Genomic DNA, 56,890 nt, shown 5'->3' with positions numbered 1-56,890 from the left:
CCTGGGCGGGCGTTGACGCGATCGCGGGCGCGGCTCCTGCTCCGAGGAGCGCGAGTGCGAGGAGCGCGCCGACGAGAGGCTTGTTCATGTGGGGGGTCCCCTCTGGCGACGTGAACGGTCCGGAGCGGCTCCGGACTTGTCATGCGCATTGTCGAGGGCACCTTCCCCGCGATCAAGCCATCCTTTTCGGCCAGTTGACCATCCGTTCCGGCCCGAGGCCTACGGTGATTCCATGACGGACGCACGTACTCCCCCGCCCCTGCGCGGCAATGAGCGCGAGACGCTGCGCGCCTACCTCGACTACCACCGCGCGACCCTCGCCATGAAGTGCGAAGGCCTCTCCGACGAGGAACTGCGCCTGCAGTCGATGCCACCCTCTGCACTCTCGCTGCTCGGACTCGTACGGCACATGGCCGAGGTCGAACGCGCCTGGTTCCGCCGGGTGATCGCGGCCGAGGACGTCCCGCTCGTGTGGTCGGACGAGGGCGACTACCAGGTGGCGTACGACGCGACGGCGGCGAAGCGCTCGGAGGCGTTCGCGGCCTGGGAGGCGGAGGTCGAGCACGCCCGCCGGATCGAGCGCGAGGCGGAGTCGCTTGACGTCATCGGGCACCAGCCGCGATGGGGCGAGGACGTGTCACTGCGGCTGGTGATGCTGCACCTGATCCACGAGTACGCCCGTCACAACGGGCACGCGGACCTCCTGCGGGAGGGGATCGACGGGGTGGTGGGGGCGTGAGTCCGAGGTCAGTGTGAGAGGGAGGGCGTATTGCCGGTCCGCAAGTCATAGTGGAGCCAACGCCAAAACGAACAAGAGGAACGTCGCCCCCGGACCAGCCACCTCAGGAAGACCGAGGGTGTACTCCTTCCGGAATCGTCCGCCGTCGTGGAATTGAGTTTCTCCCGCCCTCGCGTTAACCGCCCGCCTGATGCTCTCCCTGGACGACCTGCCGAAGAAGGCGGCATCGAATGCCGTCACAGGAATCTGCCCGTGCTGCCGGGTCTCCATGACCAAGCTCAGCCGCCCCCGGCAGGTCAGGATCTCACGGTAGGGGATGAAGTATTCGGCGTATGCGTTGTTCACACGCACCCCCCAGTGCTCGATGGCGATGAACGGGTTCTGTAGCAACCGCCAGATCAAGTAGAGCGCGAACGGAACAGGCGCCAGCGATGCCACACGCGCAGACCAGTCATCGGAAGACATCGAGAATTGAACAAAGAATTCAGCGGCAACGATCAGGACTTGCGCGAGAACAGATATAACTAGTTTACCTGTCCGTCTCAGTCGCAGCTCATCACCTGCGGCAGACATACTCAACCTCCTTCGGAGTGAATTGCATTCGAAAGAGCCCGCCGCGCCCCGGGGCGGGCTCAGTCGGATTATTCATCAGTCCGGAAACATCCACCGAGTCAAGCGCCCGATGACTCCGCTGTTATTGCCGGATGTGTAGGCTTCTTGGATTCGCTCCATACCCACTTCCCACTGTTGTACCGGTAACCCGCGCTCATGCCACGCTCTTTAGACCAGCGTTCGTCGTTGGCAGAGTCTCCGCCGACCGGTCCTTCGGGGCCCAGCCCGTCGGGGTCGGACTTGGTGAGCGGGTTGTTGTGGGCGTAGCTGTGGGCGTTCATCTGTGCCGGGTCATCGTGGTCGATGATCGGGTCGACGGAGAGGAAGCGACCGAGAGTTGGGTCGTATTCGCGCGCACCGAGGTGGGTGAGGCCGGTGGGGTCGTTGGTACCGCCGACGAATCCTCGGGTGCCGAAGGCGGTGGACTGTTCCGATCGGAGTTGCCCGAAGGGTATTTGCTTGCGGCGAGTGATCGCCAGGGTTCCCATCGCGACGGCCGTCATCGCACTTCCCTGGTGGTCGCTGAGCAGATAGGAGGTGGTGGCTCCGGTTCGGACGGGCAGTGATGGTTTCCAGCGCCTACGGCGGATACCTCATGCTCGTCTGGCAGTACTCACCCTGATCAGAACCCACGACGCTGGGCGGCCCGCACCCCCGCGCCCCTCAAGGCCGCACCCCCGCCGCCTCCCCCGTCGGCACCGGCTGTGCCGGGATGGCCACATGGGGAACGGTTGCAGCCGGGGACGAGCGGCGCAGGGCCAGGATGCCCGCCGCGCCCGCCAGCGCTCCGAGCACGAAGCCGTAGGGAGGGGTGTGGCCCGAGGGCTGGGTCTCGTACACGAGGGCCGCGGAGAGGACCATCACGACGTGGACCGCCCTGTCGTGCGTACGACCCGGGTCGGCGGTCGCGGCAAGTACCGCCGTGCCCCACAGCAGATACCAGGGCTGGACCATCGGTGAGAGGGCGACCAGCGCCAGTAGGGAGAGGCCGAGGCCGCGGACGGGGTGCAGTTGCCCGCGCAGAACCCGGACGGCCAGGAAGGCGATCACCGCGAGCGCGGCGGCGAGTCCCAGACTCTGCACCACGCCCTTGACCGCCGCCGGGTCCGTGCCGGCGACCAGCCTCGCCAGCTGCCCGGCGGCGAGACCGAGGTCACTGGTGAGGGAGAGCGGGGTGTGTATGGCCGCGGCGACGCCCTGGGTCCTCAGCCAGCCGAATCCGGTACCGCTCAGCAGAGTGGTCACGGCCACGACCGAGGCGGCGACCAGCCCGGGGCCGAGCATGCCCTTCGCCGCACGCCCGAGGACCGGCCCCTGCCCGGCCCGGAAGACGATCACTCCGATGAAGAGCAGTGCGACCGCCGCCGGTGACTTGACCGTCATCGCGAGCGCGACGAGCGCGCTGCCGAACAGCCACCGGCCGCGCAGTGCGTGGACCAGACCGGTCAGCATGAGGCCGATCATCAGACCGTCGTTGTGCATGCCGCCCACGACGTGCATCAGAAGCAGCGGGTTGAGCGCCGCCAGCCACAGTGCCCTGTTCTCGTCGGCGCCGCACTCCACGGCCAGATCGCGTACCGCGCGGACGATCAGGACGAGCGCTCCCACGGCCAGCAACCGCATCAGGAGCACGGCGGGCACGATGGTCCCGCCCGTCACCCACGCCACGCCCTCGGCGAGGACGAGGAAGGCCGGGCCGTACGGCGCAGGCGTGTCGGTCCAGTTCCCGCCCACGCTTGCGGCGGCGTCGGCACCGAGCGAGCCCGGGCCGAGCACCGACGGCCCGTACGCGTAGACGTCATGCCCGTCGAGGACCATCGCGCCCTGGGCGATGTAGCTGTACACATCGGCGCTGTAGAGCGGCGGGGCGAGCATCAGCGGTGCGGTCCACCAGACCAGGGTGACCAGGGTGCCGCGCACCCGGTGCTCCCGGTAGGTCCACCACGCCACGACGAGCAGCGTCAGCCCGACGTATGCGAGGACGGAAGCGGCAAGGGCCGTCAGGGAGCCCCGAGGCACCCAGAGGCCCCACGGGTCACGGGCGGGCAGCGTCCCGGCGGCGAACCCGCCGACAGCGATCGCGAGCGACCCGGTCGCCCCCAGCCGGCGCGCCCCGGCCGCACTCCGCATCCTCATGAGCAGCATGAGCAGTCAGTTCATCCCCACCCGGCAGGCCGGTCCGCACGAGCTCCGAGCGTACCGTCCCGCCCTCGCCCCGCCCCCGCCGCGTGCACGAGCCCGGCGGGTCGGGCCGCAGGTCAGGCTGTGCACGGCACCCGCCCGCACCAGTAATACCTGGGAGCTACGCGGAAGGTCGGCTCCCTGGTGTGACGCGAACGAGCAGGCCTGATCCCTAGCGTCTCCACCGGAAGCACGAAACGCATCCGGGACAAGAGGGACAAGAGGAGCAACCCCCATGGCAATGCGCCCCCGAAGGAGCCGGCTGGGCCGCGCCCTCCTCGCCTCGCTCATCATGACTTCGGTGGCGTGGCCGCTGTCGGGAGCGGCCGGTCCAGCAGGCGTGCCTGCGCCGGCTCCGCTCGCGACCGCTCCGCTGCGGGCCGCGACACCCGACGCCCTCGCCGAGCGGTACGCCGTCAACCGCGAGGGCATCCTCGCTGCGGAACGGACCGCCGAGGGGCACGGCGACCGGCGACGGGCCGCGGCGCTCCGCGCGATGGCGGATCCGGCGCGGCAGTTCCTGACCTTCGACGGCCGCGACGGCGGCCGCACCGCGGAGGTCTTCGGCGATCTGTCCAGCGCCGGGCGCATCGCCGTGCTGGTACCGGGCTCCGACACCAGCCTCGACACCTACGAACGCCTCCGGAACGGCGCAGCGGCGCTCCGGAGCGAGCTGGGCGGACGATCGGCCGTCATCGCCTGGCTCGGCTACCGGACGCCGGGCACGGTGAGCCCCGAGGTGCTCACCCCGGGCCGCGCGGAGGAGGCGGCGCCCCGGCTGCGCTCCTTCACGGCGGAGTTGAGCGCGGCGAAACCCGATGCCCGCATCTCGCTCGTGTGCCATTCCTACGGCTCGGTGGTCTGCGGCCGGACCGCGGCCGCGCCTGCGGACATGACCGGCCTGGCGAACATCGTGCTCTACGGCAGCCCCGGAGCCGGCGTCGACAGCACCGCCGAGCTGCGCACCTCGGCCACCGTCTGGGCGGGCCGGGGAGCCGACGACTGGATCGGCAGCGTCCCCCACACACGGCTGCAGCTGCCGTTCGCCGAGATCGGCCTGGGGACCGACCCCGTTTCACCGGAGTTCGGCGCCCGCGTCTTCACGGCGGGCCAGGGCGGCCACAGCGACTACCTCGAGCCGGGTTCCGTGCCCCTGAGGAACATCGCCCTGATCGTCGCCGGAAGGGCCCCTGCCGAGGAGGACGGTCGTGCGTGATCTCGTCCGGCGGGTCCGGCGGATCGAGGCCGCAGCCGTCGTCCGGCGGGTCCGGCGGATCGAGGCCGCAGCCGTCGTCCGGCGGATCGAGGCCGCGACTCCCCCTGACCGCGACCGCGCCGTGGACGCCCTGCGCGCCGTTGCCGTCCTCGGTGTGGTGCTGGGCCACTGGCTGCTGACCGCCCTGGTCGCCGACAGCGGGACGGTGCACGACGCCGGCCCGCTGCAGTACATGCCCGCACTCGCCCCCGTCTCCTGGATGTTCCAGGCCCTGGCGGTCTTCTTCCTGGTGGGCGGGAAGGTCGGCGCGACGAGCTACGCGAGGGCGCGTGTCCGCGGCGGGACATACGGGCAGTGGCTCCGCGCCCGGCTGGCCCGTCTGTTCCGGCCGGTCGCGGCGGTGCTGGTGGTGTGGACCATGATGGCGAGCGCCATGCTGGTCTCGGGCGTAGGGCCGGGCACCATGCACACGCTGCTCCAACTGGCGCTTTCACCCCTCTGGTTCCTGCTGGTCCTCGCGGCTCTGACGGCAATGACCCCGCTGGTCGCCCAGCTCAGCGCGCTGTGGCCGCTCGCCGTCGTGCTCCATGTCGACGTGGTCCGCTTCGGACTGGACGGGTCCGCGTGGCCGCCCTGGATCGGCTGGCTCAACGTCCCGGCCGGCTGGCTGGTGCCCTACTGCCTGGGAGCGTCCTGGGCCCGGCGCGGGCGTCCGGATCGCAGGACCGGATGGGTGCTGCTGCTCGGCGGCGCCACCGTCACCGCCGGACTGGTCCTGACCGCCGGCTATCCGGCCGCCATGGTCGGCGTCCCCGGGGCGGAGATCTCCAACCTCAACCCGCCCACCCTCGCCGCGGTCACCTTCGGTGTCGCCCAGTGCGGTGCGGCCCTGCTGCTGATCGGACCGCTGCGGCGGATGCTGCGGCGCCCTGCAGCGTGGGCGGCCGTGGCTCTGTTCAATCTCTCCGCGGTGACTGTCTTCCTCTGGCATCAGACCGCGATGATGGCGGTCACCGCGACCGGTCTGCTCACGGGCGGGACCCTGCCTGGACTGCACACGCGCCCGGACGGCGCCGGCTGGTTGCTCGCACGGCTGCTCTGGCTGCCGGTGTTCGCGATGGCACTGCTGGCGTGCTGGACCGCATTCCGTACGTATGAGCAGAGGCGGGGCCCGAACCGTCACGGATCCAGGATCGTGCGCGGACAGCGGCCTGCCCGGCCGACGACGAAGGGGCTTACCTAGGATGACGGTTGTGGGCGAGGGGGGCGGTACGAGCGCGAGCCGGTGGCGGCGGCTGATGACGGCCGTCGCGGCCGCACCGCGTGCCGTGCGCGACGACCTGTGGACGGTGGCCCGCGACCCGTTGCCCCGAACAGGCTGGCTGGGCTGGCTGCCGCACGCTCACGCGGTGCTGTTCGCGGTGCTCATGCTCCACCTCAACCTGACGCAATACCCCGAACAGAAGCCCAGCTGGGGGCTCGTGGCACTGCTCGCCTCGCTCCAGTCCGGAGCCGCCGTCATCGCATTGTGGCGTCCGGTGCCCGGCTGGTGGCTGTCGACGGTCGCACTCTTCGTGATCGCGGAAGTCGGCGAGACCGCCTGGTACGACCTGCATTGGCCCTGGAACGTCTCAACGGCCGCCCTTCACACCCTCGTACTGCTTCTCCTGGCCTTGCGGATCCCCCCCAGGGCCTCGGTCGCAGCACTGGGCATCACCGTGCTTGCGGTAGCGGTCAACACCGCCCTCGCGGATCAGGCCCAGACGGGTGACCCCATGCAGTACGGCATCATTCCCTTCGGGGCGGCCGTACTGGTCGGCGCCTCCCGGCGCACGAGCCGGGAGGCAGGCATCCGGCTCGTCGAGCAGCAGGTGCTGACCGCCGAGGAGCGGGCGCGCAGGACCCTCCTGGAGGAACGCAACCGCATCGCCCGTGAGCTCCACGACGTGGTCGCCCACCATATGTCGGTGATATCCATCCAGGCCCAGGTCGCCCCGCACCTGACCGAGAATCCCTCGGCCGAGCTCAGGGAAAACCTCGCGGGCATACGCGGGAACGCAATCGAGGCCCTGACCGAACTGCGCCGTGTGCTGGGCGTGTTGCGCTCCGAGGACACCCGGGCGGACGGGGTCCGGCATGCCCCGCAGCCCACCCTCGACCGGCTGGACGAGCTCGTCGGCAATGTGCGCGGCGCCGGGCTCACGGTCACCACCGAGACCACCGGCGAACGGCGAGCGCTGTCGCCGGGCGTCGAACTGTCGGCCTTCCGCATCGTGCAGGAGGCCCTCAGCAACGCGATGCGGCACGCGCCGGGAGCAGCGGTGCGGGTGGAGATCGCCTACCGGGCGGACGGCCTTGCGATCCGGGTCATCAACACCGCGCCCCGCACACCCCCTCCGCCGTCGCCGGGCGCCGGGCACGGGCTGCTGGGCATGCGCGAGCGCGCCGCCATGCTCGGCGGCGAACTCGTCACCGGTCCCACTCCCGACGGCGGCTACGAAGTGACCGCCGTCCTGCCCACCGACGCATCCGCTCCCCTTGCCGAGGCCGCCCCATGACGACACCTGTCCGCGTCCTGATCGCCGACGACCAGATGATGGTCCGCCAGGGCTTCACGGTGCTCCTGAACGCCGAACCAGGTATCGAGGTCGTCGGCCAGGCCGTGGACGGCCTCGACGCCCTCGACAAGGTCGCCGAACTCACGCCGGACGTGGTCCTCATGGACATCCGGATGCCCGGGCTCGGCGGCATAGAGGCCACCCGCCGCCTCACCGAACCGGCCGGCTCCACCGTCAGGATCCTCGTCCTCACCACCTTCGATCTCGACGAGTACGTCTACGAGGCGCTGCGCGCGGGCGCCTCCGGGTTCCTTTTGAAGGACGCCTCAGCGGCGGAACTCGCCCATGCGGTACGCGTGGTGGCGTCCGGCGACGCCCTGCTCGCCCCGAACATCACGAAGCGGCTCATCACCGAGTTCTCCCGGATGACCGGCGCCGCCCGCGTCCCGCTCAAGGAGCGCATCGGCACCTTGACCGAGCGTGAGACCGAGGTCCTGTCCCTGATCGCCCAGGGGCTGTCGAACGCGGAGATCGCCCAGCAGCTGGTGGTCGCGGAGCAGACCGTGAAGACCCATGTGGGCCGGATCCTGGTCAAACTGGGCCTGCGCGACCGTACGCAGGCCGCGGTCTTCGCCTACGAGACGGGACTGGTCCGCCCGAGCGGATACTGATCCGCCGCCGGGGCGGGGACAGCGGCGGGCGACAGCACGCACCACACCGTCTTGCCGACACCGCACGGGCGCGGGTGCGCACCCCAGGCGTGGGCGAGCGCGCCGACGAGGGCGAGACCGCGTCCGGACTCGTCGTCGGGAGCGGCGTCGCGTGGAGCCGGCAGTACGTCGGAGGCGTCCGAGACCTCGATGCGCAGGGACTCGTCCCCTCGCAGCACACAGCGTGCCCGGATCTCCCGGCCGGGCGAGACCCGGGCATGCCGGCAGGCGTTGGTCATCAGCTCACTGAGCAGCAGGAGGGCCGTGTCCGTCGTGTCGTCCGGGAGCTTCCACTCCCTCGCCTGCTCGGCCAGAAGTGCGCGGGCGCGGCCCACGCTGCGGGGGTGGCGCGGAAACCGCCACTCGATGTGCTGATTCATGGCTCACAGGCTGCTGGCGCGGGCATAGCCTCGAGGAGTAACTGCGTGGGTACGAGACGTGGTTGTACCCAGCGCGTCCCGGGAGGCGGATCCGTGAGCGAGGCGTGGCGGTACTGCGGCAGCCAGATCAAGCTGTGGCGAACGGAGGCGGGGATCACGCGCGAGCAGCTCGGGAAGGAGGCCAACTACGAGTACGAGACCGTCAAGTCGATGGAACAGGGCCGCCGGAAACCGAGTATCCGACTGCTCCAGGTCGCGGACCAGCTGTGCGGGGCTGGCGGGAAGCTGCTGGCGGCGCAGGAGTTCCTGAAGCCGGAGCCGTTTCCGGCGCGGGCCCAGGAGTTCATGGCGCTGGAGGCCGAGGCCATCGCGCTGCATTGGTTCGAGCCGCTGTTGATTCCGGGACTGCTGCAGACGGAGAAGTACGCGCGGGCACTGATCAGCGAGAGCTGCCCACCGCTGGACGACGAGACGGTGGAGGAACGGGTGAGCGCGCGAATGGTGCGGCAGGAGGCGCTGACGCGCAGGACCGGCACTCTGTTCAACTTTGCGCTGTACGAAGCTTCGCTACGGACCATGACAGGTGGCCAGGAGGCGATGCGGCAGCAGCTCGCACATCTACTCCAGGCGGGAGAGTTACGGAACACGTCGATTCAGATCGTGCCCATGGGGCGGTGCAACGGCCTTGCGCTCACCGGTTCAGTGGTGCTGCTCGAGTCGCCCGAGCACGAACTGTACGCATACTCCGAGGCTCAGACGACGAGAGCGCTCTACTCTGAACCGGCCAGGGTCAGCGAGCTGAGTCAGCGTCATGGCATGATCCGCAGGCACGCCCTCAGCGTCGAGGAATCGGCGGACTTCATCAAGAAGGTGGCGGAGGAGCTATGAGCGCCCAACTGACGTGGTTCAAGTCGAGTTTCAGCGATGACCAGGGCGGTGCATGCGTCGAAGTCGCCCTCGACCGACGGAAGTCCACCCACAGCGGCCCTGAGGCGGCATCCGTCGACGTCGCCACCGGCCCGCACACCGTCCACGTCCGCGACTCCAAGCTCGGCGGCGCCGGTCCCGCCTTCGCCGTCGCCGGAACCGCCTGGACCGCCTTTCTGGGCGGTGTCGCATGACGGCATCCGGTGCGAACGTTCCGGGACCTGCGGGCCTGCCCTTGCTCGGGTCGATGTTCGACCTCAAGCGGGACTCACTCGGCGCGTTCCTCAACGCGCAGCGCGGGCACGGCGATGTCGTGAGGTTCACCGCGGGCCCGCCCGGGCTGCGCATGGAGCTGTACGGGGTGTTCTCCGCCGAAGGAGCCCAGCAGGTGCTCGCCACCGACTCGGCCAACTTCCGCAAGGACAACCAGTTTTACCAAGAGGTGCGGGAGTCCTTCGGCAACGGACTGCTGACCAGCCAGGACGAGGACTACCTGCGGCAGCGCCGACTGATGCAGCCGCTCTTCACCCGCCGACGCGTCGACGGGTACGCAGGGGCCGTCACGGACGAGACCGCCTCCCTCCTGGCGAGCTGGCGCAACGCGCCCGACGCCACCATCGATGTCGTCGACGAAATGACGCGGCTCACCCTGCGCGCGGTGGCCCGCATCCTGTTCGGCGTGGATGTCGAGGCTGCGGTCGACGTCGTGGAGCGCTGCTTCCCGGTGATCGGCGCCTACACGCTCCAGCGCGGTTTCTCGCCCGTCAATCCGCCCCGCAGCTGGCCGACTCCGACCAACCGCAAGGCTGCGGCCGCGATGGACGAGCTGTACGCGGTGTGCGACGGGATCATCGGGAAGCGGCGCGCGGAGGGCGACTCGGCGACGGGCGACGACCTGCTCACTCTGCTCACACAGGCGGAGAGCGGTGAGGAAGCCGGCCTGGACGCCTCCGGGATCCGGGACCAGGTTCTGATCTTCCTGCTCGCGGGGCACGAGACGACCGCAACCTCACTGGCGTTTGCCCTGCACCTTCTCGCCCGCCATCCCGAGCACCAGACCCGGGCGCGGGCCGAAGCGGTGCGCGTGCTGGCAGGGCGGACGCCCGAGGCGTACGACATCGACGCGCTCCCCTACCTCACACAGGTGCTGAAGGAGGCCATGCGGTTGTATCCGGCAGCGCCCACCATCGGCCGGCGCACGGTCGCCGCGGCGCGGGTCGGTAATCACACGATCCCGGCCGGCGCGGATGTGGTCGTCTCTCCTTGGGTGACGCACCGGCATCCCCGTTACTGGGACGAGCCGGAGCGCTTCGACCCCGAACGCTTCACGCCCGAGCGGGAGAAGGCGCGGCACCGGTATGCCTGGTTCCCGTTCGGCGGTGGCCCGCGGGCATGCATCGGTCAGCACTTCTCGATGCTGGAGTCGGTGCTCGCGCTCTCGATGATCCTCCGGGCCTACGAGCTGCGGGCGGTGGATGTGGACGTGCCCGTCGGCACGGGAATCACCCTGCACGCGGCAGGTCCCGCACGCTGCTCGCTGCGCCCCCTCGACCAGGGCGCGGGGTGACCCCCGGGCGGGCCTCGCTCGTGGACGCCGGGGCCTGCCCTGCTCCGACCAGGTCCTGTCCGGGCGGTCTTTGAGGATCGGCCCGCGGCGTCGGATGCATGGGGTCTCCCCGGGCCCGCCAGGGCCGAGGTGACGCATCGCAGGACGGTGGGGGCACTCCCCCTGGCCCCGCCGGGGGTGCCCCCATCGGCGGGGCGGGGGAGGTCGCCCTCGTACCGGACGTACTCGGGCGGCTCCGACAACGCAGCGTGGCGGTGCCTCCCAGCGGTAGCCGGTGCAGTGCCGCAGCTGTCGTCGCGGGCCCGGGAGGATCGGCCGGACAGGACAAAGGATCATGACGATGGACGCGAGTGCAGACGACGAGATGGTCACCGTTGCGCGGGGGCGGGTGACGCTGTCGGACCGGCGGACACAACGCAGTTGGCCGGTCGAGCTCGCGCCGTACCGGATCGCGGCCTTCCCGGTCACGCAGGCGCGGTATGCGCAGGTCACCGGCCACCGGCCGAGCACCGCGCAAGGCGACCGGCTGCCCGTCGAGAACGTTTCGTGGTGGGACGCGGTCCGGTTCTGCAACGCGCTGTCCGAACGCGAGGACCGGACTCCCGCCTATCGCCTCGACGGCAGTGGTGGGACCGTCGAGTGGGAGCGGTCCGCCGATGGGTACCGCCTGCCGACCGAGGCCGAGTGGGAGCACGCATGCCGTGCCGGTACGACCGGTCCTCGGTACGGGGCGCTCGACGAGATCGCCTGGCACCGCGGCAACTCGGGCGAGCGGATCCACGACGTGGGCGGCAGACGCGCCAACGCCTGGGGCCTGCACGACATGCTGGGCAACGCCTGGGAATGGTGCTGGGACCTCTATGACGCCGAGGTCTACGGCAGTTACCGGGTACTGCGTGGCGGCGGGTGGTTCGACGAGCACTGGAGTTGCCGAGCCTCGGTACGGCGCCGCAGCCATCCGACCTTCCAGGTCGACGACGTGGGATTCCGTATCGCGCGCTCGGTGAACGACCCGGTCCGGGAAGGGGACTTGCAGTCGTTCCCGACCGTAGTCGCCGCCCGAATGCCGTGAGCGGACGCACCGGTCGGCGGACCTGCCTGCCAGGATCGTCCGGGAGCCCGCGCGCAGAAGTGTCAGTCCCTCCTGCCAGCATGCGGCCGTGACAATGACACCTGATCAGCGCCCGGACCCATCCACTCTCGATCTCCTGCGTTCCGCGTTCGCGCCCGAGTGGCGCGAGCCGGCACTCGGGCATGAAGCCGTCGAGGCATGGGAGACGGAGAACAGGGTGACGCTCCCGGAGCCCTATCGGACCCTGGTCGCCGAGATCACCAACGGATGCGGCCTCGGCCCCGCCGAGGACGGCCTGCAGCCGCTCGGCGTGCTCCCCTCGTCCTGGACCGGGGCCTGTGCGAGACACCCGGGGGAGCCGTTCCCCCTGGAAGGGGCATGGTGCTGGGAGGACGACGACTCGGTCGACGACGAGGACCCTCGGACCGACGCCGTCTTCTCCCACGGGTCGATCGTGCTCGGCGCGGAGGACAGCCAGTCGTTCTGGCTCCTGGTGACAACGGGACCGCAGCGCGGCAAGGTGTGGATGGTCGCGGACGTCGGCGCAGGCCCGGTGCCCGCGGACAAGCCGTGGGGATTCCTGGAATGGGTACGGCACTGGCAGACCGGCGAAGGCTGGTGGGACTGAGTACGCGTTCACGCCTCGGGGCGTGTTCCCCTTCTGTGCCCGTGCTCGTTCGGAGGCGTTGTCCGGGCCGGCGGTTACCGTCCTGTACGGCGACGAACCGGTGCGGTGCCCGGTCGAGTGGTCGCTCGTGGGCGAACACCGCCGTGGCCCTGGCGGGCTCTACGCGCCCGTGGCCCGCGGCCGGGTGAATACGGTCCTGATGGGGCGGGCACCGGCCGGAGTCCCACTGCCACGGACCGCCGGCCGCCGGTCCCGGCCCGTCGACATCACCTGCGGACTGCGACCCGACGCACACACCTGTTGAAGGTCACGTCAGCGGCCTGAGGCACATGGTGGTCGTCCCGCCCGGACCGTACTCGAGATTGGCGTAGTACTCGCCCTCGGCGCACGTCGTCCCGGCCTTGCCGAGCTGTCGGGACACCTCGAACTGGGCCTCGGGCGAACCGCAGTCCGTGACACGCAGGTCCTGCCGGCTCCAGTCGCCCTCGTTGCGTACACACTGGCCGACGGAGAGCGTCGGTGCCGTGCGGTCGCCGATGCCACTGTCCGTGTCGCCACCCCGGCCGTCGCCGACCAGCACCCCTATGACCAGCAGGACCGTCAGCGTCGCGAGGAGGAGGGCCACCAGCACGGCGGCGATGAGCACCGGGGGGCGGCGCAGCAGCGGGGTGCCGGGGTCCAGCGGTGGACGCAGACCGCCCGTGGGGCCGGGGAGTCTGCGGAAGCTCGACCACGCGCCGAGATTCACCAGCAGGGTGAACGGCGTGATGATCACGGACAGCGGGCCCCACCAGCCCTGCCACATGGTCTTCGCGGACATCTGGCGGACGGTGGCGAGTCCGCAGTCGCGGCAGAACGGCCCTTGCAGGCTCAGGAACCGCATCACGACGAGGAAGCCCTGGTGACCACGCACGGTGCCGGGTGCGGCAGGCACGGCCCCGCAGATCCGGCAGGGGGCCCCTCCGGGGGACGGCGGACAGCCACCGTGCGCCGGTGGAACACCGTACGCACCTTGTGTCTGTGGGGAGTTGTACGTGCCCTGCGGCGGGTAGGGGCCGTGCTGCGGAGCTGTGTACGGGCCGGGCTGCGCCGGATGCCCGGCGTACGGGCCCGCCGGCTGCTGCGGCGGCCACGACTGCGGGTTGGCGCCGTGCGGTGGTGGCGGGGTGGCCACGAAGTCCCCCTCGTTCTCGTGGTCATCACCGGGCAGGGTGAAGCTGACGAAAGGGAAGACCCTAGCCGCGACGCCGCGTGAGCGATACGCCGGGTCGCCGCTGCAGCACTGGTGTCGACCGCCGGCGACCACAACTCCCTGCCGTCCGGCTCACCCTCTCGCCGAGGTGCGGACGGCGCGGCAATCCGCACAGCGGCAGTCCGCGGCGCCCTGATCCCTCACCGGGCCGCCGCCTACCAGCCTCCCGGGCACTGCCCAACTGCCTGCCGGGGAGGGCCTCGTCGCCCGGCCGCTGTTCCTCGGATGCGAGACGAAAATCGGTGGGGGTCTCGGGCCGGGTCTGTCACGATCAGCGGATGGGTGCCTTGGATGCCGTAGCGGCCAGAATTGCCGGTGGAGCCACCGTGGGGTTCCGGCCCAGTGGTTCGTCGATGGTCCCGTTGATACGCAGTCGGCAGCAGGTGGTCGTTGCTCCCGTCGACCCGTCGAAGCTGGAGGTCGGGGACATCGTCCTCGCCCGTGTGGCCGGAACCGTGTATCTGCACCTGGTGTCGGCCTTGGACCCGGCCAGGAAGCGGGTGCAGATCAGCAACAACCGGGGCCGCGTCAACGGCTGGACCAGCCACGCCCGGGTCTTCGGTATCTGCGTTGCGGTTGACGGTGCTCCTCGGGCGGGCGCCGGGGCCAAGGTCCTCGCGGCCGACCCGAACAGCGCCGGCTGACGGCGAGAAGAGGGCAGGCATCTCCCCCGGCCTCCGGCCGGGTGGGGGCCGCCCGGCGGAGCCAGGAGTGCCAGGAGAGTGCCCGCCGTCCCGCGGTCCTTCGCCGCGGCCCTGACGTGCCCCAAGAGATGCACACGCCGTGCGCCGGTCCGCCGGGGACGACGGGACAGCAGTCCTCAGTTCACACCCTTCGGGCGGAACTGGATGCTGATCCTCGCCCCCACCGCGCGCGTGGTCTTGGGCACCGCGTGCTCCCAGGTCCGTTGGCAGGAACCGCCCATCACCACCAGGTCGCCGTGGCCGAGGGCCCTGCGGACCGGGGCGCGGTCACCGCCGCGGGGCCGCAGCACCAGTTCGCGCGGGGAGCCGACGGAGAGGATGGCGACCATCGTGTCCTCGCGGGCGCCGCGCCCGATGCGGTCGCCGTGCCAGGCCACGCTGTCGTGACCGTCCCGGTAGTAGCAGAGCCCCGCGGTGACGAACGGTTCGCCGAGCTCATCCATGTAGTGCGCCGAGAGCGCGTCCCTGGCCTCGGTCAGGACCGGATGCGGCAGGGGATCGCCTTCCCGGTAGTACGCGAGCAGGCGGGGCACGTCGACCTCGTGCTCGTACATCTGCCGTCGCTCGGCTCGCCACGGGACGCCGCGGGCCAGCTCCTCGAACAGGGCGTCTGCCCCGGTGAGCCAGCCGGACAGTACGTCCAGCCAGGCACCGTGCCCGAGCACCGTACGGCGGACGTCCTGCAGCGGACCGAGTCGGATCTCGTCGGTCTGGTCGAAGAGCGAACCCTGCAGATGGACTGCTGCCATGCTTCCAGGGTAACCAAGAAACCGAACAAATGAGCTAATCGATCGCCGCTGACCACGGCTGACCGCCCCTTCCGGCGGGGCGCGGGTGGTCAGCCGTTGAGCCACTGCATGAGCTGGGGCGAGTAGCGGTCGCCGGAGGCGACACCACGGGGCGCGACGGCTTCGATGGATGCGATGTCGTCGTCGGTGAGCGCCACGTCCAGGGCCGCGACGTTCTCCTCCAGGTAGCGGCGGCGCTTGGTGCCCGGGATCGGCACCGCACCCTGATGCAGCACCCAGGCCAGTGCCAGCTGGGAGGGAGTGACCGACTTCTCCTCGGCCAGGCGCCGGACCTCGTCGACGACGGCGAGGTTACGGGCGAAGTTCTCGCCCTGGAAGCGCGGGTCGGTGCGCCGGAAGTCGTCGTCCGCGAAGTCGTCCGGGGAGGTGATGGCACCGGACAGGAAGCCCCGGCCGAGGGGCGAGTAGGCGACGAGCCCGATACCGAGCTCGGTCAGGGTCGCCTTGACGTCATCGCCCTCGATGCCCCGCTCGAAGAGCGAGTACTCGGTCTGTACGGCGGTCAGCGGATGGACGGCGTGCGCGCGCCGGATGGTCGCGGCGGCGGCCTCGCTGATCCCGAGATAGCGGACCTTGCCTGCCGTGACGAGCTCGGCCATGGCCCCGATGCTCTCCTCGATGGGCACGTTCGGGTCGACGCGGTGCAGGTAGTAGAGATCGATGCAGTCCGTGCCCAGGTGGCGCAGGGAGCGGTCGGCGGCCCGGTGGATGTACTCGCGCCGCCCGTTGTGACCGACCATGGCGCCGTCGTCGGTGAGCTCGATGCCGGTCTTGGTGGCGATGACGGCCTTCTCACGGCGACCGGCGAGCGCCTTGCCGATCAGCTGCTCATTGACGAAGGGGCCGTACCCCTCGGCGGTGTCCAGCATGGTGACGCCGAGTTCCAGGGCCCGGTCGATCGTGGCCAGCGACTCCGCCTCGTCGATCGCGCCGTAGAAGGCGCTCATCCCCATGCAGCCGAGGCCTTCGGCTCCGACGACCAGCCCCTGGGATCCCACTGCACGCTGTTCCATCACATTCTCCTCACTAGGTAACTAACTCGTTAGTTTCAATATGAGGGAACGCTTCCCGCATGTCAATAACCAGATAGTTACTCTGTAGAGTGCGGGCATGGCAAGGGACTCCAGCGCGACCAAAGCACGTCTGCTCGACGCGGCCTTCACCGAGTTCGCCGAGTACGGCATCGCCGGAGCCCGGGTCGACCGGATCGCCGAGACGGCAGGGGCGAACAAGCGCCTCATCTACGTCTACTTCGGCAACAAGGAACAGCTCTTCGACCTGGTGCTCCAGCAGGCCATGGAGCAGGGCGCGGAGTCGGTGCCCTTCGACGCCGCGGACCTTCCCGGGTACGCCGGGGCGATCTTCGACCATCTGGCCGCCCGGCCGGCACTGATGCGGCTCGTCACCTGGAAGCAGCTGGAGCGCCCGGGCGCCGCACCCACCGTCGTCGAGGCCTATCGGGGCAAGATCGCCGCCGTCGCCGCGGCGCAGGCCGAGGGGCGGATCGACCCGGACTTCGATCCCGCCGACATCCTCACCCTCGTCCTGGCCCTGGCCCAGTCCTGGTTCGCCGCGCCGGGCGGTCCCGCGACCGATGCGGACGGCTCCTCATGGCGGGACCAGCGCCGCGAGCGACATCGCACCGCGGTCGTGGAGGCAGTGGCCCGCTTCGTGGCGCCCGCCGGCGCAACGGGACCCGGCCGCTGAGACATCCCCCGGCCATGCCGTCCGGCCACGACACCTCGATCGGGTGACACGGCAGGCCGTGTCACCCGGTCGAGGGGCGGCCCCCGAGGCCTGCTGCCCCCCACGACCTGCGCACGACCGCCCCGGCCGGACCGCGACGTGGCCGAAAACACGAAGCACGTCGCGCGGTACCCCCGTAAGCTCGCGTCATGCAGGTGATCCAGTCGACCAAGCTCGCCAACGTCTGTTACGAGATCCGGGGCCCGGTGCTCGAGGAGGCAATGCGACTGGAGGCGGCAGGTCACCGCATCCTCAAGCTGAACACCGGAAACCCGGCCGCCTTCGGCTTCGAGTGCCCTCCGGCGATCCTCGAGGACGTCCTGCGCAATCTCGCGGACGCGCATGGATACGGCGACGCGAAGGGCCTGCTCAGCGCACGCCGCGCGATCATGAGCCACTACGAGACCAAGGGCATCCCGCTGTCTGTCGAGGACATCTACCTCGGCAACGGCGTCTCCGAGCTGATCCAGATGTCGATGCAGGCGCTGCTCGACGACGGCGACGAGGTGCTCGTGCCCGCGCCCGACTATCCGCTGTGGACTGCCGCCGTCTCCCTCGCGGGCGGGACCGCTGTGCACTACCGGTGCGACGAGCAGTCCGACTGGATGCCCGACCTCGCGGACATCGAGCGGAGGATCACCGATCGCACCAAGGCGATCGTGATCATCAACCCGAACAATCCGACGGGCGCGGTGTACGACGACGAGATGCTGCGCGGACTGACGGAGATCGCCCGCCGCCATCAGCTGGTCGTCTGCTCCGACGAGATCTACGACAAGATCCTCTACGACGGCGTCACGCACACGCCGACCGCCGCGATCGCACCCGATCTCATGGTGCTGACCTTCAACGGGATGTCCAAGAACTACCGCGTGGCGGGCTACCGCAGCGGCTGGCTCGCGGTCTGCGGCCCGAAGGCACACGCCACCTCGTACATCGAGGGCCTGACGATCCTGGCGAACATGCGTCTGTGCGCCAACATGCCCGCCCAGCACGCGGTCGCCGCGGCCCTCCAGGGGCGGCAGTCGATCGAGGATCTGGTGCTGCCGGGCGGACGACTGCTGGAGCAGCGGGACGTGGCGTACGACCTGCTGACACAGATCCCGGGCGTGACGTGCGTGAAGCCGAAGGGAGCGCTGTATCTGTTCCCGCGCCTGGACCCGGACGTCTACAAGGTCAAGGACGACCGTCAGATGGTCCTCGACCTGCTGCGGACCGAAAAGATCATGGTCGTGCACGGGACGGGGTTCAACTGGCACGAGCCCGATCACTTCCGGATCGTCACACTGCCGAACGCCAAGGATCTGGCGGATGCGGTGACGCGGATCGGGAACTTCCTGGACGGCTACAGCCAGCCGTAGGCGCCTGCACACGGCCACTTTCCCGATCGGGCACAACTTTAGACAGGATCTAAGCTAGGATGGTCTCCTGACAGTGCGAGGGAGGCCATCCACCATGTACGAACCGATCCGCTCGAGGTCCGCCCACTCGATGGCCGACGCCTCCGACTTCCCCCACCGCACCCGCGAGGAGGAGCTGGACATCCAGCTCGCCGGGCATCTCGCCGCACTCCTCGCCGTCACCGACGAACTCGGGCTCGGCTCCGAGGCCGACCGCATAGCCGAGCAGGTTGCCCGGCTCCGCGGCACCCCGCCCGGGCGCCACGCAGCTCTGTCCGGCACCGCCCCCGCCGCACTGCACGACCGCGCCCTCGCCCTCGCCGGGCGCGCCCTCGTCGTCGCCGCCTCGCGTGCCGACACCGCCGCCGCGATCCTGGCCGCCGAGCGCATGGACGCACACACCGCCGCGCTGCACGACGCGCAGCTGGTCGGCGCCCCCTGACGGCCCCGGTCCGCGGGCCGTGGAGGCGCGCGGACCGGGTGCCACCCATGAAGGGTGGCGACGAGCACCTCCCGGACCCGGCGGGCCCGGTGGCCCCGGACCCGGCGGACCGGGCGACTCCCCGCCGCGCGGCCGAAGGTGCCCGCGCCGATGTGCATCAACCAGGGAACTGATGCGCCGGAGCGCCGACTTGGGCATCGGCTCGGCCCGTTCGCAGGGATGCAGGGTCCATCTGCCGGGCGCGCCGGCGATGGCGGGCGCCACCGCCCGTCCCCCGGCAGATGCGGCGGACACGGCCAAAGGACCCCGCCCCCGCTGCCCGAGGCCGGCCTGCGCGACCACCGGCCGCTTCGGAGGCTCTATCGCCTCGACTTCGCCTTGGGCGACTTCGCCCGCTTGCCTTTCGCCGATCCCGCAGCCGGTGGGCGCAGGATCGCGGAGAGGCGCCGGGCGGCGTGCTCGCGGTTGGCGAGCGTCTGCTTGCGATGCAAGTCGGGCAGAGCGGGCATGGTCAGGAGTCGGTCGCACGCCTGGAGCGAACCGGCCCAGTCCCCCACCCAGTACGCGGTGATCGAGAACTCGAACAGCATCCCCCACTGATACACCCAGGGGTTGAGGAACAGCAGATCGTCCGGCATGCGCCGGCCCAGGCCCGCGGAGGCGAAGGCATGCGCGGCGTGGTAGCGGCCCATGACACGCAGCCGTGAGGACAGTTCGTAGCAGGCTTCGAGACGTTGGGGCCGCGACTCCCAGGCCTGCACCAAGGTGTCCATGCCACCCGGCCAGTCACCGTTCTCGGCCTTGAGGACTCCGGCCTGCAGCAGGGAGTAGTAGACCTCCTCGGGCCAGCCGCCCATCCGCGCGCGCTGCTCGTAGAAGGCGATGGCCTCTTCCGCCCGGCCCATGTCGCGCATGGTCTGTGCCAGATAGAAGACGGTACGGCCGTTGTCGGGGTCCCGTACGAGTTCGGCCCGCAGCAGGCGCTCGTCGCGCTCGAACTTGTCGTGGCGCGAACCTCCGTCGGCGTGGTCCACGATGACCAGCGCATCGAGGTTCTCCTGGTCGGCCGGTTCGTCGGCGGTGATGTACTCATGGGTGACGCCCTCGTACCGCCAGGCGATGTCACCCCTGACCAGCCGCTTGATGCGGTACTCCAGATCTCCTTCGTGCCGCAGCATGTACGAGGCGGCCGTCAGGGGTGGGAGAACGCCGTCCTGCCGGATCACCAGATCGGCGTCGAGCAGGAGCAGATAGTCGGCCTTGCCGCGCGCATGGGCGATGTTCAGGCTGCGGTTGTGGCCGAAGTCGACCCACGGCTCTTCGTGGAGTTCGCCGGGAATTCCCTTGAGCGTCTTGCGGATCAGCTCCTGGGTGCCATCGGTCGACCCCGTATCGGAGATCACCCAGGTGGTGATGAGGTCACGGACCGATGCGAGGCAGCGTTCGATGACGCCGGACTCGTTCTTGACGATCATGCAGAGGCAGATGGACGGCTTCACGGCATCACCAATTCCCGCGTGTCTGTGCGCGACGCGAGGCTAGGCATCGGCTCGTCCGGCCCCACTGTGGCGCGCCGGTCATTGGTCCCATCGGGGGCTCAGGCTCGGCCGTTGTGTTGATCAATGCGCGCGCCTCACCTGGTCATTGCAAAGGGGACCGAATGATTCCGGAGGGAGGCCCACGGGTGTTTCGCTCCGGCGCACCGACCTCCGCAACCAGTTCGCACTAGAAGGAAGTAGGACGCTTCATGAGTCCTGAGAGCAGGACCGGATCCGGTCTTGGCCCGCGCCCGAAGCGGACCAGGGTGCTCACCGGCGGCGCGGTGGCGTCGCTGGCCCTCGTGATGCTGGGCCTCGCCAACCCCGCTCTGGCGGCCGCCCCCCACCACTCGACGACGGACGACGTGTTCCTGTCGGCGGCCGACAGGTGCTACTACACGTACGACGACCTCAGCGACTTCATCGCCAGCGGCGGCGACAGGGACAGGTGCAAGGGCAAGACCGGTCCCACCGGTCCGACGGGTGCCACGGGTGCCACGGGTGCCACGGGTGCCCCGGGTGCCACCGGCGCCACCGGCGCCACCGGCGCCACGGGTGCCACCGGCGCCACGGGTGCCACCGGTGCCACAGGCGCGCCGGGCACGGGCGGGTGTGTCGACATCGACTCCTACGCCACCAGCGGCGCAAAGGAGTTCAGCGCCGCGCTCCTGCCCGACGGGACGACCTGGGTCGGCCAGCGGCCCCACGACGGCATGGTCGACGGGGACGGCGACGGCATCGTCTTCGAGCCGACCGGGGACTACTCGTGGGAGAACCTCAGCGACAACGAGGGCTACGACGACATCACGGCCGAGATCCCCTGTGCCGTGTCCTTCACGGCCCAGGGCAACACCGCCTTCGTCAAGGTGCTCACTCTCGCGGGCATCGTGTGGGAAACCGAGGGTCGGGTCAACTCCGGTGCGGGACTCGCCCCCTTCGACTGGGAAGATGACTGGGACCCCATTGACGACCAGCCGGGAACGGTCCTGAACTTCCTGTCCGAAAAGGCCATCAAGGGCGTTCCGCAGGTCGCAGAGCACGTCAAGGACTAAGGAACCACCGAGCGGTCGGAACCTGCCGACCGATCGGGGTCCTGACGAAACAGCGTGATGCCGTGCCCGGGATGCTCCGGGCACGGCACACGTGCGTCCGCCGGACTACGCAAGGCACGCGCCGGAAAGGCCGGGGCCGCACGTACGCCGTTGCACGGAGCGGGCCCGAGCAGGATGCCGAGGACGTGTGCCGGCCCGTGCGATCCGCTCGTGGTTGATGAGCGCGCCGCCCTCGCAGAGCTCGGTAGTGAGCATGTTCAGCAATGGCACTCCAGGGTGAGGACTGTCTCGGCGGCCGACGTGAGCCAGGTGGTGCTGCAGCGGGCATGCCGGAAGATCCGCCAGGTCTTCAATGAGGGCAGGCCACGACTCGACGGGACAGCGGAGCCAGCCCAGGTCTCTTGTTCAACGACAATCGCAGAGCCACAGCGCGTCCTTCGCATCCGCCACGAGATGCGTGCCGACCTGCCGTCAGGCTCCCGGCCACGTCGCATCCGGTTCCCTGCTTGACGTGCTGCATCCGGCCAGGCCCATTTGGACGCTCCTCACTCGGCCGTTGTGTTGACCAATGCGCGCGCCTTACCTACCTCATCGCAGAGGCGACCGAATGATTCCGGAGGGAGGCCCACGGGTGTTTCGCTCCGGCGCACCGACCTCCGCAACCAGTTCGAACCACCAAGAAAGTAGGACACTTCATGAGTCCTGAGAGCAGGACCGGATCCGGTCTTGGCCCGCGCCTGAAGCGGACCAGGGTGCTCACCGGCGGCGCGGTCGCGTCGCTCGCCCTCGTGATGCTGGGCCTCGCCAACCCCGCACTGGCGGCTGCCCCCAGCCACCCGATGACGGACGACGTGTTCCTGTCGGCGGGCGACAGGTGCGACGGGTACTACGACTACGAAGACCTCGCCGGCTTCTTCGCTGACGACAGGGACCGGGACCGGTGCAAGGGCAAGACCGGTCCCACCGGCCCCACGGGCGCGACCGGCGCCACGGGCCCCACCGGCCCGACGGGAGCACCGGGTCTGGACGGTGCCACCGGCGCCACGGGCGCGACCGGTGCCACGGGTGCCACCGGCGCCACGGGTGCCACGGGTGCCACGGGTGCGACCGGGCCGTGCATCGAGTGGGACGCCGTCATCAAGGGTGGGCACCTGGGTGCGCCCATCATCGAGACGTGGGCGGAGCACGAGTACAACGCCCTCCTCTTCAACGGGCAGGTGTACGCCAACCGGGACACCCCTGCGGTCCCCGTCGATGTCGGCAACTCCCTGCCGGTCGGGAACACGCCGCCACTCACCTGCACCCTCGCCGTGACCTATGAGGAGGTAAGGACGCTCACGGCGGACCCGGACGACGTGGAGACCCCCATCCTGGACACCGTCAACGACTCCCGCAACGACAGGGTCATCATCAAGGCGCTGGAGACGGATGGCGATGCCCACTTCGCGGTGTGCAACCCGGCGCCCTACACTCTGGCCAATCCGAGCGGCCTCGTCTGCGGTCCCTTCGTGGCCGACGATTCCCTGGCCCCGTAGAGGCTCGAGGATTGAGGCGCGGTTTCCCGAGGGGTTGACCCGACCGGAAACCCTGACCCGATGAATGTGTGCCGTGCCCGGTCCGCCCGGGCACGGCACACGCACGTCTGCCCGCTGCCGCAAGGAGCCGGGCAGCGAAAAGGCCGCGGCCCGCCTCCGTACGCCGTTGTACGGTGCGGGCCCGGCCTCGGATCCGAGTGGGGGTTCAGCCCAGTCGGGCGACCAATGCGCGGTACTCGTCCCACAGCTCCTTCGGGGTGTGGTCACCGAAGGTGTTGAGGTGCTCAGGGACGAGGGCTGCCTCCTCGCGCCAGACGTCGGCGTCGACCTTGAGCAGGAAGTCCAGGTCCTCCTCGGCCAGCTCCAGGCCGTCGGTGTCCAGGGCCTCCCGCGTCGGCAGGATGCCGATCGGGGTCTCGACGCCCTCGGCCTTGCCCTCGAGGCGCTCCACGATCCACTTCAGGACGCGGCTGTTCTCGCCGAAGCCCGGCCAGACGAACTTGCCGGCGTCGTTCTTGCGGAACCAGTTCACGTAGTAGATCTTCGGCAGCTTCGCCTCGTCCGCGGTCTTGCCGACCTTGATCCAGTGGGCCATGTAGTCACCCATGTTGTAGCCGCAGAACGGCAGCATGGCGAACGGGTCGCGGCGCAGCTCACCGACCTTGCCCTCGGCGGCGGCGGTCTTCTCGGAGGCGACGTTCGCACCGAGGAAGACACCGTGCTGCCAGTCGAAGGACTCGGTCACCAGCGGCACGGCCGAGGCGCGGCGGCCACCGAAGAGGATCGCCGAGATCGGCACACCCTTCGGATCCTCCCACTCCGGTGCGGCGATCGGGCACTGCGCGGCCGGGACGGTGAAGCGGGCGTTCGGGTGGGCGGCGGGGGTGCCGGACTCGGGGGTCCAGTCGTTGCCCTTCCAGTCGGTGAGGTGGGCCGGAGTCTCCTCCGTCATGCCCTCCCACCAGATGTCGTTGTCGTCGGTCAGCGCGACGTTCGTGAAGACCGCGTTGCCCCACAGGGTCTTCATGGCGTTGGCGTTGGTGTGCTCGCCGGTGCCGGGCGCGACGCCGAAGAAGCCGGCCTCGGGGTTGATCGCGTAGAGCCGGCCGTCCTCGCCGAAGCGCATCCAGGCGATGTCGTCGCCGATGGTCTCCACGGTCCAGCCGGAGATGGTGGGCTCCAGCATGGCGAGGTTGGTCTTGCCGCAGGCGGACGGGAAGGCCGCGGCGACGTACTTGGACTCGCCCTGCGGCGGGGTCAGCTTGAGGATCAGCATGTGCTCGGCGAGCCAGCCCTCGTCGCGGGCCATGACCGAGGCGATGCGCAGGGCGTAGCACTTCTTGCCGAGCAGCGCGTTGCCGCCGTAGCCGGAGCCGTACGACCAGATCTCACGGGTCTCAGGGAAGTGCGAGATGTACTTCGTGCTGTTGCAGGGCCACGGCACGTCGGCCTCGCCCTCGGCGAGCGGAGCGCCCAGGGTGTGGACGGCCTTCACGAAGAAGCCGTCCTCGCCGAGCTCGTCCAGCACGGCCTGGCCCATCCGGGTCATGGTGCGCATGGAGACGGCGACGTACGCGGAGTCGGTGATCTCGACGCCGAGTGCGGACAGCGGCGAGCCGAGCGGACCCATGCAGAACGGGACGACGTACATCGTCCGGCCCTTCATCGAGCCACGGAAGATCCCCTTCTCGCCGGCGAAGATCTCCTTCATCTCGGCGGGGGCCTTCCAGTGGTTGGTCGGGCCCGCGTCCTCCTCCTTCTCGGAGCAGATGAAGGTGCGGTCCTCGACCCGCGCGACGTCCGTGGGGTCGGACGCGGCGTAGTAGGAGTTCGGGCGCTTGATCGGGTCCAGCTTCTTGAACGTGCCCTTGGCGACGAGCTCCTCGCACAGGCGGTCGTACTCGGCCTCCGAGCCGTCACACCAGACCACGCGGTCCGGCTGGGTGATGGCTGCGATCTCGTCGACCCAGGCGATCAGTTCCTGGTGGTTGGTGGGGACGCTGCTGGGAGCCGCGATGTCGCGCGCCACGATCGCTCCTAAGTGAGGGGTCTGAAGGTTGTTGCCCCGTGGGGGCTGCGACCCGGATGCTTCGTAGCCGCTCATCCGGTGCCGACCGCACTCATCTGATCATCCGTGCCGTCTGCCCATATGTCCAGAGGACCTCTCACGTGAGCATTGCCACTCGGGCGTTTCACCTACGCGCGCGTAGGTAGCATGCCGCCATGACAGCAGCCCCGCCTGACGTGACCGAAATGGATCCGCTGCCACTGAAGCCGAGGCTGCGGGGGTGGCTGCACGCGGGGATGTTTCCCGCCGTGCTCATTGCGGGAATCGTCCTGACGGCACTCGCGGATTCGACGCGCGGCCGGATCGCGTGCGGCATCTACGTGCTCACCGCCTGCCTGCTCTTCGGTGTGAGCGCCCTCTACCACCGGGGCAATTGGGGTCCGCGAGCCACGGCCGTGCTGCGCCGGCTCGACCACGCGAACATCTTTCTGATCATCGCCGGTACCTATACCCCGCTGACGCTGCTCCTCCTCCCCGACTCCACCGGGCGAGTGCTGCTGTGGGCGGTCTGGGCGGCTGCGGTGGCGGGAATCGCCTTCCGGGTGTTCTGGGTCGGCGCCCCCCGCTGGCTCTACACCCCGTGCTACATCGCGATGGGCTGGGCAGCGGTCTTCTTCCTGCCGGACTTCATGCGCAAGGGCGGCATCGCGGTGCTGGTGCTCGTCATCATCGGCGGGCTGCTCTACAGCGCGGGGGGCGTGATCTACGGGATGAAGCGGCCGAACCCGTCACCGCGCTGGTTCGGGTTCCACGAGGTCTTCCACTCCTTCACCCTGGCGGCCTTCGTCGTCCACTACGTGGGGATCTCCCTCGTCGCCTATCAGCACGGATAGGGTCTTCCGTTCGGATCAGGCCGGATCAGTGAGCGGGGTCTGGTGCGTGCGATCCCAAGGCGGAGGAAGGAGCCCACGCGGAGCGTGGGCGACCGACGACAACGCGGCGAGCGAGCGTGCCGCACACGAGCCCGGCAAGATCCAAACGAGAGGCCCTGGCCTTCGGGACCTTCGCCGAACGCCCCGTGGCAGCTGCCACGGGGCGTTCGGCGTCGTCGCCCCCCGTTGTGACACCTGCTCCGTTTTGACAGTCACTGCCATGTAAATGGAGCTCTTTGCGGAGCTGGGCGCGGCGGCGCGACCGGAGGCAGCAGCACGTACGTCCACGGCCCGGGCACCGACCTGTCGGCGGCGGGACCACGTCCCGGTCACCGCACCGCTCGCGGCCGCGGTGCTGCCGCACACCCGGCCGCCGCGGGCGACGGCATCGGACATGGCTGCGGCAGAAGCGGATGCCCGACAATGTCGACCATGGCCGCCACCGCACGTACACCGCGCAAGGAACACCCTCACCCGATGGGACTGCGCGAGCGCAAGAAGCTCAGGACCCGCGTGGCGATCCGCCGGGCCACGTACCGGCTGGTCGCCGAGCAGGGGTACGAGGCGACGACCATCGAGCAGATCGCGGCGGCGGCCGAGGTCTCCCCCTCCACCGTCTTCCGCTACTTCCCCACCAAGGAGGACATCGTCCTCACCGACGAGTACGACCCGCTCATGGAGTCCGTACTGCGGGGACGGCCCGCCGACGAGCCGCCGCTGGAGTCACTGCGCTTCATCGTCACCGACTCCGTCAGGGCCGTCCTGGAGAACGACCCGGAGGAGATGTACCAGCGGACCAGACTGCTGGTGGAGGTCCCGGCCGTGCGGGCCCGGATGACCGAGACCATGGCCGAGACCTCCCTCCTGCTCTCCCGTGTCCTGGCCGAGCGCACCGGGCGGGAGGCGGACGACCTGGAGGTGCGGGTCTTCACCGCCGCCGTGATGGGCGCCCTGCGTGAAGTGACGATCCACTGGGCGGAGCACGACCAGCGTGACGATCTGGTCGTGCTCCTGGACCGTGCCCTCGACACGCTCAGGGACGGACTCACCCTCTGAACTACCTCTTCAGGTCCCCCTTGCCGCAGGTGCGGCCGTCCCGGTCCGGGTCGAGTCGCAGGGGGTCGTCCTTCCCGTTGACCTTCAGCCGGCCGTATCCGTGCGCGGTCAGCCAGTCGCAGCGGGACTTCGTCGTCGCCTTCACCGGCTTCGGGAAGGTGAGCGGCACACACACGTTCGCCGAGCCGTAGTGCCGGTCACAGCCGGCGACCTGCGGGCTCACCGGGGCGTGCGAACGCCTCTTGCCGTTCTTCCTCGGTGACATGGCGAGGTCGCCCGCGAAGTCGTGGACATGTGCGGAGGGCGCGTCCTGTGCCGTGTGCCCGCTCCGCCCGGATGCGAGCGCCGGGGGCGCGGCCCCCAGATGGACCCACTCGGCGACCGTCGGCACCCCGTTCGCGTCCACGCCGAAGAGCATGTACCAGCCGGGCGGGGCGAGATTCGGGTTGGCGGTGACGTTCAGATCGATCGTCCGGTCGTCGACGACGCTCATCGGCAGATCCACGAACCGCTGGTTCGGGTCGGACGAGTGGGTGACGGCCGCCGGGCGGATCAGCTCGGCCTTGGCGATCGGGCGGTCGACGGTGATCCGCTGGGTGTCGCCGTACTGCCACCCCTTGTCGATCACCGAAGTGATGCGCGGACGTGGGCCCTTGAGCAGATACGGCGGGGTGTAGATCGACACGTTGTGGTTGTACGTGCCGTTGCCGGGGTTGTCGCCCACGGCCATCACACGCCCGTCGGGCAGCAGGAACGCGGAGGAGTGGTACGTCCGCGGGATCGGGTCCGGCGCGAGGCCCGGCTCGTACGAGTCCGTCGTCGGGTCGAAGAACGACGCCTCGTAGACCGGGTCGGCCCGGTCGTGCAGCCCGCCGCCGGTCTCCAGCACCTTGCCGTCCGGCAGCAGCACGGCGGAGACGAACATCTTGCCCTCGTCGCCTGTCTGCGGACGCTTGCCCTGGCCCTGGTCGACGAGACCCTGCGGCAATGGGGGGCCCGCCGTGTACCGGGGGCTCGGCTGCTTCAGGTCGATGATGTCGGTGAGCCGGTTGGCCGCCGGGTTGGTCTCGTTGTTGCCGCCGCCGATCGTCAGGACCCGCTGGTCCTGCGCCGGGGGCAGCAGCACGCTCGCGCTCTCGTCACGCTGGTCCTTGTTCCTGAGGCCCGGCACATCGGTGATGGTGTTGGCGTCGTAGTCGTAGACCGAGGCGCCGGTGCCCGGGGTGCCGTTGCCGAAGACGTGGCTCCCGGAGTAGAAGAGCCGGCCGTCCTGCATCAGGATCATCGACGGGTACAGGCCCCAGAACGACCAGGTCTGGTTGACCTGGTGCAGCGGCAGCCACTTGTTCTCGGCGGCCGAGAACTTCTCCGCCGTCACATTTCCGGTCGAGTCCTCCTTCAGCCCGCCGAAGGAGATCACGTCACCGTTGCCGAGGACCGTCGCCGACGGGTACCAGTGGCCCCCGTTCATGTCGTTGGTCCGCGTGTAGGTCTCGGTCGCCGGGTCGAAGATGTACGAGTCCTTCAGGCCCTGGTAGCCGATCGTGCCGTCGGCGGACGGGTATCCCTTGTTGCCGCTCATCACCAGCACCCGGCCGTCGGACAGCTGGACGTGCCCGGCGCAGAACATGTCGGCCGGTGTCGGGATGGTCTTGTACGTGCCGGCCACCGGGTCGTACACGGCGGAGGTGAACGTCCCGGCCTCGAACATCGACGGGTCGTTGCCGGAGCCGGCTATGAGGAGGACCTTGCCTCCGCGCAGCACCACCGAGTGCATGGAGCGCACCGGGTTCTTGGTGGGCATGACGTCCCACCTGCCCTTGGCGCACTCCTCCGCCGTGCCGGTGCAGACCGGGTCGGGCGTGGGCGGCGCGACCTCCTCCATCGCGTAGTCGTCGGTCGTGACGCTGCCGGTGCCCCAGACGGACACGCCCCAGGCGATCCGGTCGGTGTCCGGCGGGATGGCGGGCGTACGGACCTCGCTGCGGGTCCAGTCCCCTTCCATCGGGAGGGTGCGCAGATCGGTCCAGTACTGCCAGCCTGCGGCGGTGTCGTGCCGGAAGAGGGTCAGGGCGGTGTCCGGGGTCGTCGACCTGTACCAGAAGGACAGGTCGTACTGCCGCTCCGGGACGACCTGCGGGGCGCAGTCGGACGACTCGGTGATGAGGGCCTTGCGGTCGCCGTCGAGACGGCGGGTCAACTCGACCTTCATCGCGGCCGACCCGGTGTGGGCGTCGGACGTCGTGGTGAAGGTGAAGTCGTTGTCGCCCCAGCCGGACTTGGACCAGCAGGACGGCATGTCGCCGCTGCCCGGGGTCTCGAAGCCGGGGTTCCTGACGAGGTTGGGGCCCGCGGTGGCGGGTTGCTGTGTGGAGAGGAGGAGACCCGCGGTCATGGCGGCCACGGCGAACAGCGCGGTCGTGCGGCGTCTCGGTGGCCTCGACCGGTGTGGTGACGGAATCAACTGGTGCTCCTTGCTGTGCGGCTCCTTGCGGTACGGCTTCCTGCCCTACCTCCCTTTCGCGGCAGATAGACGAGCGCCTCGGTTCCGGCGAAGCGCAGGACGAACGTGGTGAGCAGCGCGAGTGCGGTGGCAGGGAGCACCGCGAGCCCGAACTGGCCGACGAACAGGGCGATCAACGGAATGCGCAGCACCAGATCGGCGTTGGCCAGCAGCGCGAACCGGCCCACGCGGTCCGCCCAGTGCCGGTGGTGGCGCCGGTCGCGGAAGAGCAGCACCTCGATGAGGAGGAAGTTCCACACCACGCCCAGCTGGTTGGCGAGGATCTCGGCGGGCAGATAGTGCAGCCCCGCGCCGACCAGCATGTGCAGGGCGAGCAGGTTGGGAACGAAACCGGTGAGCCCGATCAGTCCGAAGGCGATCATCCGGGCGAGCGGGGAGGCGGTGCGCAGCTCGACGAGGTGCCTCAGGAAGCGCATGCCCTCCTTCGCCGTCGACTTGGACTCGCCGGCGAAACGGTCCTGGAAGACGAACGGCACCTCGGCGACGGCGGCGGGACGGCAGCGTACGGCCAGCTCCAGCAGGATCTTGTAGCCCAGCGGCTTGAGCGCGTCGGCGGTCACCGCTGCGCGGCGGATCGCGAAGAAGCCGCTCATCGGATCGCTGATCCCCCGCAGAGCCCGCGGGAAGAGCCCCTTCGCCAGCCAGGTCGCGCCCCTCGACACGGCCACGCGATAGCCGCCCGCAAGCCCGGCCCGGCTGCCGCCCGGCAGATAGCGGCTGGCCACCACGAGGTCGGCGGCCTCCTTCTCGCCGGTGGCGACGAGATCCGGGACGAGGGACGGCGGATGCTGGAGGTCGGCGTCCATGACCACGATCCAGTCGGAGCCGGCCGCCCTCATGCCCTCGACGACCGCTCCGCCGAGTCCGCCCACGGGCGAGTCCCGGTGGATGACGGACACCGGGAAGGGGCACTCCCGTGCGGCATCGGCGATCACGGCCGGGGTGTCGTCGGTGGAGTCGTCGACGAAGACGACCTCACAGGGCAGCCGCGCGGGCACCGACTCGGAGAGCCGGTGCAGCAACTCCCGCACATTGCCCGACTCGTTGAAGGTGGGGATGACGAGGGTGACGGCGCCGGGCTCCGCCACATCGCGCGGGGCTCCCAGCCCGTCGGTGGCGACGTCGGCGGGATCGTCCAGGCCTTCGACCCCAGCATGATGAGTCGTCAATTCCGCTCAGCTCCCCCGATTTTGCGGATCTCTATCCGGTCCTCGCCCTCGCCGAACCTGGCGACGGGCGTCGAATGCTCCAGCGCGGCCTTCACATTGGGCAGATCGCGCGCGTCACGCCGCACTGTCGGCGAGGCCACGACATAGTCGAGATCCCGCCAGCCGCGCGGCATCGTCCTCGTCACCGCGGGGTCGAGGTCGGCCTTGTAGAACCAGATGGCGCCGAGCCCCGGCCGGTACCCGGCGTGCACCAGGTCGAGCCACAGCGCGTCGTCGACCAGGACCCGTGTGCCGGCCGGGTCGGCGACCTCCGTGGCCAGCCAGGAAGCGGCGGCCCGGTACGGGGCATTGGCGTCGGCCGTCATGGCGGTGCGGTCCCCGTCGTACCAGCGCGGTACGACGTACGCGGCGGCTCCCGCGACGAGCAGGCACGCCACCGCGCGGCGGGCGATCGTGGGCACCCGCCCCTCGCCGGGACTCCTGTGTCTGCGCAGCACCGCGTGCGCGACGCTCGCCGAACCGCCCGCCAGCACCAGCGCGAGGAACGGCAGCGCCTGGATGATGTACATGGCGGGCAGATAGCCGGAGCCGCGCATGGCGACGGCCGTCAGGATCGCGACCGCCAGGGCGGGCCCGGCGAGCGCCCTCGCGGTCACCGACCAGCGCAGGGTGAGGAGGAGAAGTGCCGCGCCGGCGACGCCGCCCAGCGGCAGGACCCGGTCGTAGTAGAGCCAGGACTGCAGGACACCATGGGAGCCGGTGCCCTCGGTGAGGATGAACCCGGAGCCCGGGCGGCTCATCTGGTAGGTGATGCCCTCCCACAGCGACACATGTCCTTCGCCGGGCAGGAGTTCGCCCTTGAGCAGGGCGAACAGCGGGTACGAGAAGCCGATCAGGGCACAGGCGGTGACCGCGCCGGTGACCGCGAACTTACGGGTGTCGCGGTGGCTGAAGCGCCACATCGTCACCATCAGCGCGGGCAGGACGACCAGCATGGTCTCCTTCGTCAGCACCCCGACGGCCGCTGTGAGACCGGCCGCGAAGTGGTGCCACAGATGGCGGCTGGGCGATGCCGCGAGGCAGAACGCCAGCAGCACCCACATCACGGCGAGGTTGTCGAGGAAGATCTCCCGCTGGAGGACGACGGACAGCGGCGAGAGGCCGAACAGCACCATCGCGAGCCCGGCCGCCCAGCGCGGCAGCCACAGCCTGCGCGCCAGCACGTAGAGGAGCACCGCACTCGCCGCGCTCACCAGCAGCATGGCGACCCGCATCGGGGCGACCGTCATCGACTCGGGCGCGATCAGCGAGGGTATCCAGGTCAGGGCGGCCAACTGGATCCAGCCGAGCGGCGGATGGTCGTACCAGTAGGTGTAGTGGGCGAGCCCGTCGCCCTGCTGGACCGCCCACGCCTGGGCGAGATAGGTGCCCTCGTCGTCGCTCAGGGTGGGGAACTGCTGGATGTTCCACCCCTGCACCAGCAGGATCGCCACCAGCAGCGCTCCGCAGAGCAGCAGGTCGGGCCGGGAGGAACGGAAGCGGACGACGGGCCGGACGGCGAGGTGCCGCTTCGGGTCGACGGGAGGCGCGGTCGAAGCCTCGGGGGCCGCCGCGGTCAGTGTGGAGGTCATGCGTTCACGTCCTCTCGGGTGAGATGCGCGCCGACATGACTGGTCAGCTCCCACCCCGTCTGGCCCCGCTGCTCGCGCCACACGGCCCTGATGGCCGCGCCCGCGAGGAGCACCTGGTAGAAGGGGCCGCCGGCGATGAGCTTGAGGTAGTGCGAGAAGCGGACCCTGAGCCCGTACTGCGCACCGAAATCGTGGAGTCCGACGATCTCGAAGACGAAGGTCACCAGTGCGGTGATGAGCGGCAGGAAGGTGATGAAGGCGACCCCGACGGGTACGTCGAGGAAGAGTGCGACGGCTGCGTTGAGCGGGATGATCAGGCCGGTGAACGCCTGCATGAACGGCGTCATCAGCGTGTAGCGGGCGAGCATCCGCTGCCCGAGCGTGGGCAGTTGCTTCCAGTCCTTCTTCCGGTAGACCTGAAGGAACCCCTGGTTCCAGCGCGTACGCTGCTTGAGCAGCGACATCAGCGTGCCGGGGGTCTCCTCGCGGGTGACCATGTCCGCGTCGTACGCGACGACGACCTTCTTGCCCTTGCTGGACAGGCGCACGCCGAGGTCGCAGTCCTCGGCGAGGCAGTTCTGGTCCCAGCCGTCGGCCTCACGGAGCACGTCGGTGCGTACGAAGACGGTGTTGCCACCGAGCGGGATGAAACCTTTCTCCGCATGCAGATGAAGCCGGGAACGGAACCAGAAGAAGTACTCGAGGCAGTTGCGCAGCGCATACCACGACGAGTGGAAGTTGATCAGCTGCACGCCACCCTGGACGACGTCGGCGCCGGTGGCGGTGAAGGCGTGGTCGACATGGGCGAGCAGTTCCGGGTGGACCTGGTCCTCGGCGTCGAAGACCCCGACCACATCACCCCGGCAGTGCGGCAGGGCGGTGTTGAGCGCCTTCGGCTTGTTCTTGGTGTCGTGGGTGTCGACGACGACCCGTACCCGGTCCGGGTCGCGGGCCGCGGCCCGGGTGGCGACCTCCGTGGTCTCCGGGTCGTCGTGCCCGACGATCACGATGATCTCGAAGTCGCGGTGGCTGGACTCCAGCAGCCGGCTGATGGTGTGCTCCAGCACCAGTTGTTCGTGCCGGGCGGGCAGCAGCAGCGAGAACGACAGTCCCTCTGCGCCCGCCGGGCTCTCGAAGCGGGTCGACGCGAGCGTCTCCGGCGTGCGCCACGCATGCATCTGCCACCAGAGCGTGAACGCCGCCATCCAGAAGAGCGCCAAGGAGACGGCGGCGATGAACACGGACGTGAGCAATGTGCCCCCCTATAGCAGGGGTGATCGACACGGCAGGCCCCCTCGCCCGCCGCGTGCTTCCCCCTGAAACCCCCCTGCGCATGTCCCCCACGCGCAGCCGCTGTGTCAGCGGTGAAGAGAATAAGCAGATTCTGTGACGGCCGTATGGCTGTTTCGGTGAATACGGCGTTTCGGGCGGGCCACCGAACCCCCTCGGGGGATCTCTACGTACGGGCAGTCAACTCCCGTTCAAGGGACTCCACTTCGGTGACGGGCGCCACACAGGTGAAGTGCCGGCACACATAGGCCGCCGGCCGGCCGTCCACCAGAGGACGGTCCGCGAGCAGCGGGAACTCCGCGCTGCCCGGCTCCCCGGCGGCCACGACCGAACCGGGTGCGGTACCGAGCAGTGCCGCCCTGTGCAGCTCCCGTGTGCCGGGGTCGTCCGCCGGCCCGACGACGGCGATCTCGCGCGGCCCGTCGAGCACCGCCTCGGCGACGGCGAGCCCCCACCCGATGAACCTGGGCGCACGCGGTCCCAGCGCCTTGACCACGCCCAACGCCTGCTCGGCGGCCGTGCGATGGGCTTCGGAGCCGGTGTGGGCGGCGTAGGAGAGCAGCGCCCCGGCCGCGGCGGTCCAGCCCGACGGAACGGCGTTGTCGGTGGGGTCCTGGGGCCGCCGGATCAGCGGCTCGGCATCGTGCGCGGTGTCGTACAGCTGCCCTTCGGGGCCGGTGAACTGGTCCAGCACGACGTCGAGCAGGAAGCCCGCGAACTCGAGCCAGGCACCCTCGCCGGTGACACCGGCGAGCGCCAGGAAGCCCTCGGCGACATCGGCGTAGTCCTCCAGCACCCCCGCATTGGCACCGGTACGGCCGTCCTTCGAGGTACGGGCCAGCCGGGCACCGGGGTCCATGTGCAGCCGTACGAGGAGATCGGCGGCCTCCGTCGCCCGCTCGACCAGATCGGGCCGGTCGAAGTAGCCACCGGCCTCCGCCAGGGCGGCGATCGCCAACCCGTTCCACGCGGCGACGATCTTGTCGTCGCGCCCGGGCCGTGCCCGCTCGTCGCGGGCGGCGAGCAGCCGTGTCCTGATGCGGTCCAGCCGCTCGGCATCCTGCGGGCCCGTGTCCTGTGGAAGCCGCAGCACCGAGGCACCCTGCTCGAACGTCCCTTCCTCGGTCACACCGAAGCACCGCGCGGCGAACTCCGCGTCGTCCTCCCCCAGCACCTCGGTCAGCTGCGCGGGCGTCCAGACGTAGTACGCCCCTTCGACATGCCTCCCCGTGCCGTCGTCACTGTCGGCGTCGAGCGCGGAGGCGAAGCCGCCCTCCGGCGTCCGCAGCTCCCGCACCATGAAGTCCGCGGTCTCCAGGGCGACCCTGCGGGCCAGCTCGCTGCCGGTGGCCCGCCACAGATGCGCGTACACCCGGCACAGCAGCGCGTTGTCGTACAGCATCTTCTCGAAGTGCGGGACCACCCACTCGCGGTCCACCGCGTACCGCGCGAACCCGCCCCCGAGCTGGTCGTAGACACCGCCCCTGGCCATGGCTTCGCAGGTGTCCGCGGCCATCTGGAGCGCGCCCTCGGAACCGGTACGCGCGCAGTGCCGCAGCAGGAACTCCACGACCATCGACGGCGGGAACTTCGGCGCCCCGCCGAACCCGCCGTGCACCGCGTCGTACTCTCTCGTCAGTCCCAGCAGCGCCTGGGCGAGCTCTTCCCCCAGCTCGGCCGGACGGACCCCCGCCTCGCCCGGCTGCCCGTGGCCTCCGTAGGCGAGCGACCGCCCCGCGAGGTCCCTGGTGATCTTCCCGGCCACCTCGGCGACCTCGTCGCGCCGTCCGGTCCAGGCCGACGCGACTCCCTCCAGCACCTGCGGGAAGGACGGCATGCCGTGCCGGGGCGCGGGAGGGAAGTAGGTACCGAAGTAGAAGGGCTCGGCGTCCGGGGTGAGGAACACCGTCATGGGCCAGCCGCCCTGCCCGGTGGCGGCCTGCACCGCCTCCATGTAGACGGCGTCCACGTCGGGGCGCTCCTCGCGGTCGACCTTCACGGCCACGAAGTGCTCGTTCAGATACGCAGCGGTGGCGTCGTCCTCGAACGACTCGTGAGCCATCACATGGCACCAGTGGCAGCTCGAATAGCCGACGCTGAGCAGTACCGGCACCCCTCGCCTGCGCGCCTCCTCGAACGCCTCGGGGGACCACGGCCACCAGTCGACCGGGTTGTCGGCGTGCTGGAGCAGATAGGGGGACGTCTCATGGGCGAGGCGGTTCGGCATGACTCCATCCTGCCTCAGCACAACCCGTCGGCTCAGCGACCCGGCCAGCGCGCCACATGCGCCTCGTACGCCACTATGCGCGCCGAAACAGCGACCGAGCGCACGCGGGGCGCACAACTCGGGCACCATGCGCTCCTGTACCTCCCCCCGGGGCGACTACTTGTCCGACTAGCGGGCACCGGCTTGTTGGAATTGACGGCATGTGATCGACCGATCACAGTGCCGGCAGGCAGGTGAAGGGGGACCGTCGTGATACGGGTGCTGCTGGTGCACGACACGAGACTGATGCGATCGGCGCTGACCGCGCTGCTCGGGACGGAACGCGACCTCGAGGTCACCGCGGCATCCTGGCGCGGAGCCGCCGGGCAGGCACAGTCGGTGCGCCCTCATGTGTGCGTCGTGGACGTCGACTGTCCGGGCTCCGTCATGCTCGGCGCGGTGGCCGGTCTCGCCCGGCGCATCACGGGGCGCGGCGCCGCCCTGCTCGTCCTCGCGACGGACTCCCGGCCCGGTCTGCTGCGTCGCGCCTTCGACGCCGGAGCCCTGGGCTATGTGAGCAAGGACGCGGGGCCCCAGCGATTACTCGACGGCATCCGGCGGGTGGCCGAAGGCGAGCGCTTCGTTGACGAAGCGCTCGCCTTCGGCTTTCTTCGGGCCGCCGAGATGCCGCTGACCCCTCGTGAACTGAGCGTGCTGCGACTGGCGGCCGAGGGGTCGACCATCGCCGAGATCGCCCGCAGCCTGCATCTCTCCCTGGGGACCGTCCGCAACTACATGTCCGCGATCACCCGGAAGACCGGAGCACGCAACCGGGTGGACGCGATACGGATCTCCCAGCACGCGGGCTGGGTCTGACCGACGCCTGCGAAGCGGCCGCCCGGACGCGAACCGGACGCCGGACGCGAACCCGCTGCCCGGAGGCGAACCGGAGGGCGGCAGCCGGATCCGGCCCTCGGGGCGCCCCCTGGGCTCGCGCCGCCCGGCGGCCGGTCGCGACGGTGCGTCCGCGGCACACGTACAGGCACATACCGCGGCACAGGCACCCGGCGCATCCGTGCGGACCGCTCGCGCCGCCCGGTCCGGCCCGGTCCTGCCCGGTCCTGCCCGTCAAGCGCCGCCGGGCGTGCCCTGCCCCCAGTGCCCGACGAGATCCCGGTACATCTCGGACCGTTCGAGCAGCTCCTCATGGCGTCCGGACATGGCGCGCACCCCGTCCAGCACCAGCACCCGGTCCGCTCTTCGCGCGGAGCTGATGCGGTGGGCGATCACCATCAGCGTGCCCGGCCGCTCGGCGAAGGCGCACTCGGCCCGCGCCTCGGCCGCCGGGTCCAGATGGCACGTCGCCTCGTCCAGGAGCACCAGCCCGGCCGGGGAGAGATACGCACGGGCGAGGGCGACCAACTGCCGTTCCCCCTGGGAGAGCGCCGCCGGGTCGACCGGCTCGTCCAGTCCGCCGAGCCTGCGCACCAGCGGACCGAGCCCGATGGCCTCCACCGCGGCGTCCACCGCCGCGTGCGGTGCCCCGGCGGGGCACAGATACAGCAGGTTGTCCCGCAGGCTGCCGGTGAACACATAGGCCTCCTGCGGTATCAGGGCCCGAAGTTGCGCGGCTCGGTGCCGGTTCGCGTGCCGTACGGACGCGCCGCCGATCCGCAGCTCCCCTTCGTCCGGTACGAGCAGCCCGGCCAGCAGTGCGAACAGGGTGGACTTGCCGATGCCGCTGGGGCCGACCACGGCGAGATGCTCCCCCGGCTCCACGACCAGATCGAGACCGTCCACGACAGGCCGGGCCGACGGCCCGTAGGCGAACGACACCGAGCGGAGCTCCACACGGGGAACGGCCACGGTCGCGGGCAACGGCTCCCCGCGGTCGGCGACCGGCCCGGTACAGGCGGTGGTCCCGGGGGCGGTGCCGCCCGTGCCATCGGTGCCGCCCGTGCCACCCGTGCCATCGGTGCCGCCCGTGCCGCCCGTGCCATCGGTGCCGCCCGTGCCATCGGTGAGATGGTCGAGGATCACCAGCAGCCGGGTGCCCGCAGCACCCAGTCCGGTCATCAGCGTGTGCAGGGCCGGCAGCAGCGCCTGCGTCAGATAGGTGAGTGCTCCCATGAGCGCCCCCGCGGTGATCCCCCGGTCCAGCAGCCACGGCGCCGCGGCCAGCAGCAGCACGACCGGCAGCTGCCCTGCCGTACCGAGGGCCAGCGTGCGTACGGCCGCCCACCGGGCGAGGGACCGCGCGGCCCGGGTCTGGGCGTCGATCAGCAGCCCCGCCGCTTCGGCCGTCCGCTCGCCCGCGCCGCAGGCGACGATGTCCCGCACGCCCGTGACGAGCGAGCCCAGCCGCTGGGCGAGGTCCTCGTCGGTGTGGAGGAACTCCCGCTGCCGAGCGGCCATGGGACGGAGTGCGGCGGCGAACAGCAGCAGCCCGAGCACCAGCGGTGGCAGTACGACCAGCAGCAGTGCCGGTGCCAGGGCCGCCAGGCCCAGCAGAACCCCTGCGGCGGTGAAGACGAACGACCTCACGACCAGTACCAGTCCGGCGAAGCCGTCCCGCGCGGCCTCCGTCTGATGGGTCAGCCGGGACACGGCGGTGCGGCCGCCATCCGTTCCGGGTCCCGCCACAGCGGCCCGCAGGGCAGTGGTGACCACCCTGCGCACCAGCCCGTCGCGCAGAGGCTCGACGAGGTCCGCAAGGCGGCGGAACACCCTGTCGGTGGCCGTCCCGCCCACGACGATCGCGAGCGCGGCCACCGCCAGCCAGGCCAGGCCCGCTCCGGGCCGCCCGGCGAGAAAGCCCCGGTCCAGCGCGTTGGCCACGCTGTATCCGCCGAGGAAGGTCTGTGCGGACTCCAGCAGCGACCAGCCCCCCATCCCCAGCAGCGCACGCCGCCGCTGAGCGAGAAAGGTCCGGCCCCTGGACAGCACCCTGCGCAGCGCACCTCGCGGGCGCTTCCCGGCGGCCGGCGCGCCGCGGCGGACCTGCGGTGCCGGCACTGCCGGACGGAGGGCCCCGCCCTCCGGCGGCCGCGTCCTCTCACCGGCCGTCAACGCGAGCCGTCCTGGGGCTGGTTGACGCTGTCCGTCGCGGCGAACACCGCGCGGTACCCGGGCAGTGCCCAGAGTGCCGCATGCGGCCCGACGGCCCGGACCCTGCCCTCGTCGAGCCAGGCCACGAGGTCGGCGCGGGCAGCGGACGACGCCCGGTGGGCGATGACCAGACGGGTTCCGGGCCGGACGTCGTGCAGCAGGGCACGCACCACCTGGCGTTCCGTGACGCTGTCCAGGCTTGATGTCGCGTCGTCGAGTACGAGCAGCCGGCCGGCGTGCGCGAAGGCCCTTGCGAGTCCGAGCCGTTGAGCCTCCCCACCCGAGAGCGGCGCGCCCGCCAGCGGGGTGGAGTACGCACCGGGGAGCCGCCGGATGAAGGTGTCCGCCCCTGCCGCCGTTGCCGCGGCGACCGTCTCGGCCCATGACGGCTCGTACGGTCCGAAGGTGATGGCCTCCCCCACCGTTGTGCCGAAGAGGGCGGGCCTCTCGAAGGCGTACCCCACCTCGCGGCGCAGGGCCGGCTGCCGGAGCGCGGTCAGCGGAACGCCGTCCAGGAGGACGGTTCCGTGATCGGGATCGGCCAGCCGGCCGGCCACCTCGGCCAGGACCGTCTTGCCCGCACCCGACCGGCCCACCACGGCCAGGGTCGCACCCCCGGGCACGACGAGGTCGACCTCCCGGAGCACCGGCCGTCCGTCGTGCACCACGGTGACATTGCGCAGTTCAAGCCGCCCGGGGCCGTTCGCGGGCAGCTCCCGGTTGCCGTACGCCATGGCGGGCGCGGCCAGGACCTCGGCCATGCGCCCGGCGGCGGCGCGGCTGCGCAGCAGGGCCGCGAGCTGCCCCACGACCGCGCCCATTCCCGCGGCCAGCGCGGCATAGCGGAGTACGGCGAGCAGCTCGCCGATGGTCAGCTCACCGGCGGCCAGTCGCAACCCTCCGACCGCGAGCACCCCGGTCTCCAGCAGCGGCAGCAGGACCGCGCCCCGGGCGACGGCCCTGCCGTACACCCGCCACACCTGCCGCCCGCGCACGGCGAGTTCGGGCAGCGGGGCCAGGATCCGGTGCCGCTCCCGGTCCTCTGTACCGGCGGCCGCAACCGTACGGGCTCCGTCGAGCGCCTCCACCAGCCGGGCGGCGATGTCGCCCTGGACACGCTGGTACTGCGCCACTCCGGCGGAGGTGCCGCGGGTGAACGCGCGCAGCAGCAGGATCAGCAACGGGGCTCCGGCCACGAAGACGGCAGCCGTCCAGACGTCGATGAGCGCCAGTGCCACCAGACCGCCCACCGGCAGGGCGAGGGAGGGCAGGGCGGCTGCGGCGGTGGCGGGAGCCGTGGCCGCCTCGGTCGCATTCCCCGTCAGCCGGGTCACGAGGTCCCCCGGGGTGAAGCGCGCCGCACCGCGGGGTCCAGCCGCGAGCACGTGCCGCAGGGCACTCCGGCGCAGCCAGGCGGCGGAGCGTGCCGTGACCGTGCCGGTGAGCAGGGCGGAGACGGCGTCGCACAGCATGTCGGCGACGATCAGGGCGGCGCAGAGCGCCAGCCACGGTCCGACGTCCGCGGACCGGCTGAGCACGAGGTCGAGCGTGCGGCCGAGCACGGCGGGCAGCGTGACGGCGGCTGCCGCCGAGGCGAGAACGGATGCCGCGACGGCCGCGGTCCGTACGGCGGACGCCCGCGCTGCTCCGGTCAGCAGCGGTCGGGCCCCGGCACCGATTCCGGATCCGGCGTCGGTCCCGGCCCCGGCTCGCCCCGGAGCGTCATGGTCACCGGTCCGGGACGCGGCAGCTGCAGGCGGTCTGGAACTCATGGGTGGTTCCTCGTCGTCCGAGCGGAGCGGTCCCGGGCGGATGACCGCCCGGGACCGGAGGACCGAGTCACCGCCTCGTGAAGCCGTCCACGAGGCGGCCGAACTCAGTTACAGGTGGTGACGCTCAGGCTGCTGTCACCGCAGAGCAGCAGGCTCGCGCGGCTGCCGCCGCCGGTGGCGATGTCCTCGCCGAGCTCGTCCTTGGGGGTCTCCATGCTCTGCAGGTCGAGAAGCGACATGATCGTCTTCCTTTCATCGGGGACGGTTGGTGTTGCCATGACCCCTGTGTCAGGGGCCAGTTCGGGGGCCGCGTCGGCGGCGGGGGGAAGCGGCGGCAGGAAGCGGCGGCAGGAACGGCAGCTGCACCGGCGAGTCGTGGAGCGCCGCACCCAGCGCCAGCAGGCATCCCGCCGTACCGGTGGCGAGATCCATCGACAGCCGCATCATCTGCTCACCGGGGAAGGCGAGATGGCCTTCGTAGGGGAGGGCGTGCCAGGACAGGACGTCGACCTGCCGGGCAAGGTCGGCGGGGCTGGTGCCGGGACCGGTCGCGGTCGTCCGGCTGAGATACAGCACCATGCCGGCGGCGCCCCGGAACAGGCCGGGCTGGGCGTAGAACTTCGCCTGCGCGGCACGGACGATCCCGCTCCGCGCCTGTGCGAAGTCCTCGTCGTCGCCGTGCGCCAGCCAGTCGTCCAGCACCATGCCGATGCCGACGCTGCCTGCCCCGAGGTACGGCATCGTGCGCCAGCCCTCGTCCACCTGGAGCGCGCCGCGCGTTCCGCGGGCGACACAGCGGTCGAGGTCCCGGCGCAGCGCTCCGGCGGCGAGTCCGAGCAGTGCGGGGTCGCCGGTCCGCTCGTACAGCCGCAGCTGGAGGAGGGCCGCCCCGCTCGCTCCGTGGAGCAGTCCGGCCCGCTTGGCCGCCCTGCCGGTGGTCGTGGCGGTCCTCTCGGCCACAAGTCGGCCGCAGCGCATGGCGGCCTCGTGCAGGGAGCTTTCACCGCTGGACGAGGCCAGCGCGTCGAGAGCCAGTCCGACCCCGGCCAGACCGCTGTGCAGATCCGGTCCCGTACCGGCCCAGTCCTGGGCCAGCACGATGTCGGCCAGTTCCAGTGCCCGTTCGGTGTGTCCGAGCCGGTCGAGGGTCCAGGCGATGCCGGAAAGCCCGTCGTGGAAGCCGAGCGGAGTGCCGGGGGCGGGGTTCCGCACCGACCTCAGCAGCCACTCCTCGGCCTCCGGCCACCGGCCGCATCCGGTCTCCGCCAGGGCGTACAGCACCCCCGCCGCACCGTGGGCGAAGCAGCTGCCGCCCGCAGGCCCGGCGAACTGGGCGATGTCCCCGGGGAAGCAGCGGTCGTCCCGGCCGAGGGTGGCGGAGGCGCGGAGCGCAGCAGCCATCGAGTCACGGCTGCGCGGCCAGTCCCCCGGCTCCACGGGGAGATGGCCCCGTGTCCCTTCGGCCGCCCCCCGCCGGCCGGCCGAGGGGTGTCCCCGGGTGATCTCCGCGACCGCCTCGTCGAGGAACGCGCGGTCCACCGGGAAATTCGCCGCCACGATGTCCGCCAGGTGCGCCGCCTTGCCGCGGTCCACCGCGAACAGGCTCGTCAGCGGCAGGAACAGGGCGATACGGAGACAGGCGAGCGCATACCGGTCGACATCGGCGCCCCTGCGGTCGGCGGGTGCCACGAAACCCGGGTTGGCGATGACCTGCCGTCGCCCCTCCTCGACGGGCGCCGCCGCCTCGAAGTCGAGCAGGACCACCGACGACTCGTCCTCGGAGACCATGACGTTGAACAGATGCAGATCGTTGAAGACCACTCCGCGGGCATGGACCTGCGCCACCGCCCGCTCCACGAGCCCGTGGACACGCAGTGCCCAGGCCGTGTACTCGGCCAGGTCCTGCGGGGCCGGATCCTCTTCGATCAGGGGGTGGCGCCGCGCGAAGAAGCTGTTGAGCGGGCGCCCCTCGATGTACTCGATCACCAGGAACCGGTGGTCCCCCAGGGCGAACCAGTCGAGCACCTCAGGAGTGCAGGACAGCCCCGACAGCCGTTCCAGCGCGTCCCTCTCCCGCTCGAGCCGGGTCACGGCGTCCGCTCCGTCGGCGGCCAGGCCCGCGTGGGGCCGTGCCTCCTTGAGCACCACCCGTCCGCCGGTCCTGTTGTCCCGGCCGGCGTAGACACCACCGCCGTTGGAGAAGTGCAGGGCACGTTCGATCGTGTACGGGATGCCGCTGGTGGTGGTCGCGGAGCGGGCGTCCAGATGCGGTCGGAGGAATTCGGGGAGGGTGATCCACGGTGGTACGTGGAAGGCCGGTTCCCTGCGGTCGGGTACGAGGCGGCCGTCGGCGTCCTCGATCGCGGGGCGCAACTCCCCCTGGTCGTCGCGGCAGTGCCGCTCGGTGAAGCTGCCGTACCGCAGGTGTACGGGTCCGGCACCCCAGCGGAGATCGCTGAGGATGTACGGGCCGGGCTCCCCGGCCAGGAGTGCGTCGAGGTCCTCGGCGACGGCGCGGCACTGTTCGTCGTCGGCGGGGTAGACGGTGATGAACTTGCCGCTTGCGCCGCGGTCGGCGTACTTGGCGTTGCGCGTGTGCAGCAGATAGCGGCTCGGCATGAACTTGAAGGCGATGTCCCTGGGGACGCAGTAGTCCCAGACCTGGGCGAGTACCTTCTCCGCGTTGTCGAGGCAGGCGGATATATGGATCTTCCAGCCCTGTGGGGGCAGTTGGGCGGTGAGCGGGCGGTAGGCGAGCCAGTCGCCGGACCGGTGCTTCTGCCAGCCGGCGGGTGCGTCGCGCCGTGCCGCTTCGTACAGCCGGCCCCTGCCGTTGCCGTCGTCGCCGTCCGCCGCCAGCCGGTGCGGGGCGTCGTAGAACTGCCGGTCGGCGTCGCAGAAGACGGCGTACCCCTTGTTCATGTCGCTCCTTCGGCTGGACAACGGCCATGAGGCTGTCACGGGGCGAAGGCGTGCGGACAGTCACAGCTGTAACGAAGACCCCGTGAGGAACTCATGAGTAACCGGGGCCGCACAGAGGCTTCCGGGCGCAGGTACGTCGCGATCGCGAACGGACACAGCGGGAGCAGGGAGAGCCGGTGGCTCTCCCCGCTCCCGTTTCCCCACGGCGGACGGTGTCGGCGATTCATGGCCTCCTTTCTCTCTGATGTGCGCCGAACAGCGGTTTTCACAGGGCAGTTGAGCCCGGCAGTAGATCCTCCGGGTGCTTCCGCCCGCTGCCGGACGGGCACCGACGGGTCCCTCTTTCCCCTCTCCTCACTGTGCGGGGGCAGTACTTGGCGGTCACGCCGTCGAGCCTCCTTTCATGACGATGTCTCCGACAATGATCGACTGCCCGCCGCAAATCAGGGCAAACATGCTCTTATCGGGTGACGCTCGGCGGCCCGGCCGGCAATCCCCTTCGCCACCCGGGCACCGGCTGATCACCGGACTCCCTCGCGCGGACGCGCGTCACGCAGCACACTTGACGTCCGAACCGGAGCTCTCTGAGGGGGACCACATGCGGGACAGCCATCGGGCGGAAGCCGAGCGGCTGTTGGTACGTGCCGTCGAAGAGGAAGCGCGGCGCTCCGGCGGGCGCTCCGACTCCGCCGCCCTCCTGACGCGTGGGCGGACCGCGCTGGACGCGATGGCGGACACGGCGGCTGAGGAGTACGCGGCCTATCTCCGTGCCGTGGAGGAGACGGAGGCCGGGCAGCAGTCGCTGGCGGAGAGGTTCAGCAGCCAGAACGTGTCGACTCCTGCACTGGTCACGGCAGTTGCCGCCGTGGCTGCAATCGCTGCGGACATGGCGCTGGGTACGGCGACGGGGACGGCGCTCGGCGCCGGAGCCGTCGTCGCCGTGGCCGGGGCCGCCGCGACCGTGGCCAAGGTGACCGCGTCCCACTGGCCGGCCGCGCACCGCAGGGCCGGCGCCCTGGGACAGCCGGGCGGGCCCGAGCAGCTGCGGCTGCAATGGCTGACGGCACTGGAGGTACGGGGCATCCGCCCGTTCCTCGACCAGCAGCGGATGCTGACGGCCACCACTGCGCGCCCGGCGAGGAAGGCCGCGGCATCGGGACCGGTGCTGCGCGGAGGGGACCGCAGCCAGGCGGCACGCAGGCGGAGTGTGCTCGAGCAGTCGTTCGGGCATCTGCCCGCGCCCGAAGGGCCGTTCGCGGGCCGACGGGAGGCCATGACGCGCATCGCGCAATGGGTGCATGCCGCGAGGGCGTCCACGGAGACGAAACCCACGGTGGTCGTTCTGCACGGCGAGCCCGGGTCCGGGCGGACAGCGCTCGCCGTGCGAGCCGCGCACCATCTGAAGGACCAGTTCCGTGGGGCGTGCGTCGTCGACATGCGCGGCGCCTCGGCGGGCGAGCAGCCACTGTCGACGCGTGACGCCCTGCTGCATCTGCTGAACCGGCTGGGTGCTCCCCGCGAGCAACTCCTCTTCCGCGAGCGGTCGTCGACGGAGCAGCAGGTGCGGCGGCTGAGCGAGCTGTACCACCAGCATCTGACCGGGCTGCCGGTCACGGTCGTCCTGGACGATGCTAACGACCCCGAGCAGGTACGGACGTTGATCCCGGAGCGCTCGGACTCGCTCGTGCTGGTCACCTCACGCGAACCGCTGGAGCTGCCGCAGGACACCCCGGCCTGGGTGCACCGGCTGCCGGTGGAGGCGCTGGACGCGGCGGGTGCCGAAGAGCTGCTGGCGGCTGCCGCCGAAGAACCTCAGGAGGGCCCGTACGACTCCCAGTCGACCGACACGGTGAGGGAGTTGTGCGGCGGACTGCCGCTGGCACTGCGGATCGCGGGCTCCTCGCTGGGGACCCGCACCCCGCAGGAACTGGCCGAGGACCTGTCCGCCTACGGTCCGGTGGAGCCGGTCGACCGGGCGCTCTGGCTGCGCTACACCGACCAGTCGGACCAGGCCCGTCGTCTGCTGCGCCGACTTGCGCTCGCGGGGCGGGCGTCGCTCGGGGCGGCAGCTGCGGCAGCGCTGCTGGCCACGGACGAGACGGAGGGGCAGCGGCTGCTGTCGGGGCTCGCCCGGGCCGGGCTGCTGGACCATGTGCGCGGGGGTCCCTCCACGCCGCAGGGCGCAGGTGGGGGTCCCTCCACGCCGCAGGGCGCAGGGGGAGAGCGCTACCGTCTGCATGACCTCGTACGCGCCTTCGCACAGGCGCGGCTGCTGGACGAGGAGCAGCCGGCGGACCGCACCGCCGCGCAGGAACGGCTGATCATCGCGTACGCCGAGCTCGCGGATTCCGTGATCCGGCTCGTCGACGGAAAGACCTCGACCCGCGCGAACCAGTTCGACGGTCATGGTTTCTCCTCCCTGGATGCGGCGCTTCGCTGGCTGGACGACGAGTCGAGCTTCATCACGGCGGCACTGCGGCATGCGGAAGGCGTCGACCAGCAGGCCGTGCTGAATCTGCTCGGCGCCCTGTGCGACTACTGCCTGCTGCGCGGCGACCTCTACCGGCTCGGCGAGATCAACGATCTGACGCAAGCCGTCGACCAGGGCCTGCTCGTCCGCTCGGTCCAGTGGCGCACCGGCATCGCGGCCCGTCAGCTCGGCGAGCTCGACAAGGCGCGCACGACCCTGTCGTCGGTGGTGGATCTGTACCGCGAGGCACAGCACGACGCCGGCGCCGCCCGCGCCCTGTGCTCCCTGGGCATCACCCTGCACCACCAGGGCAACCTCATCGAGGCGTCGGCGAAGCTGCGCGAGGCGATCGAGCTCCAGTCGTCCGACGCACTGGCCGCAGACCGTGCCTGGACACTGCACGCCCTGGCCGCGGTCGAACGCGACCGGGCGAATCTCGCCGAGGCGCTCACCCTGCTCTCCACCGCGCTGACCCTCCACCGCGGCGGCGAGTCACTGCACGGAGAGGCCTGGACCCACTTCCAGCTCGGACAGGTCTGCCTGCGCATGGGCGATGTGCCGCGCGCCGAGTCGGAGCTGCACGAGGCCCTCGATCTGTACGGGCGGATGCGCGACGACCGTGGCGAGGCCTGGGCGCTGACCCAGCTCGCCCGCGCGCGGCTGGTCGACGGCGACCCGTCACCGGCGGTCGACCAGCTCCGCCAGGCCCTGTCCCGGCACCGCGACAGCGAGGACGCGCGCGGCGAGGCCTGGACCCTCTACTACCTGGGCCAGGCACTGGAGGAGCGCGGCGACCGTGACCAGGCGGTACGCGAGCTGGAGCGCGCCCGCACGATGTTCTCGCGGATGCGGGACGTCTACGGCCTGGCCTGCGCCCGCCACCACTCCGGCCGCGCCACCCGCGACCAGCGCGCGGCACAGACCGGCAACCTCCGCAATTCCGGCTTCGCCCGGCAGCTCCTCGTCGACGCCCGTGCCGACTTCCAGCGCATCGGCCTGTCCCACGGTGAGGCCTGGACCTGTCTGGAACTCGCCCTCATCGACGCGGGCAACGACCGCGCCGCCCAGGCCCTGGGCCTCTGCGACGAGGCGACCGCGCTGTTCGCCTCGTACCACGACCGCCGTGGCGACGACTGGGCCCGCTTCCTGCGCTGCACCCTGCTCCCCTATGCGTCTGCGGGAGGGACCGAGATCGGCACGGTCGTAGCCCAGGAGGAACTCGCCCGGCTCCGCGAGGACGGCCACCCCACCCGTGACGGCAAGCTGGAGGACTGCATGGAGGCTTTCGCCCTGGTCCTGGAGCGCGGTGTGCGGCTGGAGGACGGCTGGCAGGCCTGGTCGCTGGGGATGGTGCCCAACCGGCACGCCCGGGAAGTGATGGGCGTACCGGTCTAGGGTCTCTCGTTCGGATCTTGCCGGGCTCGCGTGCCCCGGCACGCACTCGGCCCGCGGCGGGTCCCACGAAGCGCGAAGCCCCGGGGCCGGGGAGCAGCGCAGCCGGAACTAGCAACCCGACCGAGGACCCCCGGACCGGGATGGCCGGGACCGGGACCGCAGAGTCGCAGAGCCGGAAACCCCGGGGCCAAGGGCCCCGGGGCCTACTCCTTGGCCGGGGTCGCGCCGCCGGCGCCCGGCGCAGCCGCGCCGCCCGCCTCGGGCGCCTCCTCGAAGTTCACCCGTCCCATGTGCCGGTTCATGGACTTCATCAGCAGCCACACACCCACGGCCAGCGCCGCGAAGACGAGGAAGCCGAGGACACCCGGGGTCACCTTGTTCTTGTCGAAGTCGGTGGCGGCGAGGGGGACGAGGTGCGTCATTGCGAGGTTTGCGCTAGCGCTCATGTCAGGCATTGTCGCGGATGCCCGCGAAGAGGTCGCTCTCGGGGAGGGAGGTATCGACCAGGGACTTGGCGAGCTCGTACTCCTCCGTGGGCCAGACCTCCCTCTGGATGTCCATCGGGACGCGGAACCAGCCGCCGTCCGGATCGATCTGCGTCGCGTGGGCGATCAGGGCCTTGTCACGGACCTCGAAGAAGTCTCCGCACGGCACATAGGTGGTCAGGGTCCGCTCGGCACGCTGGAACTCCTTCCAGCGCTCCAGCCACTCGCCGTACGGGGACTCCATGCCACGCGCGAGCAGCGCCTCGTGCAGTGCGACCGTGCGCGGACGGTTGAAGCCCTGGTTGTAGTAGAGCTTCTGCGGCTCGAAGGCCGGGCCGTACTCGGACTCGGGGTACTTCTCGGTGTCGGCCGCACCCTCGAAGGCCACCATCGAGATCTTGTGGGTCATGATGTGGTCCGGGTGCGGGTAGCCGCCGTTCTCGTCGTAGGTCGTGATGACCTGCGGACGGAAGGACCGGATCTGCCGCACCAGCTCGCCGGCCGCCTTGTCGACGTCCTCCAGAGCGAAACAGCCCTCCGGAAGCGGGGGCAGCGGGTCGCCCTCGGGGAGGCCGGAGTCGACGAAGCCGAGCCACTCCTGCTTCACGCCGAGGATCTCGCGGGCCTCGTCCATCTCCTTTCGGCGGACCTCGTGGATGTTCTCCTCGATGTATTTGTCGCCCTGGAGCTTCGGATTGAGGATGGAGCCGCGCTCTCCGCCCGTGCAGGTCACGACCAGCACGTCCACCCCCTCGGACACATACTTGGCCATCGTCGCCGCGCCCTTGCTCGACTCGTCGTCGGGGTGGGCGTGAACGGCCATCAGTCGCAGCTGCTCAGTCAAGACTCGATCCTCAGCGATTCGTCGAATTGTCGGTGCCGTCCCGCGGGAAGGTCGGTGCGGGGTGCCGGTCCCGTGGCGGCGGGCGGCTTCTATAGTGACGGAATCGGGGGGCGGAAAAATTCCGGTGTCCCGCAGTCTGGGAGGACGATCATGACCACGGCGCGCCAGCAGGTCCCCGGGGGCCGTTACGGCCGCTCGGCGGACGAGCGCGCGGACCGCGGGCTCAAGATCGTGGGCGCCGTGCTGGGCGCCGGCCTGCTCGCCATGATCACGTGGTTCGGTTACGACTACATCGGCGGCCAGCGGATCAGCGCCGAGCTGATCAAGTGGGACGTGACCGCGGACGACCGGGTCCGGGTTCATCTCGAGGTCCGCAAGGACAGGGACGCCAAGGGCTACTGCACCCTGCGCTCGCGCGCCGAGGACGGCAGTGAGGTCGGCCGCAGGGACGTCCGCTTCGACTCCTCCGAGAGCCGTATCGACGAGGTCGTCACCGTGCGTACAACGTCGAGGGCGACCAGCGCCGAGCTGGCGGGCTGCACCGCCGACAGCGGCCCCCAGGGCTGACACCCGCCCATGTCTTTTCGGGTCTGACCTGCATTGACGCATAATTGATGCCTTTTGGTCCTCCCCCTTTCCCGCACTCATTGTTAGGCTCGTGGTTTCGCCCACTCCTGGAGGCACATGCTTCTGGGTAGGGCGATGCTTTGTATTCCCAGTACCTACGAGGAGCACCTGTGACCCAGACGAGCGAGAACGTCACCTGGCTCACCCAGGAGGCGTACAACCAGCTCAAGGCCGAGCTGGAGTACCTGTCTGGTCCCGCGCGCGTCGAGATCGCAAAGAAGATCGAGGCGGCCCGTGAGGAGGGCGACCTGCGCGAGAACGGCGGGTACCACGCGGCCAAGGAAGAGCAGGGCAAGCAGGAACTCCGCGTGCGCCAGCTGACCCAGCTCCTGGAGAAGGCGAAGGTCGGTGAGGCCCCTGCGGACGACGGCACGGTGGCCCCCGGCATGGTCGTCACGGTCGCCTTCGACGGTGACGAGACCGACACCGAGACCTTCCTGCTGGCTTCTCGCGAGTACGCCTCGAACGACATCGCGACGTACTCCCCGCAGTCCCCGCTCGGCGCGGGCGTGAACGGCAAGAGGGTCGGCGAGAACGCCGACTACGAGCTGCCGAACGGCAGGACCGCCATGGTGAAGATCCTCGACGCCAAGCCGTACCAGGGCTGAGCCCAGGCCGCTCGCGGAAGGCATCCGCAGACTCGAAGGCCCCGCGCAACCTGCCGAGCAGGTGCGCGGGGCCTTCCGTCGTCGTGTGCGGCGGTACGCGGTCAGGCCGTGGCAGAGCGGTACTTGCGCACCGCCAGGGTCCGGAACAGCGCAACGATCAGGATCGAGTAGATGATCGACGCCCACACCGGATGGACCATGGGCCAGGCGTCGGACGGCGAGACGCCGGGGTTACCGAACAGCTCACGGCTGGCCTGCACCGTTGCACTGAAGGGATTCCAATCGGCGATCGTCTCCAGCCACGAGGGCATCTTGGTGGTGTCGACGAACGCGTTCGAGATGAAGGTGACGGGGAACAGCCAGATCAGTCCGCCGGAGGTGGCGGCTTCCGGGGTGCGGACCGACAGGCCGATCAGTGCGCCGATCCAGGAGAACGCGTACCCGAGCAGAAGCAGCAGGGCGAACGCCCCGAGCGCCTTGGGGATGCCGTTGTGGATCCGCCAGCCGACCAGCAGGGCGACGACAGTGAGCACCACGACGGTCAGCGCCGTCTGTACGAGGTCCGCGAGTGTGCGCCCGGTGAGGACGGCGCCGCGCGCCATGGGCAGTGACCGGAACCGGTCGATGAGGCCCTTGTGCATGTCGTCGGCGATACCGGCGCCCGCTCCGGCCGTCGCGAACGTGACGGTCTGGGCGAAGATGCCCGCCATCAGGAATTCGCGGTAGACGGACGGGGACGTGGAGCCGCCGATCTGCATCGAACCGCCGAACACATAGCTGAACAGCACGACGAACATGATCGGCTGGATCATCCCGAAGATGACCACTTCGGGGATCCGGGTCATGCGGATCAGGTTCCTCCTGGCAACGACCAGCGAGTCGCCCAAGGACTGCATGATGCCGCCGCCGCGCCGGCCCGGCACCGGGGTGCGTTCCGCCGCGTCCTGGACGCTGGTCACTGCACGGCCTCCTTCCGGGGCTTCCTGCCCCTGCGGTCGGTCTCCGGTCCGCTCTCCTCGGCGGCGTCCTCGGCGTGGTGGCCGGTCAGCGAGAGGAAGACGTCGTCGAGGGTGGGGCGGCGCAGACCGATGTCGTCGATCTCGACCCCCCGGGCGTCGAGATCGCGGATGACCTCGGCGAGGAGTTTGGCCCCACCCGTCACCGGGACGGTCAGCTTGCGGGTGTGGTCCTCGACGGTGACCTCGCCCTTGCCGAAGGCGGTCAGCACCTCACGGGCCGGGGAGATCTCGTCGCGGCGGTGGACGACGACCTCGACACGCTCGCCGCCCGTGCGCGCCTTGAGCTGGTCCGACGTGCCGCGGGCGATGACCCGGCCGTGGTCGACGACGCAGATGTCGTCGGCGAGATGGTCGGCCTCCTCCAGGTACTGGGTGGTCAGCAGCAGCGTCGTACCGCCTCCGACGAGTTCCTTGATCACCTCCCACAGCCCCTGCCGGTTTCGCGGATCCAGGCCGGTGGTCGGCTCGTCCATGAACATCACGGGCGGCTGGACCACCAGGGCGGCCGCGAGATCGAGACGGCGGCGCATTCCGCCGGAGTAGGTTTTCGCGGTGCGGTCGGCCGCGTCGGCCAGATTGAACCGGTCCAGCAGCTCGCCGGCCCTGGCCCTCGCAGCCGCGGCGCTCATCTGGTACAGCCTGCCGACCATCTGGAGGTTCTCACGGCCGGTCAGATATTCGTCGACCGCCGCGAACTGACCGGAGAGACCGATGGACCGGCGGACTTCATTGGGGTGCTTGAGGACGTCGATGCCTGCGACGACCGCCCTGCCGCTGTCCGGCTGGAGCAGGGTGGTCAGCACACGCACGGCGGTGGTCTTGCCGGCGCCGTTCGGGCCCAGCAGCCCGAGGACCGTGCCCTCGGGGACATCGAGATCAACGCCGTCCAGAGCCCTGACTTCGCCGAAGGTCTTCACCAGACCCTCGGCATATATGGCGCCTGGCATGTGGGTCTCCCAGTGACGTGGGGGTGACTCCTGGCTGGTTTCGCTTGCGCAACGCTTACCCGGCACTTACTTGCCGCGTTTTCCCCGCAAGCTTAGTTTTGGCCGACATGCCGCGCAGGCAGTTTGCGACCTCGGCCAAGATAACGCGATACATCGCGATACTCAATGGACCGACCCGAAGAAGCGCGGAAGGCCGAGCCGCGAACCACCCGCCGGAATGTCACCGGACCGCCCGCACGGGACGTTCACCGGCCCACCCTCCCGCCGTCAGCGGATGACGCGATATCCGGCGTCGCCGAGCGCTCCCTCCACCTCCGCACAGTGCTCGGGCCCCTTCGTCTCCAGATGGAGCTCCACCTCGACCTCCGTGAGCCCGAGGCGCGGATCGGTGCGGACGTGGCCCACGTCCAGCACGTTCGCATCCACCGCCGAAAGGACGCCGAGCAGGGTCGCCAGCGCTCCGGGACGATCGGGCAATGGCAGCCGCAGCGACAGATAGCGTCCGGCTGCCGCCATGCCGTGCCGCAGGATCCGCTGCATCAGCAACGGGTCGACATTGCCGCCGGACAGCACCGCGACCACCGGGCCCCGGAAGGCGCGCGGCTCGGTCAGCAGCGCAGCCACCGGGCTGGCGCCGGCCGGTTCGACCACGAGCTTCGCCCGCTCCAGGCAGAGCAGCAGCGCCGAGGAGAGCGCATCCTCGGAGACCGTGCGCACCTCGTCGACCAGTTCCTCGACGATCGCGTAGGGAACGTCGCCGGGGCGGCCCACCTTGATGCCGTCCGCCATCGTCGTCGGCTCCTCGATCGACACCGGGCGGCCCGCCGCCAACGAGGGCGGATAGGCCGCCGCCCCCTCCGCCTGCACACCGACGACCTTCACGTCGGGGCGCAGCGCCTTCACCGCGACCGCGATGCCCGCCGCGAGCCCGCCGCCGCCGATGCCGACGACGATCGTCCGCACCTCGGGACACTGCTCGAGGATCTCCAGGCCGACCGTGCCCTGCCCGGCGATGATGTCGGGATGGTCGAAGGGGTGGATGAACACCGCTCCCGTGTCGCGTGCGTACTCCTGCGCGGCGGCCAGGGTCTCGTCGACGACCTGCCCCTGCAGCCGCACCTCCGCGCCGTAGTCACGGGTCGCCGCGACCTTCGGCAGTGGGGCGCCGACCGGCATGAACACAGTGGAACGCACACCGAGCAGCGAGGAAGCGAGAGCGACGCCCTGCGCATGGTTTCCGGCCGATGCGGCGATGACACCCGCCGCCCGCTCCTCGGGCCTCAGCCCGGAGATCCTCACGTACGCACCGCGCAGCTTGAACGAACCGGTCCGCTGCAGGTTCTCGCACTTCAGATGGACAGGGGCGCCCACCAGATGCGTCAGATGACGGCTGCCCTCCATCGGGGTCAGCCGAGCCACGCCCGAGAGCATCTTCTGGGCCCCCCGGACGTCGTCGAGGATGAGCGGGTGAAAGGGGCCAGTCGTGCGGAAGCTCATGACAGCAAGTCTCGCAGCTCAAAGGCCTGACGGCGGCCCCGGTCACACGGCGGTCCACGGGATTCCGCAGGGCAGGTACGCACCCGGTCCCGTCCGCGTACTCTGTCCCCCACCAACCGACCACCGCACGAGAGAGCCCCCGCAGCCATGCCCACATCTCAGGACATGACGACTGATCTTGACCCCGGTCTCCTCGATGCTCTCCAGCACCAGGTGGCCGTCTTCGCGCGCCGTGCCGAGCAGACGCGGCTCGGCGGGGTCGGCCAGGTCCGCAATTCGATGGACCGTGCCGCGTATCTGCTGCTCAACCGACTGGACCGGGAAGGCCCGATGGGCGTCAAGGCGCTCGCCGCCGGGATGGGCATCGACTCGTCGACCGTCACCCGCCAGGTCGCACCGCTGGTCGACACGGGGCTGGTCAAGCGCACCTCCCACCCAGAGGACGGCCGCGCGGTCGTGCTGCAGCTGTCGCCGCGCGGCCAGGCCCGCCTCGAGGAGGTCCGCTCCTCACGGCGCCAGTTGATGGCCCAGGTGACGGACGGCTGGACCCAGGAGGAGCGGGAGTCGTTCTGCACCCTGCTCACCCGCTTCAACTCGGCGCTCTCGGCCCGCCAGGCCGGGCTTCCGGCCTCCGAGACGGAGGCATCGCAGAGCTCCTGAGAGCAGATGTGCCGCCGAGTACTCCCGACCCGGCCCGACCTGAGGCGTCCGACCTCTTGACCGGGGACACGACTCTGGCCTGATATGAGCACATGCGACGGCGCGGCCAGCCCTCGGTTCCCGGTCCGCGCGCCCGCGATTTCGATGATTTCGTCGCGGGCGCTGCCGGCCGGCTGCTGCACGCCGCGACGCTGCTGACCGGCGAGCAGCCCCGGCAGAACCCGCAGGCGCAGCGGCTGCTCGTCGCCGCGCTCGCGCACACATACGCGGAGTGGGCGCGGCTGCGCGACGAGGATCCGTACGACCGCACTCGCGCGGAACTCGCCACCCGCTTCGCCCGCTCCGCCTGGCGGCTCCCCCGGACCTCCGGTGGGGTGCTGTCACGGCTGACCCCGCAGGAGCGGCTGATCGTGGTGCTGCGGCTCTACGAGGGCGTGGCCGAGGAGCAGACGGCGGCGCTGCTGGGCCTGCCGATGGAACGGGTACGGGCGATCTGCAGCCGTGCGATCACCATCCTGCGCACCCCGGGCACGTCCTCGCGCGGTGCCCGGCCCTGGTACCGCACCGCAGGTGCGTCATGAGCAGCTTGAACGGCCATGGGCGCCGGGAGGCGGAGGTGCGGCAGATGATGGACGTGCCGCCCGGGCCTGTACCCGCCGATCTGCTCGTCCGGGCGACGGAACGCGGCACCCGACTGCTGCGCCGACGGCGCGGCCTGCACCGGGCGGGCTGGCTGCTCCTGGTGGCAGTGGCGATCGCGTTCGCCGTCTGGGCATCCGCCGCCGAACCGTGGACCGTGCCCCCGGCCGAGACGACACCGGAGATCGAGGGCTGGTGATCGAGGGCTGGTGATCGAGGGCTGGTGATCATCGAGGGCTGGTGATCAAGGGCCGCCTCGCGGACGGGCGCCGGGTCAGGGCCTGGCCCTACCCTGGAACAAGCGGTGCAACGCACCATCCAGGAGGTCGTGATGACCAGAAAAGTTGCCGACTGCCGCAGGTTCCCGAGCGAGACGAAGTGCTCCCTCACCATCTCCGGTGAGGAGGACGAAGTCCTCAGGGCCGCCACCGACCACGCGGTCTCCGTCCACGGCCATGAGGACAGCCCGGAACTCCGCGAACAGATACGCGGCATGCTGGAGGACGAGAAGATCAGCGCCTGATCCCGCTGCCCGGCTCGGGCCGGGCAGGGGTCACCGCCCACGTCCGCGACGGGCGGCGCCCTCCGGTCGGCCCGTGCGGCGCGTTCCCGGGGGCCCGCGCGGTGCCGGAGAACAGGGCGCACGGGGTGCCCAGACGGCGGACGGCACGGGACCCGGCCCGACGACGGGCCGGGTCGTACCTTCCCCCACAGTGGCGCACAGGGCCTGTCCGTCCTCGACGTCCTCGAACGCCGACGCCGGTGGCCGGCCGCAACGGCCGGGGAGCCGGACCGGCCCCAGGGGTGACGGGCGTCAGCCCAGAGCCCGCTCGAGGTCCGCCAGCAGGTCGTCGGCCGACTCGATGCCGACCGACAGCCGCACCAGGTCCGCCGGAACCTCCAGCGCCGAGCCCGCCACCGAGGCATGGGTCATCCGCCCCGGGTGCTCGATCAGGGACTCCACGCCGCCGAGGGACTCGCCGAGGGTGAAGACCTGGGCCCGGTTGCAGACCTCGACCGCCGCCTCCTCGCCGCCCGCGACCTGGAAGGACACCATGCCGCCGAAGTCCTTCATCTGCTTCGCAGCGATCTCGTGGCCCGGGTGCTCGGGCAGCCCCGGGTAGAGCACGCGCGTCACCCTCGGGTGCTTGGTCAGCATCTCCACGATCCGCGCCGCGTTCGCGCTGTGCCGGTCCATGCGCACCGCCAGTGTCTTGATGCCGCGCAGCACGATCCAGGAGTCGAACGGCCCGGCGACCGCACCCATGGCGTTCTGGTGGTACGCCAGCTCTTCGCCGAGCGCGGTATCGGCCGAGACCAGCGCGCCGCCGACGACGTCCGAGTGCCCGCCCATGTACTTCGTCAGCGAATGGACGACCACGTCCGCACCGAGCGCGAGCGGCTGCTGCAGATAAGGGCTCGCGAAGGTGTTGTCGACGACGAGCTTCGCGCCCGCCGCGCGGGCGATTCCCGCGATCTGCGCGATGTCGGTGATACCGAGGAGCGGGTTCGACGGGGTCTCGACCCAGATGACCTTCGTACGGTCCGTGAGCGCGTTCCGTACCGACGCCGGATCGGAGGTGTCGGCAACCGAGTACTCCACGCCCCAGCGCTGGACGACCTTGGCGAAGAGCCGGAACGTTCCGCCGTACGCATCGTTGGGAATGACCACGTGATCACCGGGGACCAGCAGCGTACGCAGAAGGCAGTCCTCGGCAGCCAGACCGGACGCGAACGCCAGACCGCGCGTGCCCCCCTCCAGCGCCGCGAGGTTCTCCTCCAGCGCGGTCCGGGTCGGGTTCGCGCTGCGGCTGTACTCGTAGCCGCCGCGCAGTCCGCCGACTCCGTCCTGCTTGTACGTGGACACCTGGTAGATGGGCGGGACGACCGCGCCGGTCAGCGGGTCCGCGGTGTTGCCCGCGTGGATGGCGATGGTCTCGAAGCCGTGCTCGTGGCCGTGCTCGTTGGTCTGCTCGTCACTCATGAAGCCCGAGCGTAGTCCCGGTAGCTCAC

Annotated in this window: 51 protein-coding genes (1 of these 51 cut by a window edge); 26 read left to right on the top strand and 25 right to left on the bottom strand. The window is 70.4% G+C overall.

All coding sequences use genetic code 11. The features are described 5' to 3' along the window. Positions 1-88 carry the start of a trypsin-like serine peptidase gene (locus AC068D_RS34440; protein ID WP_478827071.1) on the bottom strand. Its footprint begins 764 nt before the window's first position, so the window shows 88 of its 852 coding nt (coding positions 1-88); the start codon lies at positions 86-88; the stop codon falls past the left edge of the window. A 144-nt stretch (positions 89-232) separates the two neighbouring features. On the opposite strand from AC068D_RS34440, the gene AC068D_RS34435 reads away from it, so the two are divergent. Next, positions 233-739: a DinB family protein gene (locus tag AC068D_RS34435; RefSeq protein ID WP_478827070.1), complete on the top strand. Its 507-nt coding sequence runs from the start codon at positions 233-235 to the stop codon at positions 737-739. Positions 740-784: 45 nt separating this feature from the next. Here AC068D_RS34435 and AC068D_RS34430 read toward each other — a convergent pair whose 3' ends face one another. The 3 genes from AC068D_RS34430 to mptB form a co-directional block, all read right to left on the bottom strand. After that, entirely contained in the window at positions 785-1,312 is a 528-nt protein-coding gene (locus AC068D_RS34430) for a hypothetical protein (RefSeq protein ID WP_478827069.1), read from the bottom strand. Between the two features lie 98 nt (positions 1,313-1,410). Further along, positions 1,411-1,881, bottom strand: a complete 471-nt coding sequence (locus AC068D_RS34425) for an RHS repeat-associated core domain-containing protein (RefSeq protein ID WP_478827105.1) — start codon at positions 1,879-1,881, stop codon at positions 1,411-1,413. A 133-nt stretch (positions 1,882-2,014) separates the two neighbouring features. After that, positions 2,015-3,487, bottom strand: a complete 1,473-nt coding sequence (gene mptB / locus AC068D_RS34420) for a polyprenol phosphomannose-dependent alpha 1,6 mannosyltransferase MptB (RefSeq protein WP_478827068.1) — start codon at positions 3,485-3,487, stop codon at positions 2,015-2,017. Positions 3,488-3,767: 280 nt separating this feature from the next. Here mptB and AC068D_RS34415 point away from each other — a divergent pair, with 280 nt between their 5' ends. The 4 genes from AC068D_RS34415 to AC068D_RS34400 are packed head-to-tail and all read left to right on the top strand — an operon-like array spanning position 3,768 to position 7,977. Then, positions 3,768-4,748 carry an alpha/beta hydrolase gene (locus AC068D_RS34415; RefSeq protein WP_478827067.1) on the top strand — a complete coding sequence of 327 codons (981 nt, stop codon included), beginning with the start codon at positions 3,768-3,770 and terminating at the stop codon, positions 4,746-4,748. Between the two features lie 22 nt (positions 4,749-4,770). Further along, positions 4,771-5,991, top strand: coding sequence for an acyltransferase family protein (locus AC068D_RS34410; RefSeq protein WP_478827104.1), 1,221 nt, complete (start codon positions 4,771-4,773; stop codon positions 5,989-5,991). Position 5,992: 1 nt separating this feature from the next. After that, positions 5,993-7,306: a sensor histidine kinase gene (locus AC068D_RS34405; protein WP_478827066.1), complete on the top strand. Its 1,314-nt coding sequence runs from the start codon at positions 5,993-5,995 to the stop codon at positions 7,304-7,306. Beyond that, on the top strand, positions 7,303-7,977 hold the full coding sequence (locus tag AC068D_RS34400; protein WP_478827065.1) for a response regulator: 675 nt from the start codon (positions 7,303-7,305) through the stop codon (positions 7,975-7,977). Before AC068D_RS34405 ends, AC068D_RS34400 begins: the two co-directional genes overlap by 4 nt. Here the strand turns inward: AC068D_RS34400 and AC068D_RS34395 are convergent. Continuing rightward, the gene (locus tag AC068D_RS34395) at positions 7,941-8,396 is read right to left on the bottom strand and encodes an ATP-binding protein (protein WP_478827064.1); all 456 of its coding nucleotides are present in this window, start codon (positions 8,394-8,396) and stop codon (positions 7,941-7,943) included. The two genes, AC068D_RS34400 and AC068D_RS34395, sit on opposite strands and share 37 nt — an antisense overlap. 93 nt (positions 8,397-8,489) lie before the next feature. Here AC068D_RS34395 and AC068D_RS34390 point away from each other — a divergent pair, with 93 nt between their 5' ends. The 5 genes from AC068D_RS34390 to AC068D_RS34370 all read left to right on the top strand — a co-directional run bounded on the left by AC068D_RS34390 (position 8,490) and on the right by AC068D_RS34370 (position 12,590). Then, the gene (locus tag AC068D_RS34390) at positions 8,490-9,284 is read left to right on the top strand and encodes a helix-turn-helix domain-containing protein (protein WP_478827103.1); all 795 of its coding nucleotides are present in this window, start codon (positions 8,490-8,492) and stop codon (positions 9,282-9,284) included. Beyond that, positions 9,281-9,517, top strand: coding sequence for a DUF397 domain-containing protein (locus tag AC068D_RS34385; RefSeq protein WP_478827063.1), 237 nt, complete (start codon positions 9,281-9,283; stop codon positions 9,515-9,517). The genes AC068D_RS34390 and AC068D_RS34385 overlap by 4 nt, the downstream gene beginning before the upstream one ends. Beyond that, the gene (locus tag AC068D_RS34380) at positions 9,514-10,890 is read left to right on the top strand and encodes a cytochrome P450 (RefSeq protein WP_478827062.1); all 1,377 of its coding nucleotides are present in this window, start codon (positions 9,514-9,516) and stop codon (positions 10,888-10,890) included. The genes AC068D_RS34385 and AC068D_RS34380 overlap by 4 nt, the downstream gene beginning before the upstream one ends. A gap of 340 nt (positions 10,891-11,230) precedes the next feature. Next, positions 11,231-11,962, top strand: a complete 732-nt coding sequence (locus AC068D_RS34375) for a formylglycine-generating enzyme family protein (protein WP_478827061.1) — start codon at positions 11,231-11,233, stop codon at positions 11,960-11,962. A 94-nt stretch (positions 11,963-12,056) separates the two neighbouring features. Next, complete coding sequence (locus AC068D_RS34370; RefSeq protein ID WP_478827102.1) at positions 12,057-12,590, top strand: SMI1/KNR4 family protein; 534 nt, start codon at positions 12,057-12,059, stop codon at positions 12,588-12,590. Between the two features lie 307 nt (positions 12,591-12,897). Here AC068D_RS34370 and AC068D_RS34365 read toward each other — a convergent pair whose 3' ends face one another. Continuing rightward, positions 12,898-13,524: an LppU/SCO3897 family protein gene (locus tag AC068D_RS34365; RefSeq protein ID WP_478827060.1), complete on the bottom strand. Its 627-nt coding sequence runs from the start codon at positions 13,522-13,524 to the stop codon at positions 12,898-12,900. A gap of 596 nt (positions 13,525-14,120) precedes the next feature. On the opposite strand from AC068D_RS34365, the gene AC068D_RS34360 reads away from it, so the two are divergent. Further along, positions 14,121-14,486: a S24/S26 family peptidase gene (locus AC068D_RS34360; RefSeq protein WP_478827059.1), complete on the top strand. Its 366-nt coding sequence runs from the start codon at positions 14,121-14,123 to the stop codon at positions 14,484-14,486. Positions 14,487-14,662: 176 nt separating this feature from the next. On the opposite strand, the gene AC068D_RS34355 is transcribed toward AC068D_RS34360, so the two are convergent. Next, positions 14,663-15,295 carry an alpha-ketoglutarate-dependent dioxygenase AlkB gene (locus tag AC068D_RS34355; protein WP_478827058.1) on the bottom strand — a complete coding sequence of 211 codons (633 nt, stop codon included), beginning with the start codon at positions 15,293-15,295 and terminating at the stop codon, positions 14,663-14,665. A gap of 89 nt (positions 15,296-15,384) precedes the next feature. After that, positions 15,385-16,368: an aldo/keto reductase gene (locus tag AC068D_RS34350; protein WP_478827057.1), complete on the bottom strand. Its 984-nt coding sequence runs from the start codon at positions 16,366-16,368 to the stop codon at positions 15,385-15,387. Between the two features lie 97 nt (positions 16,369-16,465). Here AC068D_RS34350 and AC068D_RS34345 point away from each other — a divergent pair, with 97 nt between their 5' ends. The 3 genes from AC068D_RS34345 to AC068D_RS34335 all read left to right on the top strand — a co-directional run bounded on the left by AC068D_RS34345 (position 16,466) and on the right by AC068D_RS34335 (position 18,943). After that, positions 16,466-17,062 carry a TetR/AcrR family transcriptional regulator gene (locus AC068D_RS34345; protein ID WP_478827056.1) on the top strand — a complete coding sequence of 199 codons (597 nt, stop codon included), beginning with the start codon at positions 16,466-16,468 and terminating at the stop codon, positions 17,060-17,062. A 188-nt stretch (positions 17,063-17,250) separates the two neighbouring features. Next, the gene (locus AC068D_RS34340; protein WP_478827055.1) at positions 17,251-18,462 is read left to right on the top strand and encodes a pyridoxal phosphate-dependent aminotransferase; all 1,212 of its coding nucleotides are present in this window, start codon (positions 17,251-17,253) and stop codon (positions 18,460-18,462) included. Between the two features lie 94 nt (positions 18,463-18,556). Beyond that, positions 18,557-18,943: an SCO4983 family protein gene (locus AC068D_RS34335; RefSeq protein ID WP_478827054.1), complete on the top strand. Its 387-nt coding sequence runs from the start codon at positions 18,557-18,559 to the stop codon at positions 18,941-18,943. A gap of 359 nt (positions 18,944-19,302) precedes the next feature. Here AC068D_RS34335 and AC068D_RS34330 read toward each other — a convergent pair whose 3' ends face one another. Next, complete coding sequence (locus AC068D_RS34330; RefSeq protein ID WP_478827053.1) at positions 19,303-20,442, bottom strand: glycosyltransferase; 1,140 nt, start codon at positions 20,440-20,442, stop codon at positions 19,303-19,305. Between the two features lie 248 nt (positions 20,443-20,690). Between AC068D_RS34330 and AC068D_RS34325 the strand changes: the two genes are divergently transcribed. Both AC068D_RS34325 and AC068D_RS34320 read left to right on the top strand, forming a co-directional pair. After that, a complete protein-coding gene (locus AC068D_RS34325) occupies positions 20,691-21,533 on the top strand; it encodes a hypothetical protein (RefSeq protein ID WP_478827052.1) in 843 nt (280 codons plus the stop codon). A 695-nt stretch (positions 21,534-22,228) separates the two neighbouring features. Next, a complete protein-coding gene (locus AC068D_RS34320) occupies positions 22,229-23,068 on the top strand; it encodes a hypothetical protein (protein ID WP_478827051.1) in 840 nt (279 codons plus the stop codon). A 205-nt stretch (positions 23,069-23,273) separates the two neighbouring features. Here AC068D_RS34320 and AC068D_RS34315 read toward each other — a convergent pair whose 3' ends face one another. After that, entirely contained in the window at positions 23,274-25,097 is a 1,824-nt protein-coding gene (locus tag AC068D_RS34315) for a phosphoenolpyruvate carboxykinase (GTP) (protein ID WP_478827050.1), read from the bottom strand. A 194-nt stretch (positions 25,098-25,291) separates the two neighbouring features. On the opposite strand from AC068D_RS34315, the gene trhA reads away from it, so the two are divergent. Then, entirely contained in the window at positions 25,292-25,969 is a 678-nt protein-coding gene (gene trhA, locus AC068D_RS34310; RefSeq protein ID WP_478827049.1) for a PAQR family membrane homeostasis protein TrhA, read from the top strand. A gap of 471 nt (positions 25,970-26,440) precedes the next feature. Continuing rightward, positions 26,441-27,064, top strand: coding sequence for a TetR/AcrR family transcriptional regulator (locus AC068D_RS34305; RefSeq protein ID WP_478827048.1), 624 nt, complete (start codon positions 26,441-26,443; stop codon positions 27,062-27,064). A gap of 1 nt (position 27,065) precedes the next feature. Here AC068D_RS34305 and AC068D_RS34300 read toward each other — a convergent pair whose 3' ends face one another. From AC068D_RS34300 to AC068D_RS34280, 5 genes are all read right to left on the bottom strand, one after another. Then, positions 27,066-29,459 (bottom strand): galactose oxidase-like domain-containing protein, encoded by a 2,394-nt coding sequence (locus AC068D_RS34300; RefSeq protein WP_478827047.1) that lies wholly within the window; start codon positions 29,457-29,459, stop codon positions 27,066-27,068. Between the two features lie 65 nt (positions 29,460-29,524). Further along, positions 29,525-30,727, bottom strand: coding sequence for a glycosyltransferase (locus tag AC068D_RS34295; protein ID WP_478827101.1), 1,203 nt, complete (start codon positions 30,725-30,727; stop codon positions 29,525-29,527). Positions 30,728-30,753: 26 nt separating this feature from the next. Continuing rightward, positions 30,754-32,388, bottom strand: coding sequence for an ArnT family glycosyltransferase (locus tag AC068D_RS34290; RefSeq protein WP_478827046.1), 1,635 nt, complete (start codon positions 32,386-32,388; stop codon positions 30,754-30,756). Beyond that, positions 32,385-33,641 carry a glycosyltransferase gene (locus tag AC068D_RS34285; RefSeq protein WP_478827045.1) on the bottom strand — a complete coding sequence of 419 codons (1,257 nt, stop codon included), beginning with the start codon at positions 33,639-33,641 and terminating at the stop codon, positions 32,385-32,387. Before AC068D_RS34285 ends, AC068D_RS34290 begins: the two co-directional genes overlap by 4 nt. 203 nt (positions 33,642-33,844) lie before the next feature. Beyond that, a complete protein-coding gene (locus tag AC068D_RS34280) occupies positions 33,845-35,905 on the bottom strand; it encodes a thioredoxin domain-containing protein (RefSeq protein WP_478827044.1) in 2,061 nt (686 codons plus the stop codon). Between the two features lie 285 nt (positions 35,906-36,190). Between AC068D_RS34280 and AC068D_RS34275 the strand changes: the two genes are divergently transcribed. Then, entirely contained in the window at positions 36,191-36,760 is a 570-nt protein-coding gene (locus tag AC068D_RS34275) for a response regulator transcription factor (RefSeq protein WP_478827100.1), read from the top strand. A 252-nt stretch (positions 36,761-37,012) separates the two neighbouring features. On the opposite strand, the gene AC068D_RS34270 is transcribed toward AC068D_RS34275, so the two are convergent. The 4 genes from AC068D_RS34270 to lanKC all read right to left on the bottom strand — a co-directional run bounded on the left by AC068D_RS34270 (position 37,013) and on the right by lanKC (position 43,686). Further along, a complete protein-coding gene (locus tag AC068D_RS34270; RefSeq protein WP_478827099.1) occupies positions 37,013-38,776 on the bottom strand; it encodes an ATP-binding cassette domain-containing protein in 1,764 nt (587 codons plus the stop codon). A 173-nt stretch (positions 38,777-38,949) separates the two neighbouring features. After that, entirely contained in the window at positions 38,950-40,764 is a 1,815-nt protein-coding gene (locus AC068D_RS34265; RefSeq protein ID WP_478827043.1) for an ABC transporter ATP-binding protein, read from the bottom strand. Positions 40,765-40,868: 104 nt separating this feature from the next. Further along, positions 40,869-41,003, bottom strand: a complete 135-nt coding sequence (locus AC068D_RS34260) for a SapB/AmfS family lanthipeptide (protein ID WP_478827042.1) — start codon at positions 41,001-41,003, stop codon at positions 40,869-40,871. A 49-nt stretch (positions 41,004-41,052) separates the two neighbouring features. Further along, positions 41,053-43,686 (bottom strand): class III lanthionine synthetase LanKC, encoded by a 2,634-nt coding sequence (gene lanKC / locus AC068D_RS34255; protein WP_478827041.1) that lies wholly within the window; start codon positions 43,684-43,686, stop codon positions 41,053-41,055. A 598-nt stretch (positions 43,687-44,284) separates the two neighbouring features. Here lanKC and AC068D_RS34250 point away from each other — a divergent pair. Next, positions 44,285-47,551, top strand: a complete 3,267-nt coding sequence (locus tag AC068D_RS34250) for a tetratricopeptide repeat protein (protein WP_478827040.1) — start codon at positions 44,285-44,287, stop codon at positions 47,549-47,551. 203 nt (positions 47,552-47,754) lie between these two features. On the opposite strand, the gene AC068D_RS34245 is transcribed toward AC068D_RS34250, so the two are convergent. Together AC068D_RS34245 and mca are read right to left on the bottom strand one after the other, a co-directional pair. Further along, positions 47,755-48,006 carry a hypothetical protein gene (locus AC068D_RS34245; RefSeq protein ID WP_478827039.1) on the bottom strand — a complete coding sequence of 84 codons (252 nt, stop codon included), beginning with the start codon at positions 48,004-48,006 and terminating at the stop codon, positions 47,755-47,757. Next, positions 47,999-48,880 carry a mycothiol conjugate amidase Mca gene (gene mca, locus AC068D_RS34240; RefSeq protein WP_478827038.1) on the bottom strand — a complete coding sequence of 294 codons (882 nt, stop codon included), beginning with the start codon at positions 48,878-48,880 and terminating at the stop codon, positions 47,999-48,001. Before mca ends, AC068D_RS34245 begins: the two co-directional genes overlap by 8 nt. A 150-nt stretch (positions 48,881-49,030) precedes the next feature. On the opposite strand from mca, the gene AC068D_RS34235 reads away from it, so the two are divergent. Continuing rightward, positions 49,031-49,447, top strand: coding sequence for a DUF4307 domain-containing protein (locus AC068D_RS34235; protein ID WP_478827037.1), 417 nt, complete (start codon positions 49,031-49,033; stop codon positions 49,445-49,447). Between the two features lie 170 nt (positions 49,448-49,617). Continuing rightward, the gene (gene greA, locus AC068D_RS34230) at positions 49,618-50,115 is read left to right on the top strand and encodes a transcription elongation factor GreA (RefSeq protein ID WP_478827036.1); all 498 of its coding nucleotides are present in this window, start codon (positions 49,618-49,620) and stop codon (positions 50,113-50,115) included. 101 nt (positions 50,116-50,216) lie between these two features. On the opposite strand, the gene AC068D_RS34225 is transcribed toward greA, so the two are convergent. The 3 genes from AC068D_RS34225 to ilvA all read right to left on the bottom strand — a co-directional run bounded on the left by AC068D_RS34225 (position 50,217) and on the right by ilvA (position 53,578). Further along, entirely contained in the window at positions 50,217-51,074 is an 858-nt protein-coding gene (locus tag AC068D_RS34225) for an ABC transporter permease (protein ID WP_478827035.1), read from the bottom strand. Continuing rightward, positions 51,071-52,081: an ATP-binding cassette domain-containing protein gene (locus tag AC068D_RS34220; protein ID WP_478827034.1), complete on the bottom strand. Its 1,011-nt coding sequence runs from the start codon at positions 52,079-52,081 to the stop codon at positions 51,071-51,073. Before AC068D_RS34220 ends, AC068D_RS34225 begins: the two co-directional genes overlap by 4 nt. 267 nt (positions 52,082-52,348) lie before the next feature. Beyond that, positions 52,349-53,578, bottom strand: coding sequence for a threonine ammonia-lyase (gene ilvA / locus AC068D_RS34215; protein WP_478827033.1), 1,230 nt, complete (start codon positions 53,576-53,578; stop codon positions 52,349-52,351). Positions 53,579-53,725: 147 nt separating this feature from the next. Here ilvA and AC068D_RS34210 point away from each other — a divergent pair, with 147 nt between their 5' ends. The 4 genes from AC068D_RS34210 to AC068D_RS34195 all read left to right on the top strand — a co-directional run bounded on the left by AC068D_RS34210 (position 53,726) and on the right by AC068D_RS34195 (position 55,400). Further along, positions 53,726-54,238, top strand: coding sequence for a MarR family winged helix-turn-helix transcriptional regulator (locus AC068D_RS34210; RefSeq protein WP_478827032.1), 513 nt, complete (start codon positions 53,726-53,728; stop codon positions 54,236-54,238). Between the two features lie 92 nt (positions 54,239-54,330). Next, positions 54,331-54,819 carry a sigma factor-like helix-turn-helix DNA-binding protein gene (locus AC068D_RS34205; RefSeq protein ID WP_478827031.1) on the top strand — a complete coding sequence of 163 codons (489 nt, stop codon included), beginning with the start codon at positions 54,331-54,333 and terminating at the stop codon, positions 54,817-54,819. Then, positions 54,816-55,076, top strand: coding sequence for a hypothetical protein (locus tag AC068D_RS34200; protein WP_478827030.1), 261 nt, complete (start codon positions 54,816-54,818; stop codon positions 55,074-55,076). Before AC068D_RS34205 ends, AC068D_RS34200 begins: the two co-directional genes overlap by 4 nt. A gap of 132 nt (positions 55,077-55,208) precedes the next feature. Further along, positions 55,209-55,400 carry a DUF1059 domain-containing protein gene (locus tag AC068D_RS34195; RefSeq protein ID WP_478827029.1) on the top strand — a complete coding sequence of 64 codons (192 nt, stop codon included), beginning with the start codon at positions 55,209-55,211 and terminating at the stop codon, positions 55,398-55,400. A 291-nt stretch (positions 55,401-55,691) separates the two neighbouring features. Here the strand turns inward: AC068D_RS34195 and AC068D_RS34190 are convergent, their stop codons facing one another. Then, the gene (locus tag AC068D_RS34190; protein ID WP_478827028.1) at positions 55,692-56,861 is read right to left on the bottom strand and encodes a cystathionine gamma-synthase; all 1,170 of its coding nucleotides are present in this window, start codon (positions 56,859-56,861) and stop codon (positions 55,692-55,694) included. Positions 56,862-56,890 lie beyond the last annotated feature (29 nt).

This window comes from Streptomyces sp. NPDC043861, from assembly GCF_056435905.1.
This window is presented reverse-complemented; position numbering and strand designations above follow the sequence as displayed.

Bases quoted from the DNA above. Each gene is read 5' to 3' on its own strand.
- AC068D_RS34435 (WP_478827070.1), top strand. From the start codon at position 233: ATGACGGACGCACGTACTCCCCCGCCCCTGCGCGGCAATGAGCGCGAG.
- AC068D_RS34430 (WP_478827069.1), bottom strand. From the start codon at position 1,312: ATGTCTGCCGCAGGTGATGAGCTGCGACTGAGACGGACAGGTAAACTA.
- mptB (WP_478827068.1), bottom strand. From the start codon at position 3,487: ATGAGGATGCGGAGTGCGGCCGGGGCGCGCCGGCTGGGGGCGACCGGG.
- AC068D_RS34415 (WP_478827067.1), top strand. From the start codon at position 3,768: ATGGCAATGCGCCCCCGAAGGAGCCGGCTGGGCCGCGCCCTCCTCGCC.
- AC068D_RS34405 (WP_478827066.1), top strand. From the start codon at position 5,993: ATGACGGTTGTGGGCGAGGGGGGCGGTACGAGCGCGAGCCGGTGGCGG.
- AC068D_RS34400 (WP_478827065.1), top strand. From the start codon at position 7,303: ATGACGACACCTGTCCGCGTCCTGATCGCCGACGACCAGATGATGGTC.
- AC068D_RS34395 (WP_478827064.1), bottom strand. From the start codon at position 8,396: ATGAATCAGCACATCGAGTGGCGGTTTCCGCGCCACCCCCGCAGCGTG.
- AC068D_RS34385 (WP_478827063.1), top strand. From the start codon at position 9,281: ATGAGCGCCCAACTGACGTGGTTCAAGTCGAGTTTCAGCGATGACCAG.
- AC068D_RS34380 (WP_478827062.1), top strand. From the start codon at position 9,514: ATGACGGCATCCGGTGCGAACGTTCCGGGACCTGCGGGCCTGCCCTTG.
- AC068D_RS34375 (WP_478827061.1), top strand. From the start codon at position 11,231: ATGGACGCGAGTGCAGACGACGAGATGGTCACCGTTGCGCGGGGGCGG.
- AC068D_RS34370 (WP_478827102.1), top strand. From the start codon at position 12,057: ATGACACCTGATCAGCGCCCGGACCCATCCACTCTCGATCTCCTGCGT.
- AC068D_RS34360 (WP_478827059.1), top strand. From the start codon at position 14,121: ATGGGTGCCTTGGATGCCGTAGCGGCCAGAATTGCCGGTGGAGCCACC.
- AC068D_RS34355 (WP_478827058.1), bottom strand. From the start codon at position 15,295: ATGGCAGCAGTCCATCTGCAGGGTTCGCTCTTCGACCAGACCGACGAG.
- AC068D_RS34350 (WP_478827057.1), bottom strand. From the start codon at position 16,368: ATGGAACAGCGTGCAGTGGGATCCCAGGGGCTGGTCGTCGGAGCCGAA.
- AC068D_RS34345 (WP_478827056.1), top strand. From the start codon at position 16,466: ATGGCAAGGGACTCCAGCGCGACCAAAGCACGTCTGCTCGACGCGGCC.
- AC068D_RS34340 (WP_478827055.1), top strand. From the start codon at position 17,251: ATGCAGGTGATCCAGTCGACCAAGCTCGCCAACGTCTGTTACGAGATC.
- AC068D_RS34335 (WP_478827054.1), top strand. From the start codon at position 18,557: ATGTACGAACCGATCCGCTCGAGGTCCGCCCACTCGATGGCCGACGCC.
- AC068D_RS34325 (WP_478827052.1), top strand. From the start codon at position 20,691: ATGAGTCCTGAGAGCAGGACCGGATCCGGTCTTGGCCCGCGCCCGAAG.
- AC068D_RS34320 (WP_478827051.1), top strand. From the start codon at position 22,229: ATGAGTCCTGAGAGCAGGACCGGATCCGGTCTTGGCCCGCGCCTGAAG.
- trhA (WP_478827049.1), top strand. From the start codon at position 25,292: ATGACAGCAGCCCCGCCTGACGTGACCGAAATGGATCCGCTGCCACTG.
- AC068D_RS34305 (WP_478827048.1), top strand. From the start codon at position 26,441: ATGGCCGCCACCGCACGTACACCGCGCAAGGAACACCCTCACCCGATG.
- AC068D_RS34300 (WP_478827047.1), bottom strand. From the start codon at position 29,459: ATGACCGCGGGTCTCCTCCTCTCCACACAGCAACCCGCCACCGCGGGC.
- AC068D_RS34290 (WP_478827046.1), bottom strand. From the start codon at position 32,388: ATGACCTCCACACTGACCGCGGCGGCCCCCGAGGCTTCGACCGCGCCT.
- AC068D_RS34280 (WP_478827044.1), bottom strand. From the start codon at position 35,905: ATGCCGAACCGCCTCGCCCATGAGACGTCCCCCTATCTGCTCCAGCAC.
- AC068D_RS34275 (WP_478827100.1), top strand. From the start codon at position 36,191: ATGCGATCGGCGCTGACCGCGCTGCTCGGGACGGAACGCGACCTCGAG.
- AC068D_RS34270 (WP_478827099.1), bottom strand. From the start codon at position 38,776: ATGGGGGGCTGGTCGCTGCTGGAGTCCGCACAGACCTTCCTCGGCGGA.
- AC068D_RS34265 (WP_478827043.1), bottom strand. From the start codon at position 40,764: ATGAGTTCCAGACCGCCTGCAGCTGCCGCGTCCCGGACCGGTGACCAT.
- AC068D_RS34260 (WP_478827042.1), bottom strand. From the start codon at position 41,003: ATGTCGCTTCTCGACCTGCAGAGCATGGAGACCCCCAAGGACGAGCTC.
- lanKC (WP_478827041.1), bottom strand. From the start codon at position 43,686: ATGAACAAGGGGTACGCCGTCTTCTGCGACGCCGACCGGCAGTTCTAC.
- AC068D_RS34250 (WP_478827040.1), top strand. From the start codon at position 44,285: ATGCGGGACAGCCATCGGGCGGAAGCCGAGCGGCTGTTGGTACGTGCC.
- AC068D_RS34245 (WP_478827039.1), bottom strand. From the start codon at position 48,006: ATGCCTGACATGAGCGCTAGCGCAAACCTCGCAATGACGCACCTCGTC.
- AC068D_RS34235 (WP_478827037.1), top strand. From the start codon at position 49,031: ATGACCACGGCGCGCCAGCAGGTCCCCGGGGGCCGTTACGGCCGCTCG.
- AC068D_RS34220 (WP_478827034.1), bottom strand. From the start codon at position 52,081: ATGCCAGGCGCCATATATGCCGAGGGTCTGGTGAAGACCTTCGGCGAA.
- ilvA (WP_478827033.1), bottom strand. From the start codon at position 53,578: ATGAGCTTCCGCACGACTGGCCCCTTTCACCCGCTCATCCTCGACGAC.
- AC068D_RS34210 (WP_478827032.1), top strand. From the start codon at position 53,726: ATGCCCACATCTCAGGACATGACGACTGATCTTGACCCCGGTCTCCTC.
- AC068D_RS34205 (WP_478827031.1), top strand. From the start codon at position 54,331: ATGCGACGGCGCGGCCAGCCCTCGGTTCCCGGTCCGCGCGCCCGCGAT.
- AC068D_RS34200 (WP_478827030.1), top strand. From the start codon at position 54,816: ATGAGCAGCTTGAACGGCCATGGGCGCCGGGAGGCGGAGGTGCGGCAG.
- AC068D_RS34195 (WP_478827029.1), top strand. From the start codon at position 55,209: ATGACCAGAAAAGTTGCCGACTGCCGCAGGTTCCCGAGCGAGACGAAG.
- AC068D_RS34190 (WP_478827028.1), bottom strand. From the start codon at position 56,861: ATGAGTGACGAGCAGACCAACGAGCACGGCCACGAGCACGGCTTCGAG.